General features: G+C 61.2%; 54 protein-coding genes and 1 pseudogene (2 of these 55 cut by a window edge). 39 read left to right on the top strand and 16 right to left on the bottom strand.

Annotated elements, in window-relative coordinates; all coding sequences use genetic code 11:
* On the bottom strand, positions 1-2,044 hold the 5' portion of the coding sequence (locus ABJ076_RS23110) for an AAA family ATPase (protein ID WP_348195971.1). Its footprint begins 1,439 nt before the window's first position; the window shows 2,044 of its 3,483 coding nt (coding positions 1-2,044); its start codon is at positions 2,042-2,044; the stop codon falls past the left edge of the window.
* On the bottom strand, positions 2,044-3,315 hold the full coding sequence (locus ABJ076_RS23105; RefSeq protein ID WP_348195970.1) for a DNA repair exonuclease: 1,272 nt from the start codon (positions 3,313-3,315) through the stop codon (positions 2,044-2,046). Before ABJ076_RS23105 ends, ABJ076_RS23110 begins: the two co-directional genes overlap by 1 nt.
* A gap of 153 nt (positions 3,316-3,468) precedes the next feature.
* Between ABJ076_RS23105 and ABJ076_RS23100 the strand changes: the two genes are divergently transcribed.
* From ABJ076_RS23100 to ABJ076_RS23025, 16 genes are all read left to right on the top strand, one after another.
* Entirely contained in the window at positions 3,469-4,137 is a 669-nt protein-coding gene (locus ABJ076_RS23100; RefSeq protein ID WP_348195968.1) for a DUF6088 family protein, read from the top strand.
* The gene (locus ABJ076_RS23095; RefSeq protein WP_348195967.1) at positions 4,134-5,180 is read left to right on the top strand and encodes a nucleotidyl transferase AbiEii/AbiGii toxin family protein; all 1,047 of its coding nucleotides are present in this window, start codon (positions 4,134-4,136) and stop codon (positions 5,178-5,180) included. The genes ABJ076_RS23100 and ABJ076_RS23095 overlap by 4 nt, the downstream gene beginning before the upstream one ends.
* Positions 5,181-5,346: 166 nt before the next feature.
* Complete coding sequence (locus ABJ076_RS23090; protein WP_025030042.1) at positions 5,347-5,787, top strand: hypothetical protein; 441 nt, start codon at positions 5,347-5,349, stop codon at positions 5,785-5,787.
* Positions 5,788-6,128: 341 nt separating this feature from the next.
* Positions 6,129-7,514 carry an endonuclease/exonuclease/phosphatase family protein gene (locus ABJ076_RS23085; protein ID WP_348195966.1) on the top strand — a complete coding sequence of 462 codons (1,386 nt, stop codon included), beginning with the start codon at positions 6,129-6,131 and terminating at the stop codon, positions 7,512-7,514.
* An 85-nt stretch (positions 7,515-7,599) separates the two neighbouring features.
* Positions 7,600-8,109 (top strand): hypothetical protein, encoded by a 510-nt coding sequence (locus ABJ076_RS23080; RefSeq protein ID WP_348195964.1) that lies wholly within the window; start codon positions 7,600-7,602, stop codon positions 8,107-8,109.
* Between the two features lie 10 nt (positions 8,110-8,119).
* On the top strand, positions 8,120-8,962 hold the full coding sequence (locus ABJ076_RS23075) for a hypothetical protein (protein WP_348195963.1): 843 nt from the start codon (positions 8,120-8,122) through the stop codon (positions 8,960-8,962).
* 390 nt (positions 8,963-9,352) lie between these two features.
* Positions 9,353-10,327, top strand: coding sequence for a DUF3991 and toprim domain-containing protein (locus ABJ076_RS23070; RefSeq protein WP_348195961.1), 975 nt, complete (start codon positions 9,353-9,355; stop codon positions 10,325-10,327).
* Between the two features lie 127 nt (positions 10,328-10,454).
* A complete protein-coding gene (locus ABJ076_RS23065) occupies positions 10,455-11,051 on the top strand; it encodes a DUF1419 domain-containing protein (protein ID WP_348195960.1) in 597 nt (198 codons plus the stop codon).
* A gap of 8 nt (positions 11,052-11,059) precedes the next feature.
* Complete coding sequence (locus ABJ076_RS23060; protein WP_348195958.1) at positions 11,060-11,458, top strand: DUF3085 domain-containing protein; 399 nt, start codon at positions 11,060-11,062, stop codon at positions 11,456-11,458.
* 86 nt (positions 11,459-11,544) lie between these two features.
* Entirely contained in the window at positions 11,545-16,653 is a 5,109-nt protein-coding gene (locus tag ABJ076_RS23055) for a lactate dehydrogenase (protein WP_348195957.1), read from the top strand.
* A 255-nt stretch (positions 16,654-16,908) separates the two neighbouring features.
* Entirely contained in the window at positions 16,909-18,573 is a 1,665-nt protein-coding gene (locus ABJ076_RS23050) for a ParB/RepB/Spo0J family partition protein (RefSeq protein ID WP_348195956.1), read from the top strand.
* Between the two features lie 86 nt (positions 18,574-18,659).
* The gene (locus tag ABJ076_RS23045) at positions 18,660-19,121 is read left to right on the top strand and encodes a hypothetical protein (RefSeq protein ID WP_348195955.1); all 462 of its coding nucleotides are present in this window, start codon (positions 18,660-18,662) and stop codon (positions 19,119-19,121) included.
* Entirely contained in the window at positions 19,118-19,465 is a 348-nt protein-coding gene (locus tag ABJ076_RS23040) for a hypothetical protein (protein WP_348208634.1), read from the top strand. The genes ABJ076_RS23045 and ABJ076_RS23040 overlap by 4 nt, the downstream gene beginning before the upstream one ends.
* A 357-nt stretch (positions 19,466-19,822) precedes the next feature.
* Entirely contained in the window at positions 19,823-20,410 is a 588-nt protein-coding gene (locus ABJ076_RS23035; protein WP_348195953.1) for a hypothetical protein, read from the top strand.
* A gap of 108 nt (positions 20,411-20,518) precedes the next feature.
* Positions 20,519-20,773, top strand: coding sequence for a type II toxin-antitoxin system prevent-host-death family antitoxin (locus tag ABJ076_RS23030; protein WP_348195951.1), 255 nt, complete (start codon positions 20,519-20,521; stop codon positions 20,771-20,773).
* Positions 20,766-21,161: a hypothetical protein gene (locus ABJ076_RS23025; RefSeq protein WP_348195950.1), complete on the top strand. Its 396-nt coding sequence runs from the start codon at positions 20,766-20,768 to the stop codon at positions 21,159-21,161. Before ABJ076_RS23030 ends, ABJ076_RS23025 begins: the two co-directional genes overlap by 8 nt.
* 108 nt (positions 21,162-21,269) lie before the next feature.
* Here ABJ076_RS23025 and ABJ076_RS23020 read toward each other — a convergent pair whose 3' ends face one another.
* Positions 21,270-21,854 carry a hypothetical protein gene (locus tag ABJ076_RS23020; RefSeq protein WP_348208632.1) on the bottom strand — a complete coding sequence of 195 codons (585 nt, stop codon included), beginning with the start codon at positions 21,852-21,854 and terminating at the stop codon, positions 21,270-21,272.
* Between the two features lie 102 nt (positions 21,855-21,956).
* Between ABJ076_RS23020 and ABJ076_RS23015 the strand changes: the two genes are divergently transcribed.
* The gene (locus tag ABJ076_RS23015; RefSeq protein WP_348195949.1) at positions 21,957-22,886 is read left to right on the top strand and encodes a zincin-like metallopeptidase domain-containing protein; all 930 of its coding nucleotides are present in this window, start codon (positions 21,957-21,959) and stop codon (positions 22,884-22,886) included.
* A gap of 671 nt (positions 22,887-23,557) precedes the next feature.
* The gene (locus tag ABJ076_RS23010; RefSeq protein ID WP_348195947.1) at positions 23,558-23,875 is read left to right on the top strand and encodes a DUF736 domain-containing protein; all 318 of its coding nucleotides are present in this window, start codon (positions 23,558-23,560) and stop codon (positions 23,873-23,875) included.
* 67 nt (positions 23,876-23,942) lie between these two features.
* On the opposite strand, the gene ABJ076_RS23005 is transcribed toward ABJ076_RS23010, so the two are convergent.
* From ABJ076_RS23005 to traC, 5 genes are all read right to left on the bottom strand, one after another.
* On the bottom strand, positions 23,943-24,203 hold the full coding sequence (locus ABJ076_RS23005) for a WGR domain-containing protein (protein ID WP_348195946.1): 261 nt from the start codon (positions 24,201-24,203) through the stop codon (positions 23,943-23,945).
* A gap of 83 nt (positions 24,204-24,286) precedes the next feature.
* Positions 24,287-25,363, bottom strand: a complete 1,077-nt coding sequence (locus ABJ076_RS23000) for a hypothetical protein (RefSeq protein ID WP_348195944.1) — start codon at positions 25,361-25,363, stop codon at positions 24,287-24,289.
* A gap of 127 nt (positions 25,364-25,490) precedes the next feature.
* Positions 25,491-27,419 carry a Ti-type conjugative transfer system protein TraG gene (gene traG / locus ABJ076_RS22995; protein WP_348195943.1) on the bottom strand — a complete coding sequence of 643 codons (1,929 nt, stop codon included), beginning with the start codon at positions 27,417-27,419 and terminating at the stop codon, positions 25,491-25,493.
* Positions 27,406-27,621 (bottom strand): type IV conjugative transfer system coupling protein TraD, encoded by a 216-nt coding sequence (locus ABJ076_RS22990; protein WP_348195941.1) that lies wholly within the window; start codon positions 27,619-27,621, stop codon positions 27,406-27,408. The genes traG and ABJ076_RS22990 overlap by 14 nt, the downstream gene beginning before the upstream one ends.
* A gap of 4 nt (positions 27,622-27,625) precedes the next feature.
* Positions 27,626-27,889, bottom strand: coding sequence for a conjugal transfer protein TraC (gene traC / locus ABJ076_RS22985; protein WP_348195940.1), 264 nt, complete (start codon positions 27,887-27,889; stop codon positions 27,626-27,628).
* Between the two features lie 257 nt (positions 27,890-28,146).
* On the opposite strand from traC, the gene traA reads away from it, so the two are divergent.
* Genes traA through ABJ076_RS22965 form a run of 4 tightly spaced genes read left to right on the top strand, consistent with a single transcriptional unit; the run spans position 28,147 to position 34,081 of the window.
* Positions 28,147-31,458, top strand: a complete 3,312-nt coding sequence (gene traA / locus ABJ076_RS22980) for a Ti-type conjugative transfer relaxase TraA (protein ID WP_348195938.1) — start codon at positions 28,147-28,149, stop codon at positions 31,456-31,458.
* Positions 31,455-31,985 (top strand): conjugative transfer signal peptidase TraF, encoded by a 531-nt coding sequence (gene traF, locus ABJ076_RS22975; protein WP_348195937.1) that lies wholly within the window; start codon positions 31,455-31,457, stop codon positions 31,983-31,985. The genes traA and traF overlap by 4 nt, the downstream gene beginning before the upstream one ends.
* The gene (locus tag ABJ076_RS22970; RefSeq protein ID WP_348208628.1) at positions 31,906-33,129 is read left to right on the top strand and encodes a conjugal transfer protein TraB; all 1,224 of its coding nucleotides are present in this window, start codon (positions 31,906-31,908) and stop codon (positions 33,127-33,129) included. Before traF ends, ABJ076_RS22970 begins: the two co-directional genes overlap by 80 nt.
* Before the next feature lie 13 nt (positions 33,130-33,142).
* The gene (locus ABJ076_RS22965) at positions 33,143-34,081 is read left to right on the top strand and encodes an acyl-homoserine-lactone synthase (protein WP_348195933.1); all 939 of its coding nucleotides are present in this window, start codon (positions 33,143-33,145) and stop codon (positions 34,079-34,081) included.
* A gap of 85 nt (positions 34,082-34,166) precedes the next feature.
* On the opposite strand, the pseudogene ABJ076_RS22960 reads toward ABJ076_RS22965, so the two are convergent.
* Positions 34,167-35,494 (bottom strand): annotated as a pseudogene (locus tag ABJ076_RS22960) (IS1182 family transposase).
* A 340-nt stretch (positions 35,495-35,834) separates the two neighbouring features.
* Here ABJ076_RS22960 and ABJ076_RS22955 point away from each other — a divergent pair.
* The 3 genes from ABJ076_RS22955 (at position 35,835) to ABJ076_RS22945 (ending at position 36,747) form a co-directional block, all read left to right on the top strand.
* Positions 35,835-36,194, top strand: a complete 360-nt coding sequence (locus ABJ076_RS22955) for a hypothetical protein (protein ID WP_348195932.1) — start codon at positions 35,835-35,837, stop codon at positions 36,192-36,194.
* Between the two features lie 109 nt (positions 36,195-36,303).
* Positions 36,304-36,570 (top strand): transcriptional regulator, encoded by a 267-nt coding sequence (locus ABJ076_RS22950; protein ID WP_348195930.1) that lies wholly within the window; start codon positions 36,304-36,306, stop codon positions 36,568-36,570.
* 33 nt (positions 36,571-36,603) lie between these two features.
* The gene (locus ABJ076_RS22945; protein ID WP_348195929.1) at positions 36,604-36,747 is read left to right on the top strand and encodes a hypothetical protein; all 144 of its coding nucleotides are present in this window, start codon (positions 36,604-36,606) and stop codon (positions 36,745-36,747) included.
* Between the two features lie 153 nt (positions 36,748-36,900).
* Here ABJ076_RS22945 and ABJ076_RS22940 read toward each other — a convergent pair whose 3' ends face one another.
* The gene (locus ABJ076_RS22940; protein WP_348195927.1) at positions 36,901-37,821 is read right to left on the bottom strand and encodes a LysR family transcriptional regulator; all 921 of its coding nucleotides are present in this window, start codon (positions 37,819-37,821) and stop codon (positions 36,901-36,903) included.
* Positions 37,822-37,917: 96 nt separating this feature from the next.
* Between ABJ076_RS22940 and ABJ076_RS22935 the strand changes: the two genes are divergently transcribed.
* Genes ABJ076_RS22935 through ABJ076_RS22910 form a run of 6 tightly spaced genes read left to right on the top strand, consistent with a single transcriptional unit; the run spans position 37,918 to position 44,557 of the window.
* Positions 37,918-39,444, top strand: a complete 1,527-nt coding sequence (locus ABJ076_RS22935) for a sulfatase (RefSeq protein WP_348195926.1) — start codon at positions 37,918-37,920, stop codon at positions 39,442-39,444.
* 26 nt (positions 39,445-39,470) lie between these two features.
* Positions 39,471-40,787 (top strand): extracellular solute-binding protein, encoded by a 1,317-nt coding sequence (locus ABJ076_RS22930; RefSeq protein ID WP_348195925.1) that lies wholly within the window; start codon positions 39,471-39,473, stop codon positions 40,785-40,787.
* A 32-nt stretch (positions 40,788-40,819) separates the two neighbouring features.
* Positions 40,820-41,740 (top strand): sugar ABC transporter permease, encoded by a 921-nt coding sequence (locus tag ABJ076_RS22925; protein ID WP_348195924.1) that lies wholly within the window; start codon positions 40,820-40,822, stop codon positions 41,738-41,740.
* Complete coding sequence (locus tag ABJ076_RS22920) at positions 41,737-42,567, top strand: carbohydrate ABC transporter permease (protein ID WP_348195923.1); 831 nt, start codon at positions 41,737-41,739, stop codon at positions 42,565-42,567. Before ABJ076_RS22925 ends, ABJ076_RS22920 begins: the two co-directional genes overlap by 4 nt.
* Before the next feature lie 21 nt (positions 42,568-42,588).
* Positions 42,589-43,677, top strand: coding sequence for a sn-glycerol-3-phosphate ABC transporter ATP-binding protein UgpC (gene ugpC, locus ABJ076_RS22915; RefSeq protein WP_348195922.1), 1,089 nt, complete (start codon positions 42,589-42,591; stop codon positions 43,675-43,677).
* Positions 43,670-44,557 carry a DUF4432 family protein gene (locus ABJ076_RS22910; RefSeq protein ID WP_348195921.1) on the top strand — a complete coding sequence of 296 codons (888 nt, stop codon included), beginning with the start codon at positions 43,670-43,672 and terminating at the stop codon, positions 44,555-44,557. Before ugpC ends, ABJ076_RS22910 begins: the two co-directional genes overlap by 8 nt.
* A 45-nt stretch (positions 44,558-44,602) precedes the next feature.
* On the opposite strand, the gene ABJ076_RS22905 is transcribed toward ABJ076_RS22910, so the two are convergent.
* Positions 44,603-44,956: a helix-turn-helix domain-containing protein gene (locus ABJ076_RS22905; protein WP_348195920.1), complete on the bottom strand. Its 354-nt coding sequence runs from the start codon at positions 44,954-44,956 to the stop codon at positions 44,603-44,605.
* A 133-nt stretch (positions 44,957-45,089) separates the two neighbouring features.
* Here ABJ076_RS22905 and ABJ076_RS22900 point away from each other — a divergent pair, with 133 nt between their 5' ends.
* From ABJ076_RS22900 to ABJ076_RS22870, 7 genes are all read left to right on the top strand, one after another.
* Positions 45,090-45,497, top strand: a complete 408-nt coding sequence (locus tag ABJ076_RS22900; RefSeq protein WP_348195918.1) for a DoxX family protein — start codon at positions 45,090-45,092, stop codon at positions 45,495-45,497.
* Between the two features lie 66 nt (positions 45,498-45,563).
* Entirely contained in the window at positions 45,564-46,379 is an 816-nt protein-coding gene (locus tag ABJ076_RS22895; protein WP_348195916.1) for a class III extradiol ring-cleavage dioxygenase, read from the top strand.
* Positions 46,380-46,387: 8 nt separating this feature from the next.
* Positions 46,388-46,885 (top strand): luciferase family protein, encoded by a 498-nt coding sequence (locus ABJ076_RS22890; protein ID WP_348195915.1) that lies wholly within the window; start codon positions 46,388-46,390, stop codon positions 46,883-46,885.
* A gap of 40 nt (positions 46,886-46,925) precedes the next feature.
* Positions 46,926-47,825: an SDR family oxidoreductase gene (locus ABJ076_RS22885; RefSeq protein ID WP_348195913.1), complete on the top strand. Its 900-nt coding sequence runs from the start codon at positions 46,926-46,928 to the stop codon at positions 47,823-47,825.
* Between the two features lie 10 nt (positions 47,826-47,835).
* On the top strand, positions 47,836-48,471 hold the full coding sequence (locus ABJ076_RS22880) for a glutathione S-transferase family protein (protein WP_348195912.1): 636 nt from the start codon (positions 47,836-47,838) through the stop codon (positions 48,469-48,471).
* Between the two features lie 105 nt (positions 48,472-48,576).
* The gene (locus tag ABJ076_RS22875) at positions 48,577-49,605 is read left to right on the top strand and encodes an IS110 family transposase (protein WP_348195910.1); all 1,029 of its coding nucleotides are present in this window, start codon (positions 48,577-48,579) and stop codon (positions 49,603-49,605) included.
* A gap of 547 nt (positions 49,606-50,152) precedes the next feature.
* On the top strand, positions 50,153-51,538 hold the full coding sequence (locus ABJ076_RS22870) for an MmgE/PrpD family protein (RefSeq protein WP_348195908.1): 1,386 nt from the start codon (positions 50,153-50,155) through the stop codon (positions 51,536-51,538).
* A 271-nt stretch (positions 51,539-51,809) separates the two neighbouring features.
* Here ABJ076_RS22870 and ABJ076_RS22865 read toward each other — a convergent pair whose 3' ends face one another.
* Genes ABJ076_RS22865 through ABJ076_RS22855 form a run of 3 tightly spaced genes read right to left on the bottom strand, consistent with a single transcriptional unit; the run spans position 51,810 to position 55,036 of the window.
* Positions 51,810-52,976 carry an acyl-CoA dehydrogenase family protein gene (locus ABJ076_RS22865; protein WP_348195907.1) on the bottom strand — a complete coding sequence of 389 codons (1,167 nt, stop codon included), beginning with the start codon at positions 52,974-52,976 and terminating at the stop codon, positions 51,810-51,812.
* 15 nt (positions 52,977-52,991) lie between these two features.
* Positions 52,992-54,230, bottom strand: coding sequence for a thiolase family protein (locus ABJ076_RS22860; protein WP_348195905.1), 1,239 nt, complete (start codon positions 54,228-54,230; stop codon positions 52,992-52,994).
* 17 nt (positions 54,231-54,247) lie between these two features.
* Entirely contained in the window at positions 54,248-55,036 is a 789-nt protein-coding gene (locus ABJ076_RS22855) for an enoyl-CoA hydratase-related protein (protein WP_348195904.1), read from the bottom strand.
* Between the two features lie 112 nt (positions 55,037-55,148).
* On the opposite strand from ABJ076_RS22855, the gene ABJ076_RS22850 reads away from it, so the two are divergent.
* Positions 55,149-56,252, top strand: a complete 1,104-nt coding sequence (locus ABJ076_RS22850; RefSeq protein ID WP_348195902.1) for a CaiB/BaiF CoA-transferase family protein — start codon at positions 55,149-55,151, stop codon at positions 56,250-56,252.
* 22 nt (positions 56,253-56,274) lie between these two features.
* Here ABJ076_RS22850 and ABJ076_RS22845 read toward each other — a convergent pair whose 3' ends face one another.
* Together ABJ076_RS22845 and ABJ076_RS22840 are read right to left on the bottom strand one after the other, a co-directional pair.
* Complete coding sequence (locus tag ABJ076_RS22845) at positions 56,275-57,063, bottom strand: SDR family NAD(P)-dependent oxidoreductase (RefSeq protein ID WP_348195901.1); 789 nt, start codon at positions 57,061-57,063, stop codon at positions 56,275-56,277.
* Positions 57,064-57,075: 12 nt separating this feature from the next.
* Positions 57,076-57,452: the 3' portion of an ABC transporter ATP-binding protein gene (locus ABJ076_RS22840; protein WP_348195900.1), read on the bottom strand. 415 nt of this gene lie beyond the right edge of the window; only the last 377 of its 792 coding nucleotides appear in the window; its start codon lies off the right edge, out of view; it ends in the stop codon at positions 57,076-57,078.

Raw genomic sequence — 57,452 nt, 5'->3', positions numbered from 1 at the left:
CCGTTGTTATTGCTGACTTAGCTTCGTCAATATCGCTCAGAGATCGACGGAGGTCATCATGTGCAATCAGTGCCGAGGTGCGGGCCTCAGCCCAGCTGCTGACTGATTTTAGCCAGGCATGCGTGGGTTTGTCCGCAGCCAGTTCGATCTCGGTTGGCGTCTCGGACCGGATTTCGCGGCGCAAGGCTTCCAGTTCACTGTCGGTCTCTTGCAGCAATTGATCTTGCTGCTCGAGGTGTGCCCTTGCGACCGACAACGCCGCCGACAGGGACCGCAACTCCTCGAGCTCTTTGAGACCGTTTAGTCGTATATCGAGGATCGCATCGGCCGATCGCATTTCCCTTTCGAAACGATCGGCCGTTTCTCGATCCAAGCTGGACAAGTGGTGTGCCCACGCTTCGTCACGTTGAACTAGGGCAGCTTTCGCCTCCTCGTCATCCTTAATGCTAGATGTTTCGCGCAGGGAAGAGATCCTGGCGGTGTCCTCATTGCACTTTGTCGAGAGCTCCCGTTTCCGCTCGCCGATCTGTGCGCGCCTCTTCTCGATCCCGTCAAAAATCAGTTTCCATGCGGCCAGTTGGTCGGGTTGGGGCGGCGAGATCTTTCGTAGTTCCGTCCCCTCGCCAGCCCAGGGATGGAGGTTGTGGATAGCATCATCAAAGGCGCGTCTCTTCTCGGGAAGGGCTCGCTCCGCAAGGCGAAGTTCGGCAACCAGATTTCCGTCGCGCAGGCGTTTCAGTACGGATTGAAGCTGTGCGATCTTGCCCGCGTCGACCGCGACGCCTTGTCCGTCAAGCGCCTGGCGAGCGCGCTGCTCATCTTCCAGAGCCTGCCGGGCGGACACTTCTTCCTTTTCGGCTGATTGGTGCGCGACATCGATGCCGGTTTTTTGGGTGATCAGATCACGAAGCGCTCCGATCGTGGAGGCTGGAACAAGAAGTGTCTTGGGGTCGTCGACATTGGATTGTCCCAAGGTCACGAGAATAAGATCGATCTTGCGGTTGCATTCAGCCAGCGCGTCGTTCCTTTTGGGGAGATCGTCTGCAGCCGTCGTGTAGCGTGCGGCGGCGTCTCCAAGCCGATCGAGATCTTCCGCCATCTCGAGCAGACGGTCCTCGACGATCAACCCCGCGAGTTCGTCACGAAGCTTCTGCTCACGCTGTTTGAGGCCGATAGTCTGTGTTTGAAGCCGCGTCTCCTCGACGATGAGCTCGGGAAGAGCGGTCGCCCATTCCGCCGGAGGGTGGGGCATGTCCTTGTATTCCGACAGCTTCTCGTGCCCCTGAAGGTATTCGGTCGCCAAAGGGTAGGCGCGCAGAGTACGGATTATCACCTCGTGACGCACCTTGGCTGCTGCGATCTCCTTCATGGCAGCGTCATAAGCAGTCTCGGCTTGCTCAAGCGCTGCCGTCAGCGTCTTGTAAGAGGAGGCCTGCACATCGATTTCGTCGCGCTTTGATTTCAGCTCCGCAATCTGTCGCTTCAGACCTGCGATTGCGGTCGAACTCGCGCGCTTCCGAAAAATGCCGTCGGCTTCGGCCGCCGCGGTTTGGAGAATGGAATTGACGCCAGCCAGGCCCGCACTTGCCGAGAACAGCAACTCGCCCAGATCGCCCTTGCTCTCCAGTATCGCGTTGCCACCGTCCTCCAGTGTCTGGTCGTCGAGTGAAAACATCATGCGGTATGCGTCGCGTGTCAGACCAGCGAGCGGGAAGCCCAGAATCGCCTCGTTGACCGGCTGCCCGTGCTCATCCAGGAGGGAATTGCTGCGCTGCTTGACGCGCCTGAACTCGTGAGCCGATCCTTCGAACTCCAGACAGGCGCCGATCTCCATGGCTTTACCTTGATGAATAAAACCGTAGCGCGTGCGTTCCTCAATGCCGAACAGGAGGTCGAGATAGGCGGAAAGAGCCGTCGATTTGCCGGCTTCGTTCAGGCCGTAGACGATATGCAAATCCGGTGTGTCGCTCTCATGTTCCCCGAAGTCGATCGAATAATCGGTGAACTTGCCGTAGCGGGTGAGATCGAGCCGGCGCAGGCGCATCAGTCGACCTCCGGAGCGTTGGCTTTGAGCCGAGCCAGCATGTCCTCGCTTCCTTCGGACAGCAACTGATCGACCAGCGCCTCGAACTCGTCTTCGTTGATGCCGCTGAACCCGCGCGCTTCCGGCGGCAGGTCATCGCGCAGTTCCTTGACGAGGTCGTGCACGATTTGTCGAACGCCATGCTGTTGAATGATGTCGTCTCGCATCAACTCGCCGAGTTCAAGGACTGGATCGGCGGTCGCGCTTCCAACCGGTTTGCTGACCGGCGCCGTTGTCGCCAAATCGATCTTTTCGATCCAGGTGTTTCCCAAGCTCTCTGCGCGCTGCTCGGTTTCAGCCAGCAGCAAATCGCGATCGCGTCGCAGCCGCCACGACAACGGGGTCGCACCTGTCAATCGAAGACGAGCCACAAGATGCTGACATCGTGTTTGTTCGCGTGCTCCAGAAATCTCTGCCTCAATCAGATCGGCTGCCTCTCGCCAGGTCTCTGCCGAGGACATGTCGACCGGGACGCGTTCGAACTGGGCGGTGTTTGTCGTGCGTTCTTCGATCCTGAGGCTGTGATCGTCATTGACCGTAACGAGGCTGACTGTCTTTTCCCCGGCTTCATTGATGTCCCGTCCCTGAGGCATTCCTGGCATGACCACTACGCGATCGCCGGCGTATTCAGTCCGGACATGGACGTGTCCCAGTGCCCAATAATCGAATCCCCAGCCCTGGAGGTCGGATAGCTTGCAAGGCGCGTAAGGATCGTGCCCAGGAGCGCCCGCCAAGCTCGTATGCATGATCCCGATATTGACAGCATCCGGGGTAGGGCGGTGATACTTCTCAAGAAGGCTTTCCGGAGCCTGAGGCTTGGCGAAACTCAGGCCGTGAATAGAAAGTGCGAGCCCGTCCTTGGTGATGTCGACGCAATGAGCGCGCCCGCCGAAAACGGTAACCGACGGCTGCAGGATCAGTTCCTGCGTGATGCGCGAAAGGGCGTCGTGATTTCCTCGGATGATGAAGGTCGCGATGCCGGCTTCGTTGAGCCGCTGCATCTGGCTGGCCAGAAACCGGGCAGTCTTCATGGATGTCTGGTCGCCGTCATAGAGATCGCCGGCGACAATCAGCGCATCGACCTGTTCATCGATACACAAGTCGACGATCATTACCAAAGCCTGCCGCGTGGCGTCGCCGATCAACTCGGCGAGGTCGCTGTTGCGCATTGCAAGCGAACGTAGCGGGGAATCGAGATGAAGGTCAGCAGTATGGATGAATCGGAATGCCATAGGTGCATTGTCCATTACCTGAGCGATGAAAGTAAAACGCAATTATGCAATTCAAGGCGAATTGGTCGTACTGAGCGGTCGAGGCGAGTCCGAAAAATGTGACATTCTTCGGACTCTCTTGTTGATGTCCGAAAAATGTAGCATATTTCGGACATGACGGATCCAAATCAAGATACAGATCTGCGTTCCAAACTGCTTGCTCGGGTTGCGTCTCAGCCCGATGAGGTCTGGACGCCTGCCGATTTCGCCGATCTCGGCGGGCGTGCCGCCATAGACAAAACCCTGCAGCGGCTCGCCGCCGCCGGCGAGCTTCGCCGTATTGATCGCGGTCTCTATGATCGTCCGCGCAAAAACTCCCTGACGGGACAGCCAACCGTTCCGGACTATCGGGCCGTGATCCGTGCTGTCACCCGTCGCGACCAGGCGCGGGCCGTTGTCGACGGCATGACCGCCGCAAACGATCTCGGTCTTACCACGGCCGTCCCGGCGCGCATCGAAGTGCTGGTTGATGCACGGCTGAAGCCGATCAAACTTGGCAAGCAGGAAATTCATTTCAAGTTCGCCGCCCCGAGCCGGCTCTACTGGGCCGACCGACCGGCCATGCGCGTCGTCCAGGCCCTGTACTGGATGCAGGACATGCTGTCCCATGACGACGAGCGAGACCGGGTAGGGGATGTGCTGCGCCGTTTGTTCGCTGATCCGAAACACGGAAAAGCGATCCGTGACGACCTTCGCGCCGGCCTTTCAGCCCTGCCGATCTGGATGCAGGAATTCCTGCGCGACCTGATCATTCCCGTCGATACCAACGAGGTCGAACAATGAGCACGGCCGCCTATAAGCAGGTCGTCGAGACCCCCGCGCGAGACCGGCTCGATCTATTCCTGGCAACCGCGAACCGGCTTGGAGCGCCTGTGGGTAATATCGAGAAGGACTTCTGGGTCTGCTGGACCCTGAATGCGCTCTATCACGAGCGACCTGCCGGAGCACCGCGCCTCCTCTTCAAGGGAGGCACGTCCCTGTCGAAAGCCTACGGCCTCATCCAACGGTTTTCCGAAGACATCGACATCACCGTCTTCCGCGATGACCTCCACGAACCGGCATCGGTCGAAGAACTCGAAGCCCTTTCGAACAAGAAACGCCGTGCCAGACTGGATGCTATTCGGGACGCGTGCCGTGCGTACATTACTGGCCCGCTTCGAGAACTTCTTGCCGAGCAACTGGCCGGCATCTCCAGCGGTGCAGGGCGGATCGAGATCGACGAAGCCGATCCCGACGGACAGACACTTCTCGTCTGGTATCCAGAGGTTGAGCCGCGCGACGGCGCATATGTGCGCCCAGCCGTTCGAATCGAATCCGGCGCAAAGTCAGCGCTTGATCCTAATCGGCCGGTCACGATCCGCCCCTACATCGCCGACGAGGCGTCATCATTGGATTTGGCAGTAGCTGACGTAACCACTGTCGAGGCAACACGGACCTTCTGGGACAAGGTTGTCATCGCACATGGCTTGCGCCGCTGGTATGAGCGGCGTGGCGTCCTTCGCCAAGAAGGTCAACGCGTGTCGCGGCACTATTACGATCTTCATTGCCTCCTAAACTCAGACGTGGGCCTGGCTGCCCTCGGAGATTTTGATCTCGGTGCAGATTGCGTCCGACATGCGCAGATGTTCTTCAACCGACCTGACATGGACCTCGCCTCGGCCATGCCGGGTACATTCGCCATTGAGCCTGTCGACGGCATGGTGGCGGCGCTCAAGGAAGACTACGCCAACACGACCGCAATGATCTTCGGAACGGCGCCTGAATTTGAGGACGTGCTTGCATCCGTAGCAGCGATCGAACATCAATTGAACAAGGTCGCAACCTGATGCGAGAACAAGGACGTAAAGCGCCAGAATACAAAGGTGAGAGCTGCGTTGATGTTCTGGTGATACGTCCATTGGGAGCAGGACAGACGGAACCATCGGGCGTTGGCAATCCGGAGCACTAGAATTAGTCCCGTGTCCTGCGTTCTGAGACAAGCTGAGGCAGATGATGGATCAGCTCACCCTCTCCTACGTCTGGAAGCAGAAGCAAATACCTGTTGTGCTGCGCCGTACGGGGCGAGGCGAGCGCATTCGCGTGCGACTACCATTCGCCGACGACAATCGGCACTGGCTTCAGAACGGGCGGCGAACTGCTCCCGAATGGATCGGCGGCACAGAAGCTTACTGGGAGTTGCCGAAATCCTGGTTCAATGACCTCGTCGATCGAGCGCTGGTCAGATATGGCAAGATCTACATCATTCAACCCTACCGCGAGCAGGAGATCTGCGCGAGAGCATGCCAGGAAGCGCTCGGTCATGAGTGCCAATGTTCATGCATGGGCGCTAACCACGGTGCCGGCAACGACGGAAGCTGGTTCGAAGTCTCCGATACCTTTTCGACACGTTGGGGCGACCGGGAACTGGCCTGCCGTTTGTTGACGGCACGATAGGCAGCTACTGACCAAAGATTAAATACAATCTTTGGTCAGTAGCCAGAACACACGGGCTATTAACAGGTCTGACCCGACAGAGCGCTGGCGATTGCTACGCGCTTTTGAGGCCCTGATAATTCTCAGTTATCGTAACCGCACCGCTCAAGTGCGGTGAGCATTGCGATTCGGTGAAGCTACCGGGTTATGCAGAAAGCGAAACTGAATCCATCCGCTGTTGCGGAATGCCCCGCGACATGTTCGGCCGAAGATTATCGGACGTTTTGACAAAGCACGGATTGGTTGTAGGCTCGTTTTCGTCGCATGATTATTGCTGAAGGCAGAATACTCGGGAGGGGGCCATGCCATTTTACAGTAAACTGCGAAAGAACGCACGGCTTGGTGAAGACCGGGAAAAGCTGCGTCTCCGCACGATCAAGGGCCTGCAGGCCCTTCGCAAGGCCCTTGCCGCGCACTTTCCCAAGAACGTCGATCGCATGACGACCGTTCGGATTGGCACCTGGAACATCCGGGAATTCGGCGGCAACAAATATGGCGGCCGCAAGTCATACGAGCCGCTCTACTACATGGCCGAGATCATCTCGAATTTCGACATCGCAGCGCTGCAGGAGGTTCGGGGCGACCTTGACGAGTTCCTCGAACTGAAGCGCATTCTCGGTCCGGATTGGGATTACATCGCGACCGATGTAACCGATGGCGGCGCCGGCAACGGCGAACGCATGGTGTTCCTGTTCAATCGCGATCGCGTCCGTTTCCGCCACATTGCCGGCGAGCTCACATTACCGGACGGCAAGAAGGTGCTCGCAAGCTTCGGAGAACGTGTCAAACTCGAAAACGGTCTAACCTTGGAACTCCCGGAAGGGACCGACCTTTCTGGCGTCTACAAGGCCAGATCCGAGACGAAGAAGAATGGCACCATTCAATTGGATCAGGATCTCGAAATTGCGCTTCCAAAGGGGTCATGGCTGTCTCTTCCGGAGGGCTGCGCGCTGGCCCTCACGAAAGGAACGAAGGTCACCCGTCCGGCGAACACGCGCGGCAAAGTCAATGTCGAGATACCGGCCGACAAGGTGGCAGGCAGGCATTATAGGCTCCGGTTTCCTGGCGACACGCTTGATGAAAGTTTCAAGCAGTTTGCCCGCACGCCGTTCCTGGTCAGCTTTCAGGCGAACTGGCTGAAAATCGATCTTGCGACAGTCCACATCTACTATGGCGATGCGTCCGACGAGAAACTGCTTGAACAGCGCCGACAGGAAATCGTGAAGCTCACGGAAGCGCTCGGGGAACGTGCCGCCGAGGAGCTCGACGCCAATCCCGCGAACAAGGTCCTGACCGCGCTTCTTGGGGACTTCAATATCCTGAGCAAGGAGCATGAAACGATGCAGGCCCTGGAAGCCAATGGCTTCAAGGTGCCCGACGATATCCGCAGAATTCCCGGCTCTAACGTCAAGAAGGACAAGGCATACGACCAGATCGCGTTCTGGAAGCCGGACCACGATCGCGGATATGTAGCCCTCGAAGTGCGTGGTGCGGATGTCTTCGATTTCTACAAATATGTCTACCAGTCCAATCAGCACGCCGAATATGCTGATCACGTGAAAGAGGACGACTTCGCGGACTGGCGGACCTACCAGATGAGCGATCACCTTCCCATGTGGGTCGAGATCAAGAGCGACTTTTCCGATGACTATCTCGAGGACTGTGAAACACCGGATGCCGATGAATGAGGTATTGAGGCTTCGACAACCAGGCCTACTGGCGTGAGATCAAATCGATCATCACCGACCAATGGTCCGAGACCCCTGAGGTGCCATGACTGAAACGATCGTTTGGCTCAAAGCAAAGGCACACGGGTTCGATAACCTAACAAGCGCCGAGCTCGACTCGATCTCTGACTTCTCGCTCCTGTGGAGCCTGTTTGAGTCCAGGATCCTGAACGTCGAGGGCAGTGCCCGCGCAATCTGCGACGCCGTCGACCGTTGGCGGGACGAGGGCACGCTCGATGCGCAAATGCTGGAGCCAGAACTCGCCTATTTCCGCGCGCGATATTTTGAAGGCGGGGCGGTCACCCATCATTTTGAGCATCTGCACCTTCCGGCCAACGCCCTTGGCGACATGGTCCTTGCGGTGATCGATGGCAGCAACAATGACGACCGGGATCGGGTCGCAGCCGTCCTGATCATCATCTTTCGGTATCGCAACAATCTGTTTCACGGCGTGAAGTGGCAATACAAGCTGGCCGGGCAGCTTGAAAATTTCACGAACGCAAACTCTGCCTTGATGAAGGTCCTCGATCGACATGGCGCACTTGAGGACGGTTAGCGCTCCTTCGGTGCCCATCGATCTCTGGAATTATGGTTCCTTCGATGATGAGCTGTGCCGATTCCTCGAGCCAAATGGCCAGTTGATCCGGGATTACTTCGAGACCGACCATGCCATCTTCTTATCCCACGATCTCGGTCGCGGTCCTGCCCGGTCACCCATCCGGCCGGACAACCGCCATGCCGGTGCCTATTATAACCTGCTTGATGAACTGAATCAGCTGATGCTGGTGCGCACGATACGCGCGTATCACTACACCCGCCTCACAGATCAGGAAGTCGACGACCTGCGCTTGTCGGGTATTCATCTTTCCACGCCAGAGAGCTTGCAGCATCGGCTCGATGCCCTTGTTGCTTCGGGCCAATTGCTGCCCGCCGACGCAGAGGTTCTTTACACAAAGAGCCCGTTTCACAGCGAGCAGCGCCAAGGCAGAGCCGGCAAATTCTGGATGACCTCGCATCCCGTTTCCGTGGACGACAGTGGTGTTGTGCCGCTGATGGAACGGTGGGGCGGCGAAGTCGCGTCATTTTGGCTTCGTGATCCGCAACTGTCCTCTTCATTGGCGGAGATTGGCACAGCCCGCGTGATCGAGATCGCAGCGCCCCTTGCAAAGACCCGCCACTCGCACTCGGCCGCGACGGCGGCTGTTGCCACGTTTGGACGGCGCATCGGGGCAATTCCCGAGAAATCGGATTTTGATCTCTACGCAAACGCGCCACTCAACCCAAGCACTGTGCTTACGGTCCACACGGAAGGCGAAGCTGCTTTTGCAGAAATCGGTAAGTCCTATCCGCAGGGCTTCATCAATGTCGATATCGGCAGATGGAAGGAACTTACTGGAGAGGACGATTGAGGGCGATCGGGAGGACGCCCGAGGCGGCGGGGTTCGCCAGTTAAGCTGAGCGCCCCTTTTTTTGGGCGGATGTCTGGCGTCGCCCTTCGGGCCGGGCTGTTGGCAAAGCTGAAGCCCGCCAGCGGTCTTCCCCCATACGGGCGGCCATCCCTGACGCGGGGCGGCCGGGAGGATTGGAGAACTGCCAAAAACACCCTTGGTGCCGCTTGCGCGCGGCGGCAGGCAAGGGAGGCTTCGCCGCTACTGGCCGGCAAAACTGCGACCCGGCACAAATGCCGGCTTGTCAGAAGCGCCCTTGTCCTGCCTTGCTCTTCGCGGCCTCCGGGTTGCCGCCCCTAAGGAATAGGGAGTGGAAACCGAACAGAGGACGCGTCGGACGCGGAATAGAGAATGGAAAAAGCAGACCTGGAAGAGCTGAGGGGAAAGGTCGCCTGCGGCGCAGTGCTGGAAACGGCCGGTTTTGCCATTGACCCCAAGGAAAGCACGCGCCGGGCGGTCAAGTACCGCCGCGGCGACGACATCATCATCGTCATCCATGACGGCCAGGGTTGGTTCGATCCCCTGTCCGACGCCAAGGGCGACGTCTTTCGTCTTGTCGAGCATCTTGATGGCCTTCCCTTCGCGGCCGCGCTTTATGTCGTTGCCGATCTGGTGGGGTTCGTGCCGTCGGCCCCCGCTTGGGAGAGGCAATCGCGCGAGCGCGCGCCCGACCTTAGCATCCTCGAACGCTGGAACGCGCGGCGCAAGCCTTGGCGCGGATCAGCCACATGGCGCTATCTGCGCGACGAGCGTGACATTCCCGAAGCTATTCTCAGATCGGCCATCACCCAGGATATCCTGCGCGAAGGCCCCCGGGGGAGCATGTGGGCTGCCCACCGGGACCCCTCAGGAAAAGTGACGGGATGGGAAGAACGCGGGCCGGATTGGCGTGGTTTCGCGACCAGTGGCGCGAAGGTCCTTTTCCGGTTCGGGTCCGCCGATGGTCCGCGGCTTTGCGTCACCGAAGCCGCGATCGACGCCATGAGCCTTGCCGCGCTCGAGGACCAGCGTCCGGACACGCGCTATTTGAGCACCGGCGGCGGTTGGTCGCCGGCGAGCTCCGAAGCCTTGCTCGATCTTGCCGTTCGGGCAGACGCCCTCCTGGTCGCGGCCACCGACAACAATGCGCAAGGCGAGACCTTTGCCGCGCGGCTCAAGGCGCTCGCTTCCGAGGCTGGTTGCGGGTTCGTGCGGCTGCGGCCCGAGCTGGAGGACTGGAACGAGGATCTGAAGGCAAAAAGAAAAATGAAGGATGGATGTGAGGGAGAGAGGGACGGCTGCCGCATGCCCGCCGTCCGCCTCAAGGGTGAAGCTCCGCCCGGCTGACGCCGGCCCTTGACCCGGCCGGACGGAGAGGCGGCCGCGGGAAGGGGTCCGGAAGGGTTGAAGAAGATGGCGATGCCGACAGGGTGCGCCGCGCTCCAGCCCGGGACAGGCCCCGAAGGAGCCCGCCATGACCTCTCTCATCCGAAAGATCCATTTCGGTATCGCCGACCGCCATCAGATGTTCAGATTGTTCGACCGCCATGCGCAGCGACCCGACCGCTGGCAAACCGATGACAGCGCGCTGTACGCCGGCGAATGGTTTGAAATCGCGCAAGCCCAGCACCACTATATGCTGGAAATCCTGCCGCCGCTCTGGATGCGCGGCGAAATGTTCGCCATGCGCGAATTCCTGACCGGCAGCATCACCAGCGTCTTCTATACGCTGAGCATCAACGGGGTGACCCGGTTCTTTCATGCCTACTGCGACCTATCCGATCCGCGTTCTGTGTATGAGATGCGGGACGCGATCGTCGAACGCGAGCGCCGGCCGGTCAAGGCAATGACCCGCGCCGAACGCATCGAGCACATCTGGAGCGCTACGCACGACAAGTATCGCGGCTACGCCGGCGCGGATTTCAGGCCCGAACATCGCGGCAAGCGCACCGTCATCGTCTACGGCAAGCCCGGCACGCGGTTCGAACTGCTCGAGAGCCTGACCGACGCACAGATCTCCGAAAAACTGCCGGTGCATCTGCGCCACCTGCCGCTGCCCGAAGCCGCGTGAGGTGGGCCATGTTCACATTTCCGATTCTTGCCGTGCGCAAGGTCATCGCGCGCGGCGAAGAGGATGCCGCCGCCAATAACGGCTTCCGCAATCCATACTACGGCACCCGCCCGGGAGAGGGCGAGAAGCCCGGCTTCTGGCTCGTTGGCGACGAGGGCGTCTACATCATCTCCAACGGCAAGCTCGCCGAGGGCCAGAAACCGCTCGTCGTCTATTCGACCGAATGCCATCCGAAGGGCAGTGACGACTGGTGGGACTACAAGCGCCGGCATTTTGGCGGCGATGACGGGATCGAGTTCATCGATGCCGACCTCGTCGTTCCGAGCTTCAACCGGAATTTCCGCGCGTCCTATCTCGGGATCCAGCTCACCGAGCACGACATCTCGTTCTCGCTAATCACCCGCTAGCCCCTTTCTCAATTCCGCACGTCGCAAACGCTGCCGGCTCTCCCGGCGGAGCGGCTGCGTGCGCCCGTATCACAGGAGACATTACCATGGCAGACCACGATCCCTTCACCCTCGACATGTTCGGAAGTTCGCAGAACGCTTTATCGTCCGGGCTGAACCTCGGCGTGACCGCCTTTTCCGAGAGCCGGAAAGCTGAACCAGGCGATACCGAACCTGCGTCGGTGGCGAATTCATCCAGTTCGCAAGCGCGCGAGAAGTCCGCTGACGAGCATGTCGGCGAAGCAGCCGACCGCGGCAGCAACTTCCATCTTTCCGGAAGCCGTTCGCTGGCCAAGGGCTGGAAGGCCCGGGCACGGGACAATCTCGATGCCATCGCACTTGCCTCGGCGATCGCGGCCGAGGAGCGGCCCGCAACGCCCGAGGAGCAGGCGCGTCTGATCCGGTTCACCGGCTTTGGCGCCTCCGATCTTGCCAACGCGGTGTTCGCCCGGCCGGGTGAGCACAAGTTCCGCGAGGGGTGGGAAGATCTTGGCGAAGAGCTGCAGGCGTCTGTAAGCGAGGCGGACTACGCCTCGCTTGCCCGCTGCACGCAATATGCCCATTTCACGCCGGAGTTCATCATCCGGGCGATCTGGAAGGGGCTCGAACGGCTTGGCTGGCGCGGCGGCCGCGTTCTCGAACCGGGCATTGGCACGGGGCTGTTTCCGGCCCTGATGCCGGTGGCACGACGGGATGCGTCCTTTATCACCGGCGTCGAACTCGATCCGGTTACCGCACGCATCGCCCGGCTCCTGCAGCCGGTCTCGCGCATCATCGAGGGCGATTTCGCGCGCACCGATCTGCCGGCGCATTTCGATCTCGCCATAGGCAACCCGCCCTTTTCCGACCGCACTGTGCGCTCCGATCGCGCCTACCGGTCGATGGGTCTGCGTCTGCACGACTATTTCATTGCCCGCTCCATCGATCTCCTGAAACCCGGCGCGCTGGCCGCCTTCGTCACATCGTCGGGCACGATGGACAAGACGGATGCCACGGCCCGCGAGCACATCGCCAAATCCGCCGATCTGATCGCCGCAATCCGCCTGCCCGAAGGCAGCTTCCGGCAGGAGGCCGGCACCGATGTCGTTGTCGATTTCCTCTTCTTCCGCAAGCGCAAGCCCGGCGAGCCGCAGGGCGAGGCGAACTGGCTGGACCTCGTCGAGGTCGTTGCCGCCAACCAGGACAGCGAGGCCGTCCGGGTCAACCGCTGGTTTGCCGACCATCCGGACCATGTGCTCGGCCGTCATGCGACCACATCGGGACCGTTCGGCGACACCTATACCTGCCTGTCCGATGAGGGCGATCTCGCAGCCAAGTTGGACGCGGCTATCTGCTGTCTTCCGGAGGCCATCTATTACGGTGAGCCCGACGTGATCGACGTCGATCTTGAGCTTGTCCCGGTCGGCGCTGATATCGCTAGACCCGAAGATGCCCATGTCCGCGAAGGCAGCTTTGTCTTCGACGCGTCGAGGGGCCTGATGCAGGTGCTGGACGGTAAGCTCGCTCCGGTTCCCGTCCGCAAGGGTCGGTCCGGCGAAGGCTTCTCCGAAAAGCAGATCGCCATCGTCAGGAAGCTGATCCCGGTGCGGGACGCCGTGCGCGCGGTCCTCAAGGCCCAGGAGACCGATCAGCCATGGCGCGACCTGCAGGTGAAGCTCCGCATCGCCTGGTCGAGCTTCGTCCGCGACTTCGGGCCGATCAATCACACCAGGGTGTCGATCACGGAGAACGATGCGACGGGGGAGACCCGCGAGACGCATCGCCGCCCGAACCTGCAGCCCTTCCTCGACGATCCGGATTGCTGGCTGGTCGCCTCCATCGAGAATTACGATCTCGATACGAATACCGCCAAGCCCGGCCCGATCTTTTCCGAGCGGGTCATCGCCCCGCCATCGCCACCGGTGATCACCAGTGCCGCCGATGGGCTTGCCGTCGTCCTCAACGAACGCGGTCATGTCGATCCCGACCATATCGCCGAGCTATTGCATGAAGACCGCGAGACGGTCATCGAGGAACTCGGCAGCGCGATCTATCGCGATCCTGCGGATGGGTCGTGGCAGACCTCCGACGCCTATCTCTCCGGCCCCGTCCGCGACAAGCTGGCGATCGCCGAGGCGGCCGCGGAACTCGATCCGGCTTACAGCCGCAATGTCGAGGCTCTGGAGGCCGTCCAGCCGGCCGATCTCAGTCCGTCCGAGATCACTGCACGGCTGGGCGCGCCATGGATTCCGGCCTCCGACGTCGTCGACTTCGTCAAGGAGACGATGGGAACGGACATCACGATCCGGCACATGCCGGAGCTCGCCTCCTGGACAATCAATGCCCGCATGCTCGCCTACCGCGCCGAGGGAACCTCGGAATGGGGCACCAAGCGCCGGCATGCCGGCGAACTACTCGCCGATGCCCTCAACAGCCGCATCCCGCAGATCTTTGACACGATAAAGGATGGCGACAGCGAGAGGCGTGTCCTCAATGTCGTCGATACCGAGGCGGCCAAGGAGAAGCTGACCAAGATCAAGACCGCTTTCCAGACATGGATCTGGTCCGATCCGGATCGCACCGACCGGCTGGCGCGGGTCTATAACGATACCTTCAACAACATCGCGCCCCGATCCTTCAACGGGGACCATCTGCAACTTCCGGGCGCCTCTGGCGCCTTTGTTCTTCATGGACACCAGAAACGCGGTATCTGGCGGATCATCTCATCCGGTGCCACTTATCTCGCCCACGCCGTCGGCGCCGGCAAGACCATGACGATGGCCGCCGCCGTCATTGAACAACGCCGGCTCGGCCTGATCTCGAAAGCCATGCTGGTCGTGCCCGGCCATTGCCTAGCGCAGGCCGCCCGCGAGTTCCTGGCGCTTTATCCGACAGCGCGCATTCTCGTGGCTGATGAGACCAACTTCACCAAAGACAAACGTCACCGTTTCCTGTCGCGCGCCGCCACGGCCAACTGGGATGCGATCATCATCACCCATTCGGCCTTCAAGTTCATCGCCGTCCCCGCCGTCTTCGAAAAGCAGATGATCGAAGATGAACTCGCGCTCTACGAAGTGCTCCTCACCCGGGTCGAAGGCGACGATCGCGTTTCCCGCAAGCGGCTGGAGCGGCTGAAGGAGGGATTGCGGGACCGGCTCGAGGCGCTCGGCTCGGTCAAGGACGACCTCTTGACGATTTCCGAGATCGGCGTCGACCAGATCATCGTCGACGAAGCGCAGGAGTTCCGCAAGCTCTCCTTTGCGACCAACATGTCGATGCTGAAGGGCGTCGATCCGAACGGCTCGCAGCGCGCCTGGGATCTCTACGTCAAATCGAGGTTCATCGAGACGAAAAATCCGAGCCGCGCCCTGGTGCTGGCGTCGGGGACGCCGATCACCAATACGCTCGGCGAAATGTTTTCGGTGCAGCGCTTCCTCGGGTTCGATGCCCTGAAAGAGCGCGGTCTGCACGAATTCGACGCCTGGGCCTCGACCTTCGGCGATGTGGCGACCGAGCTCGAACTGCAGCCCTCGGGCAAATACAAGCCCGTCTCGCGCTTTGCCACCTTCGTCAATGTGCCGGAACTGATCGCCATGTTCCGCTCCTTCGCGGATGTCGTACTGCCGGAGGACCTGAAGCAATATGTGAAGATCCCGGCCGTCTCGACCGGCAAACGGCAGATCGTCACCGCCAAACCGACCGACGACTTCAAGCTCTATCAGCAGGTCCTCGAGGCGCGCATCAAGGCGATCGAAAAACGCGAGGGGCCGGCCCAGCCGGGCGATGATATCCTGCTTTCCGTCATCACCGATGGCCGGCACGCTGCGATCGATCTCCGGCTGGTCGATCCCGACAATGACAACGAGCCGGACAACAAGCTCAACAAGCTGGTCGAGAACAGCTTCCGCATCTGGCGGGAGACCGGCGAAAACGAATATCTCACCCGCGAAGGCAAGCCCTTCGATCTGCCCGGTGCGGCGCAGATGATCTTCTCCGATCTCGGCACGATCAGCGTCGAGAAAAGCAGAGGCTTTTCCGCCTATCGCTGGATCCGCGATGAGCTCGTCCGCCTCGGCGTTCCGGCCTCGGAAATCGCCTTCATGCAGGATTACAAGAAGACAGAGGCGAAGCACCGGCTCTTCGCCGACGTCAATGCCGGCAAGGTCCGCTTCCTGATCGGGTCGTCGGAAACCATGGGCACCGGCGTCAATGCGCAGCTTCGCCTCAAGGCGCTGCATCATCTGGACGTGCCCTGGCTCCCCTCGCAGATCGAACAGCGCGAGGGCCGCATCGAGCGGCAGGGCAATCAGCACGACGAGATCGACATCTTCGCCTATGCCACCGAAGGCTCGATGGACGCGCAGATGTGGCAGAACAACGAGCGCAAGGCCCGGTTCATCGCCGCAGCGCTCTCCGGCGACACGTCCGTGCGCCGGCTCGAAGACCTCGGCGAGGGCCAGGCCAACCAGTTCGCCATGGCCAAGGCGATTGCGTCCGGCGATCAGCGCCTGATGCAGAAGGCTGGCCTCGAAGCCGACATTGCCCGGCTTGAACGCTTGTGGGCCGCGCATCGCGACGACCTCTTCGCCGTCCGCCGGCAAATCCGTAATGCGGAACGCGATATTGAACATGACACGCGGCGCATCGCCGAGATCGGCAAGGACATCGAGCGCAGAATTCCGACCACTGGCGAGGCCTTCGCCATGACAATTGCCGGACAATCGTTTTCCGACCGCAAGCCTGCCGGCCGCGCCCTGATGAAGGAAATCATGACGCTGGTCCATTTGCGGGAGGAAGATGAAACGACCATCGCCAGAATCGGCGGCTTCGATCTGGTCTTCTCCGGCCAGCGCTTTGCCAACAATGAATTCCAATATGACGTCGCGCTCGCACGGACGGGCGCGGAGACCGACATCGATCTCGCCCTGACCGTCACGCCGCTCGGCGCCGTCTCGCGCATCGAGCATGTCCTCGGCGGTTTCGAGGACGAGCGGTCGCAATACCGGTTCCGGCTCGACGACGCCAAGCGCCGGCTTGCCTCCTACCAGTCCCGCCAGGGCGGGGAATTCGGCTTCGCGGAGGAGCTTGCCGACAAACGCCGGCAGCTCGATGTCATCGAGGCCGATCTGGCAGACGAGGTCCTGACGGAGGGAAAGAAGGCCATGGAGGCGGCCTGAGGAAGAAAAGGGCGGGAGGGAGACCGGTCGCAGATCGGTCGGGTCCGGTGACGCTTCCGCTCAACCGCCGCCTGCGCCATCCCGGCCCGTCGTCCTTCGCAGGGCTTGTGAGCCCCGCTTGTCCGACCGGGCAGGGACGCTCGGCCGCAGTTGCACCGGTCCGCCCGCTCCGCGGTCCCGGGGATATCTTCGAGAAGAAGACGAGAAAGGGAACCGGCGGCATGCCGGGTTCTCAAACCCAACAAGGAGCTTCCCATGCATATCATCAAGATCGACCCGCGCGCGCTGAAGGACAATCCCGACGACGCCCGCAAGTCCAAATCCACGCCGCAGGGCGATGCTCTGCTCGCCGCGACCATCAAGGCCGTCGGCATCATCCAGCCGCCCGTCGTCTCCCCCGAAGCCGATGGCGGCAACGGCTTCATCATCCAGGCCGGCCATCGCCGCACCAGGGGCGCAATCGCGGCCGAGCTCGAGGAGATCGAGGTCATCGTGACCGATCCGGCCGATGACGGCGGCGCCATGCGCTCCATGGTCGAGAACATCGCCCGCGAACCGCTCAATCCGGTCGATCAGTGGCGCGCCATCGAGCGGCTGGTCGCGCTCGGCTGGACCGAGGAAGGCATCGCCGCGGCGCTGTCGCTTTCGGTTCGCCAAATCAAGAAGCTCCGGCTTCTTGCCAATGTGCTTCCCGCCATGCTCGACCAGATGGCGAAGGGCGACATGCCGGACGAGCGGCAGCTCAGGACGATCGCCGCTGCCTCGATTGCCGAGCAGAAGGAGGTCTGGAAGGCCCACAAGCCGAAGAAGAACGAGACCACTTCGTGGTGGTCGGTCGCCAATGGTCTCTCGAAGACCCGCATGTATGCCCGCGACGCCAGCTTCGACGACGATCTGGCACAGGCCTACGGGATCGCCTGGGTCGAGGACCTCTTCGCGCCGGCCGACGAGGACAGCCGCTACACGACCGACGTCGAGGCATTCCTCGGCGCCCAACAGGAATGGATGACCAACAATCTGCCCAAGAACGGCATGATCACCGAGCTCAATGGCTGGAACGGTCCGGAACTGCCGAAGAAGGCCGAGCGCGTCTACGGCAAGCCGAAGAAGTCCGACCATACGGCGATGTATCTCGACCGCGACGGCAAGGTGCAGTCCGTCGTCTACCGGATGCCCGAGCCGAAGGCGGCGAAAGGCAAGGGTGGGGATGGCGGCGCCGTCGCGCCGGCGCAGCGCCCCGATGTCACCCAGAAGGGCCAGGACATGATCGGCGATTTCCGGACCGACGCGCTGCACGAGGCGCTTCAACGCGCACCGATCGAGGACGACACGCTGATGGCGCTGCTCGTCATCGCCTTTGCCGGTCAGAACGTTCGCGTCGATTCCGGCTCAGGCAATGCGGGGTCGTTCCGGAGCCAGATCGCGCCCCATGCCGCCAACCTGGTCGATGAGACCGGTAATCTTGCCTTCGACAAGGACATGCTGCGCATCGCGGTCCGCTCGGTGCTGATCGAGGTGCTGTCGTGCCGCCGCAACATGTCGAACAGCGGCATCGTCTCGCGGATCGCCGGCGCCGTCGTCGGGGCCGATAGCTTTCTGCCCAATATGGGGACGGAGGACTTCCTCCTGTGCCTGTCCCGGCAGGCGCTCGAGGCGGCATGCGCGGAGACCTCGGTGCTGCCGCGCAACAAGGTCCGCGACACCCGCGCCGCGCTCGTCGAGCATTTCCAGGAGGAACGCTTCGTGCACGGGTCGGCGCTGTTCGCGCCTGAGGCGAACGAACTCGCCGACTGGAAGGCCCACAACGAGATCGTCGAGGACGAAGACGCCACCGACATCGATGGCTCCGCCGACGAGGCGGGTGAGGGCGACATCGACCCGGATGCCGTCTCCGAAGGTTTCCGCGAAGCCGCCGAATAGCGCTCTTCTTCCTTCCGAATGCCCATCACGCCGCCGGCATCGTCCGGCGGCGTTTCCGTTTCCACTTATCAAACAAGGAAGACACAATGTCTGCCAAGCTCATCTTCGACCATGCGCCGATTGGCGCGATCATCGCCTATTCGGACGGCACGCCGCGGCCGCCGGAGCGTCACCGTAGAAAGCTCGCCGACTGGAAGAACCGCAACGGGGCCGGCCGGCTGATTTGCAAGCGTGCCGCCGTCGAGCGCGGCACCCATACGATCCCCGCATCTTTCACTCTGCATGAGCGCGATTACGGGTCCAATGGCACGGTCGTCATGCGGGTCCACAAGACCTTCGACGTAAACTCACCACGAGGCTTCACGGTGCGCGAGTTGCCTGAACCCGGCTCGGTCCTTGTCATGAGCCGGCCGGGCGACCTCGGGGAGCTGGTTCATCTCGCCGCAAACCGCGGCGCCGCGGAAGACTGGCTCAACCGGCACGGCTATCCCGAAGCCGAGCTGCAGGAGGCCACGGCGCCGGCGCCGGATACCGGGAGGGCGGCGTGAATGTCCCTGGCGGAACAATCGTGCTCTCTCGGATGGAAGCAGCGCATCGGCAGACGAGGGCGCATCTCGAACGGATTGAACGCCAGATCTCGGCGAGGGCGGAACGCATGACGACGACGGCCAAGGCGAAAGCCCGAAGACATCCCCGCGGGGGATCGGGCTGGGCACGGACCGATGAAGCCATGTTCAGGGCCTGCGTCGACCAGATTAGCTTCGAGAGACGCGGAGAAGTCGAAGCCCTCAGTCGTAAGCTTATCCGGCAGGAGCATGCGATCGCCTTCGTCAGGGCAAAGACCATCAGCAACGGGCCGGCCGCCAAACCGGATGCGCAAGCCGTATTGTGACGCCAGGAGCGTGTGCGGCGGGCCACGGTCATTTCCTTCACGTTGGGCGCCGGTGGAATGCCACCCCTTCCGGCCTCCCTTCGGTTCTGGTCGCGGTCGTAAACCGGCGGCCGGAGCCTTCAAGGCCGCTGACGCGCCGCGGTGCGGCCGCACGCACCATCCTCGCCAAACCGGCCCCGCGGAACTGCGCAAGGGCTTGATAAGCCCTGCTGGCCCGCAGGACAGGTTCGCTCGACCCGGTCCGTGCGGACCCTGAAGCCCCCGTCATTCCGCCGGTTTCTTTTGCCCGCGCCCGAAGGGAGGGCCGGCAGGGGCCGGCTGGAGCCTTCGGTCAAATCGTGAAGGAAAGGAATTCCCATGACCAGCAACGCTCGTCCCTCCCGTCAATCCGGCAAGATCGTCCAGCTCCGCAAGGGCGCTTCCCTCGAAATGGTCCGGCTCGCCTGCCCTGACAGCGCCCAGGCCTCGCTCATTTCCGAAAGTTTCGGCCTTCCTGTCATCGACAGTGATGGCATCCGCGATCTCCACCACAAGATCATCGTCGACACGGCCGAATCCCTGAACGAAGGCCTTGGCGAACGAGCCATGCAGATCCACCTGCAGCGCATCGTCGGATCCTATGTCGGCTCCGCCCATGGCGCCGGTCAGTTCTATTCCCGGGCGGTCTCCGAAGCCCGAGACGCGACCGCGAAGTCGGCCAGCGATACACGCGACGAGGACCTCGACGGTCCTGTCGGATTCGACAGCAATGCCCAACGCAAGCGCGAGTTCGCGGCCGATATGGGCATTCAGGCCCATGCGCTTCGCTGCGCAGCCGAGGGCGTTGTGACCGCCTACGATGAAGTCGTCGGCGAAGCGTGGAAGCCCTTCCAACGCCAAGTCGAAAATCCCGGCCAGACCGTAGACCGCAAGGCGGCCGAAATCCAGATGGCGGCACTTGGCTGAACCGCTCGGGCGGAGCTTCGGCTCCGCCTTTTTCTAGGGCGCTCCGGAGGTCAGAATTGACAATTCAACGTAAAACAACTACTTTACGTAAAATGATGGAGCCTTGCGATGAAACAGTACACTTTTTCTGACATGAACCGCTCCTCGGGCGAAATCCTCGAGGCGGCAATGATCGAACCGGTCGTCCTCACCAAGCACGGTAAGGAGAAGCTTTTTGTTCTGTCCGCCCGCGATTATCACCGCATGCGCGGCGACCCGAGCCCGACCAAGTCCTATTCTCTGCATGATGCCCCGGACGATGTCCATGCGGAGTTGATGTCCGGCATCGACGCCATTCTCGAACCTGCCAAAGAAGATGCTTGAGCAAGGCGACGTCGCCGAGTTCCACTATCTCTGGCATCGCGAAGCGGAAAAGGGTGAGGAATCCGGCCGGAAACCCCGCCCTGTCTGCATCGTCATCAAGACGCCCGGCAATCCCGATGTCGTGTTTCTCTTTCCCTTCACCTCCAAGCAACCTCTCGCCGATCAACTCGCGCTAAGCGTCCCGGAAATCGAGTGCCGGCGCATCGGCCTTGCCGCACCGTGCTGGATTATTCTCGACGAGTTCAATCGCGTGGAGATGGATAAGGACTACGATTTCGTGTCCACCGAGCCAATCGGTTCGGTCAGCGCGGCGTTCCTCAGCAAGATAGCCGCAACGATCAAGCAAACGGCTCGCGCGTCAGCAATCAAGGCCGTGAAACGGAGCTGACGTCCGCTCCGGACGCTTCCCGACAGCTATCCTAGTCTCCCGCGCCGTCGTCTGCCTGTGAGCATATGCCCGGAGCGCCGACCCGGTTATTCAGCCTCGACCTGGCAATCAGACCGCACATGGCCGGGACTCTATCTCGGACGCAACCCAAACCCGCTCTTTGAGAGATGGCATTCCTGGTGCGGCGCGGACTTCCACGATCAACCCATGAAGGGTCCGCTCGCAAGCGGCGGCCGCTTGGCTTTGGCCTGCGCGGTGATCGCGTCCGCTAATCCGCACACTGACGGAGCCATCAAGAGCGGGATTGGCCCGCTCCAACGATGGAGCCCTCAGATGCAGCACGATCTTTCCCTCGCCCAGAAACACGCCTGGAACCTCGCCCGCACCCTCATGACCCCAATCGTCCTCTTCAAGTCCGACGACGAGTACGGCGTCCTCCCCGCCGACGAAGTCGAGGACGCCGAGATCGTCATCCTCTTCGAATACGACCCCTACACCGGCGGTCACTCGGTCCACTAACCGATCAATCCTCTCATCCTTGGCGGCGGCGTTTAACGCCGCCTTTTCCGCTGCGCGGAGGCACCGACCGAGGTCCGTCCCGGGATAGGTCCGGGCGGAGCCGGCAGCAGCGGCAACGGCTTCGCCGTCCTCCTCTTCGTTCCGGCCCTCGCCACCCCGCCGCGCTGCGCGCACCGGGGGCCCGGCTCGGGTGCCGCTCCTGCCTGCAGCCCCGCCATTGGCGGACCTCGTGACGGACCGCGATCGGCGCGGCCCTGAAAATCAGGAGGTCTGAAAATGAAAAGGAAAGAGAAAAGCCCGCGTATCGATATTTATACGCGGATCACCGAGACGATCGTCGCCGATCTGGAAAATGGCGTCCGCCCCTGGATGAAACCCTGGAGCGCGGGCGGGCTGGAGGGCCGGATCACGCGGCCCCTCCGGCACACGGGCGAGCCTTATACCGGCATTAACGTGCTGCTCCTTTGGTCGGAGAGTATCGCCCGAGGCTTCGAAGCGCCGCTCTGGATGACCTACCGACAGGCCGGTCAGATTGGAGCCCAAGTGCGCAAGGGCGAAACCGGGGCGACCGTCGTCTATGCCAGCCGCTTCACCAAGACCGAAATCGACTCTCGCGGTGACGAAGTCGAGCGGGATATCCCGTTTCTCAAGACCTACACGGTCTTTAATTGCGATCAGATCGATGGGCTGCCGGATCACTATTACCACCAGCCGGACAGGATCATCGATCCGGTGTCGCGGATCGAGCATGCCGACCGCTTCTTCGAAAACACCGGTGCGGTGATCCGCCATGGCGGGTCGAAGGCCTACTTCGCCTCCGCCAGCGACCACATCCAGATGCCGCCATTCGAGAGCTTCCGGGATGCGGAATCCTACGTCGCCGTTCTCAGCCATGAGGCCACCCACTGGACGACGCCAGCACACCGCGTCGGACGCGATCTCTCCCGCTATCACAAGGATCGCTCCGAACGGGCCCGCGAAGAACTCATTGCCGAGCTTGGCAGCTGCTTCCTGTGCGCCGATCTCGGCATCGTGCCGGAACTCGAACCCCGGCCGGATCACGCCAGCTACCTGCACTCGTGGTTGCGTGTGCTCAAAGACGACAAGCGGGCAATTTTTCAGGCAGCGGCGCATGCGCAGCGCGCGGTGACTTATCTCTACGGTCTTCAGCCTGCCGAGGTGCTTGAAGGGAGGGAGGCGGCCTGATGCTCGGCCTCCCGAATACGACTGCGGAAGGGCGATGTGCGGCGCTTGATGTTAGGCCACTTCGGCGGCGAGTTTCCGTCATCATCAATCAAGACGATGGCCCGGAACGACAGAGTATCTGCGGTGCCTGCCTATTTTCAACACGAGGGGTCAGAGCAGGCCCCCGGTATTAGCCGTGCTGCTGACAGCGGAACATCACATTCGGACCGATGCCTGCTCTCACTTTTTCCGGTCGCGCGATTGGACCCCGGAGATAGGCAGACGACTGGCCAATAGTGCCTGGGTTCGCGATCCGGTAATCAGTCTGCCTTGAACCGTGCGGAGATCGATCTGTCGATTGTGCGCCTGTAACGGGTGGCAGGCGGCATGTTCGCCACGTCACGGCCTATTCCTTTTTTCGTCGTATCTCACGGAGCTCGCCCAACGCGGTCTCGATTTGGCATGTCTGACTGGCAACCGGCTTCGCCTCGCCCGGCTTGCCGCAACGACGGGCCGGAACTTTCTTCCCCTGCCGGCTGCGCCGCCATTCCTCGCGGAGCAAGAAAGCCCCGTCCCGCCGTCCTCCATTTCATTGCGGTCCCTTCGGGATGCGCGCCGATCGTTACCGGTCTCTTCGACAGCCATCGAGGCCGCGATGGGCGCGGCCCGAAACATCGAAAAGGAATAGGACAATGGCAAACATCGGCACTTTCGCCACTACCAAGAACGGCTTCACCGGTCAGATCAAGACCCTCGCCCTCAACGTCAAGGCCCGCTTCGAGCGCGTCGAGAACCCCTCCGACAATGGCCCGCAGTTCCGCATCTTCTCCGGCGCCGTCGAACTGGGCGCCGCCTGGCAGAAGCAGGCCAAGGGAACCGAACGCGACTATCTTTCCGTCAAGCTGGACGACCCGAGCTTCCCGGCTCCGATCTACGCCACCCTGGTCGAGGTGGAAGGCGAAGAGGGCATGCAGCTGATCTGGTCGCGCCCGAACACCAACCGCGACTGATCTCCCAGAAGACAAGGGCCTCGCCGCAAGGCGGGGCCTTTTCCATGTTCACGCTGATCGATCGCACCTAGCGATGCCGTTTGACGAGAAACGCATCACAATAACCGCGGCGGCGCTTGCGGCGCTCCAGCCGGTCGAATGCCAGATCGGCATCATCGGCCGTGTCGAATGTTTCCATCATCGTTTGACCGCGCGTGCCGATCCTCCCCCAATCGCGAATGAGAGAGGCGCCCCCGAACAGCGTCGGCTGTATCGAAAGGCTGTAGAACCGCCGCATATTCTTTGCAGGGTCCACGCGCCTGAGGTGAACGGGATCGGAATTGCTCATGGCCCAGAGTCTCGCTTCCTGTGGAAGCGACGTCCAACGAATTTCTTGAATCGTTGGATACGGATCGATTCATGGAATTGATGCTAGCCCGGGATCGCACCCGTCTTCTTCGCCCGCTCAACAAGCTTCGCATAGGTGGTTCCGTTTCCTGATGGGAAGTGCTTGCACCACGCTGCGAGAAAACGCCTCTCCCGCTCGAAATCTTTTTCCTTACGCAGCAAAACAGCGACCCTCATGGGATAGTGCGGCGCCGGAATTTCTCCCGAGGTAAGATACCGTCTGAAGGCATCGGAGACAGTGTCGCACTGCCATCCAAGATCCTGGTCTGCGGTCTTCATGAAGGCGCGGAACGAGCTTTCGTCCTGGTTCAGGAAGTCCGGTCCATTTGACGCTTGGCCATAGGTGATCCCTTTCTCCAGCATTCTGTCTGTCGTCGCTCTTATTGAGTTCCGGTGAAGTCGCGCCTGCTCTTCGGCAACGACCACCTCCTGGTTCGCGAGCAAGCCGATGACATCATCGACCTTTCCAGCCAGATCGGGCGACAACTGACTGTCCGAGACGGGCGGCTTGCGAGCCGGGCGCTGCGCCTGCTTTGCCTTTATCCGTTCGCCGATCTCGTCGGCGAGTCCCGAAAGAACAGCCTCTTGGCGCTCAGACTGAGCAATCATGGACGCCGACACGCCCGCACGATGGTACTCGGCGATCTGCCATTTCAGCTGTTTGAGGTGGCTCGACACCTTGGCTTCCGGCTTACGCAAGGCGGTAATGCCAAGCTCGGGGTTCTCCGAAAGAAGCTTCTGTATTTCCTCAATTAGAACTGATCGAGCGCGAATATGGGCTTCCCATTGATCGCGACGATCTTCAGTGCGTGATGCAGAAAGCGGCTCATGGACGGTAGGCTCACCGCGGAGATGCGCGAGCGCTTCCTCCTTCGCAGCTACTTCACTGGAATAGACATCGGAGAAATATGGGTCATTCCGGTCATCGACATCGGCAATACAAAACTTCCAATCACGGTCCTGAGGAAAGACCGAGATGCGAGTTTGCCCATCGACCATCGTCGGGTTGCCGTTCTCTGAAATCGCCCAGCCTTCTGCTCTCGGCCGAACGTCTCCATCTCTTGTACTCGATTTGCGAAACAGCCATTTGAGAAACAACATGGTCCCCTCCAGTTGCAATCCATTGTCGACAGATCGCGATCTCTGACAAGCAGGGGATCAGAGTATTGGGTTCAGCGGCAGAGACGTTGATCCAATTCTTGCTGTTCGCGACGGGCGCCTCCAATCACTACGTTGCCGAGGAATGTTCTTTGTGAAATCGGTTCTCAGCCACGACCGATTTCATGTCCTCTCGCCGGAACCAGATCGCGCGCCCGCACCGGAGCGGCGGGTTGCCCGCCGTGAAAACGATCTGCTCGTCACCTCGCATGCGCAGCACTTCCTCTGGCAGGATCAGCGGCCGAGCGGCCAACTGCTTCGAGCGTGTTCGCGACGATCCCGACATCTGCGATGTCCGGCTGAGCTGGTCGACCTCGATGGTCGTGTTTCCGCATCGCCGCGAGATGTATTCGGCGGTCTCCGGATCGTTGATCGCCGCGAACGACACCCATGACGCGCTCTCGAACCATTTCGATGTCGCATCGCGGCCGCCATACGTCTCGCGCATCTGCCCGATCGACTGAAAGAGCAAGAGCAGGCTGATGCCATACTTGCGGCCGGCGTCCCGCGCGGTTTCCAGAATGCGCAGATAGCCGAGCCGCGCAACCTCATCGAGCAGGAACAGCGTCCGGCCTTTCGTCTCTCCATTCCGATTGTAGATCGCGTTCAGCAAGGCGCCGATGATGGTGCGCGCCAACCCTGGATGCGCCTCGAGTGTTTTCAGGTCGAGATTGACGAAGATGTCCGTCTTACCGTTCGCCAGGTCATCGGTCGACAGGTTCGATCCGGACACCAGCGCCGCGTAATTCGGATAGCTGAGCCAATGGGTTTCCTTGATCGCATTGGCATAGACGCCGGAGAAGGTCTCCGGCGTCATGTTGACGAAGGCGGCGACGTTTTCCCGCACGAATTCGGATTCCGAATTGTCATGGATCGTCTGCAGGCGCTCGCGCAGTTTCGGCTCCGGCTCCGATAGGTTCATGCGCACCTGGCGCAGCGTCTGCTTTTCCTTTTCCGTGTGCCCGGACAGGCAGACATCGGCGATCAATGCCGTGATGAGCTGCAGGGCGGAGGCCCGGAAGAAATCGTCGCGCATGGACGTCTGCCTGCCGACATCGGTGACGACCCAACTCGCCACGGCAACCACGTCCTCTTCCTTCGTCCCGCCATAGCGGCCGATCCAGTCGAGCACATTGAAGCCGACGGAGGCATCCTTCGGGCTGAGCACGAAGACCTCGCGTCCGGCCTTGCGCCGGTGCGCGATGACCATGGGTGCGACTTCGTTGGATGGGTCGAGCGCCGCCAGTCCGCCGCCCCATTTCAGTGCTGTCGGGATCGTTACAGAGGTGGTCTTGAAACCACCCGAGCCCGCGAAGACAAGCCCGTGGGTGGAGCCGAAGGACGCATCGAAACACAGAAGCGGCACCTTGCCGCCCGCGCCCCAACTCTCTTTCACATCAGCGCGAAACGTGTGGCTCGCGATGCTGTCCTTGTCGACGCGATAGGCCTCGCCGACGACGATTCCGCCTTCTTCGCCAAACATCCGCTTGGCCTCGCCGAGCGACATCCAGTCCGCCGATCCGTGGATCGCGCGCTTGCCCGTCAGACGGCGCGGCTTCATGCTTGCGAACGCGGCATCGCCACGTAGCGCAACGCGCAAGGCGAACATGCCGGCGACGAAACACAGCATTGCGCCGATGCCAGTGGCGGGATCGGCATATTCGATCAGCGGGTGACCATCGGGGACCGCATCCGCGAAACCGCTGAAGCGCGAAAATTCGCGCATTCCCGCAACAGCAATCACGCCGATCGCACCGATCAGAACACCAAGGCCGGCGGATTTGATCGCCATGGCGCCGCGCGTTGCGAAGAGAAAGATTACCCCAATGGCGGCGGCGGACATGTAGGGCAGGGCAATGCCGATCCGCCCGAGCGTCTGCTTCGCCTCGGCTGAATTGCCGAACCGTGTCAGCCAGGTTTCCGAGCCGGTTAGCCCAAGACACACGGCCATCATCAGGCCGACGGGAGCGATCACGAGGAGGAGCTTATTCAGGGTCACTGGAAAACGCCTCCGCTCCGATCGCCGTCAGCCTTTCCCGCTCCGCGTCGTCCGCGGCTATCCGGCTGGCGCCGTCGATCAGCAATCCGAGCAGGAGCGCCCGCTTCTCGTAGCGAAGACCAGCTTTGACGATCAGACCGCCGAGCTGGATTTTCTCGCGCGTGTCCTTCTTGCGCGCGTCGGACTGGCTCGCTTGTCGCATGCGCTCAAGCCTCGTTATTCGCGCCCGAAGACGCGCCAGCCGGGTTTTGCGCGGGCGGGGATTTCCGGGTCTCGTTGCCGCCGCCGCGAAACCGTTTCGCCAAATTCTCGAAGGCTTCGCCGAGCTTCGCATCGTCGATCTCGATCTCTCCGAGACCGGCCTTGAGCGCGAGCCGTCCGATGCGTTCGGCCTCGCGTGCTTCTGCGGCCTTGAGCTGCTCCTGCAGTCTGGCGATGTCTTCCTTGATCTTCGATGAGGGCTTTCTCATTCCGTAGGCTCCGAAGTGTGACGAATGCCGAATAGGCATGAGGAACATCGCCCGGGTGCGCGTTCAGCGCATCCCGGCAGAAATGCCGGGTCGAGAGACCCGTCTCAATGAGAGATCATCCCAGCGTTCCGAAGGAATGCGTCCAAGGGCGCAGTAATACGTCGCGAAACGCGACGTGCTGCTGGCGGCCTCTCCGGGAGGTAAGCCGCCGTCCTGCGGAACAAGTTTGGACTTGTTTCTCAGGAGCTCGATGGCCGGTGGCGATCACGCATTTCACACCCCAGCTCATTTCGCGGGGAAATGGCCGCAGCGCAGTGTTGTCCGCCGCCTATCGCCATTGCGCGAAGATGGGCCACGAGGCGGAAGCGCGCACGGTCGACTATTCCAACAAGAAGAACCTCGCCCACGAGGAGTTTCTGCTGCCGCCCAATGCCCCAAAGTGGGCTCGCGACATGATCGCCGACCGGTCCGTGGCAGGCGCCGCCGAGGCCTTCTGGAATGCAGTCGAAGCCTTCGAGAAGCGAAGCGACGCGCAGCTCGCCAAGGAATTCATCATCGCTCTGCCGGTCGAGCTCAGCCGGGACCAGAACATCGCCCTGGTCCGGCAGTTCGTCTCCGAGCAAGTTCTAGCTCGTGGTCAGGTTGCCGACTGGGTCTTCCACGACGATCCGGGCAATCCGCACATCCACCTGATGACCACGCTACGCCCCCTGACCGAAGACGGGTTCGGGTCAAAGAAGGTCGCAGTGATGGGGCCGGACGGACAACCGGTCCGAACCAAAACCGGGAAAATCCAGTACAAGCTCTGGTCCGGTGAGAAGCCTGAATTCCTCGAGCAACGGCAAAGATGGCTCGATCTCCAGAACCATCACCTTGCCCTTGCCGGGTTGGAAATCCGCGTCGATGGCCGGTCCTATGCCGAGCGCGGTATCGACATCGAGCCGACCACCCATATCGGTGTGGCGGCAAAGGCGCTTCAGCGCAAGGCCGAGACCAAGGCGAGCGCCATCGATCTCGACCGGCTCGCCCTTCATGACGCGCAACGGCAGAAAAACGCCGCGCGCATCGAGGCCCGGCCCGAGCTGGTGCTCGACATTCTGACCTTCAAAAAAAGCGTCTTCGATCAGCGCGACATCGCCAAGGTCCTGCATCGCTATATCGACGATCCCGGAAGCTTCCAGCTTCTCCTTGGGCGGATTGCGGAAAGCCCGGAATGCCTGAAGCTCGCCGATGAGACCATCGACTTCGCGACAGGCGCCCGTGTCCCGGCGCGGCTGACCACACGGGCGATGATCCGGCTCGAGGCGGAAATGGTCAGCCGCGCGTCCTGGCTTACGGGAAAGAGCGGTTTCGTCGTGAAATCCCGCGTGCTCGAAACCGTGTTTGGGCGTCACGACCGGCTGTCGCTGGAGCAGCGGACGGCCATCGAGCATGTGACCGGCGCCGAGCGGATCGCGACCGTGGTGGGCCGGGCAGGGGCGGGCAAGACCACGATGATGAAGGCCGCGTGCGAGAGCTGGGAACTGGCCGGTTACAAAGTGGTCGGTGGAGCACTTTCGGGAAAGGCGGCCGAGGGGTTGGAGAAGGAGGCGGGCATCGCCTCACGCACGCTCGCGTCCTGGGAATTGAGCTGGCAACAGGGCAGGCGACGTCTCGACGACAAGACGGTGTTCGTTCTCGACGAGGCCGGCATGGTCTCGTCCCGGCAGATGGCCACCTTTGTTGAAGCGGTCACGAAATCAGGCGCGAAGCTTGTCCTGGTTGGCGATGCCGAGCAGTTGCAGCCCATCGAGGCGGGTGCGGCGTTCCGCGCAATTGTCGAACGCACAGGCTATGCCGAACTCGAAACGATCTACCGGCAGAGAGAAGACTGGATGCGCGCCGCATCCCTCGATCTGGCGCGCGGGCAGGTCGGTGCTGCGCTGTCTGCCTACAAGGCGAAGAACAGGGTCATCGGCAAGGCGTTGAAGGTCGATGCCATTGAAACCCTGATCGAAGATTGGAACCGCGATTACGATCCGGACAAGTCGATCTTGATCCTCGCGCATCTGCGCCGCGATGTGCGCCAGCTCAACACCATGGCACGCGAAAAGCTCGTCGACCGCGGCTTGATTGAAACCGGCCACGCCTTCAGTACAGAGGATGGAGTGAGGCAGTTTGCCGCCGGCGATCAGATCGTCTTCCTGAAAAACGAAGGCTCGCTCGGCGTCAAGAACGGCATGATCGGCAAGGTCGTCGAGGCCGCGCCCGGCCGCATCGTTGCGATGATCGGAGACGGTGAGGGGGCGCATCGCGTCGCCGTCGACCAGCGCTTCTATCGCAACCTCGATCACGGTTATGCCACGACCATCCACAAGTCGCAGGGCGCGAACGTCGACCGCGTGAAGGTCCTGGCTTCGCTCTCGCTCGACCGGCACCTGACCTATGTCGCGATGACCCGGCACCGGGAGGATATGGCGCTCTATTATGGCAGCCGCTCCTTCCACCTCGCCGGCGGGCTCGAGAAGCTGCTCTCCCGAAAGAACGCCAAGGAAGTCACGCTCGATTATGCGGGCGGCCGCTTCTATGCCCAGGCGCTTCGCTTCGCCAACAATCGCGGCCTGCACCTCGTGCGTGTCGCGCGAACGCTGATGCGCGACCGGGTTCAATGGACGATCCGGCAGAAACAGAAACTCGTCGATCTCGGCCTTCGGCTTCGCGCCGCCGGCGTGCGGCTCGGGCTCGCCGATCGACCGCTTCATCAATCTCCGCAATCAATCAGAAAGGCCGAGCCGATGGTCAAGGGCATTTCCAGTTTCACAATGTCGGTCACCGACGCCGCGGACGAGAAGCTGCAATCCGATCCCGCCCTGCAGAGGCAGTGGGACAATTTCTCTGACCGCATTCGCCTCGTCTATGCGGATCCCGAAAGCGCCTTCAAGGCGATGCGCATGGAAGCCGTTGTCGAAGACCCGAACATGACCAGGCAGCGGCTCGGCGAGATCGAGCGGAATGCGGCGAGCTTCGGTGCGCTCAAGGGTCGAGAGGGGTTGCTGGCAAGCCGCGCGGATCGCGAAGATCGTCGTGTTGCGGAAGTCAACGTCCCGGCACTGCGCAAGGACCTCGAACGCTATCTCGAAATGAGGGAGAGGGCGACGGCCAAGTACAGGCTGGAAGAGGAAGGACATCGCAAACGCACCTCGATCGACATCCCGTCCCTGTCGCCCGCGGCGGCGCGCGCAATGGAAAAGGTCCGCGACGCCATCGATCGCAACGATCTGCCCGCCGCGCTCGGCTTTGCGCTGGCCGACCGCATGGTGAAAGCCGAACTAGACACTTTCAACACGGCGGTTTCGGAGCGTTTCGGCGAGCGCACATTGCTCGGCAATGCGGCCAAGACGCCGGCGGGCGCGACCTTTGACAAGGCGGCCCAGGGCATGTCGCCCGGTGACCGGGAAAAGCTCAGCACCGCGTGGCCGACCATGCGAGCCGGCCAGCAACTTGCCGCCCATGAGCGCACACAGCAGGCACTGAAACAGTCCGAGGCGATGCGGCAAGCGCAGACCAAGAGCCAGAGGCTGAAACAGTGAGCCGCTGTCGCCGGATCGCGTTGGTTGCCGTTCTCGCTTGCATCCCTCTGGCGCTGTTCGGCTTGGGCTACGGCGCCGGATTCCGGATCAATCTGACACCGAGCTATCCGCTTGGAATTTGGCGGATCGATACGATGTACCGCGATGTCCGGGTCGGGGATCGGGTCTTCATTTGCCTGCCACTGAACGATGCGTTTCGTCAGGCCCGTGAGCGCGGATATGTGCGGCGCGGCCTGTGCCCCGGCTGGCTCAGCCCGCTGATCAAGACCGTCGTGGCGCTGCCCGGGCAGTCGGTCGAGATTGGCACATTCGTCGCGATCGACGGACTCGCTCTGCCGCAATCCGCAATTGAGCGGCGTGACGGATCGGGCAGGGAACTGACGCCCGATCCCGGCGGCGTCGTGCCCCCGGGCACCGTGTTTCTCCATTCGAAATACAGAGGTTCCTATGACTCCCGCTACTTTGGGCCGATATCGGCCAAAGGTGTTCTTGGTCTGGCCAAGCCGGTTCTCACCTTCGAGCCGTAGCCCGCTGACCGCTTTGGTGTTCATCGCCGCCGCCGCCATCGTGGGTGCAATCGGATGGAGCGGCGAAGTGCTACTCCTCCCGGTCGCGTGCCTCTTTCCCGCGCTTTGGGCGTTCGCTCCCACGCGGCTGGTCGCAGGTCTGGTTTCGATGGCGTATTTCATGGCGGCTTCGAGAGGCTTGCCCAACGGCGTATCGATTTTCTACGCGAGCGATATCTGGGTCGGGCTCGGTCTCTGGATCGCCGCGTCGCTGCTGTTCGTTGCAGTACACACGGTGCTTTGGTCTCCAAAGCCCGGATGGCATCGGCCGCTACGATATCTGTTGGCCGCGATCCTGATGAGCGTACCGCCCTTCGGGATTGTCGGCTGGGCGAGCCCGATCACAGCTGCCGGCGTGTTGTTTCCGGGATGGGGATGGGTGGGACTTCTCGTGGCGTTCGTCGCCTTGTTAGCCATGACCACGCGGGTGTGGCCGGTTGTGACAATGGTACTCGCCGGTGCCTGGACGTTGTCAGCGATAAGCTGGGCGCCAGCCGTTCCTCCCGAAGGCTGGGTCGGAGTCAACACGGAGTTCGACTACCTGGTCGCTGGAAACCATGCCGACTATGCTCAACATGTGGCGACGATCGCGCTTGTCAGACGAGCAACTTTGGACGGCGCCACCACAATCATCCTTCCCGAAAGCGCGCTCGGGATCTGGACGCCGACCACCGAGCGCCTCTGGGTCCGAAACCTCGCCGACCTCGATGTCGTCGTCGCCGGCGGCGCCGTTGTCGTCAACGAGAGGGGCTATGACAATGTCATGATCGAGCTGACGGGCGAGGGGGCAAGGATCGTCTACAGAGAGAGGATGCCGGTGCCGGTCTCGATGTGGCGGCCATGGGCATCTGGCGGGGCGTCGGCGCAATTTTTCGGTAATCCCATCGGCAGATTTGCCGGAAGGTCGATCGCGCCGCTGATCTGCTATGAGCAGCTCATCGTGTGGCCGATCCTGCACTCCATGCTCCTTGGTCCGGATGTCAACGTGGCGATTGGCAATGGCTGGTGGACCGGTGACACCGACATAGTGGCGATCCAGAAGACGAGCGCCAGGGCGTGGGCGTCGTTGTTCGGACTGCCACTCGTCATCGCCTTCAACACCTGATGGGACCTTTCAGATGATCGACATCGACCTCATTCAGCAATGCGCCGATCCCCGCCTTGAGATCGCCGTGGTGCAGCAGTTCGTGGCCGAAATAAGCGCGCCGGACCACCTCGCCATCCGTGTGTTCCAGGGCGACAAGATGATCCTCGTCCCGCCCCCGGAAACGGCCGAGAAGGCGATTGAGACCACCCGGCAATGGGTCGGCAAGGCGAATGTCAGGGTAGGGCTGACCCAATTTCCTGCGGGGCTCGGTGTTACCGATCCATCGGAGATCGGCCTCGAACTCTTCGATACCTGCGAGAACTTGCGTCTTGGGACGGAACTGTTCGGGAAGGTTCTGCGGATAGTTGGCCAAGGCCGCGAAGAGGATGAGGCTTCGGATTTTCAAACGGCGGTAAAGGCTTATTTCACGGGCTGGTTCGAGGGAGAGCAGGTTTTCTACGCGGAGGAACCGGAGTCGACGCATCCTAGCGAATCGGTACCGGCTCGGCTCTTGCCCACGACCGGCCCCAATATGCTTAGAGACGTGTTTTCTGTGCTGATGCCAGGTGGGCCAGTCGAAAGCCGGTTGATCTGGGAGAGCTCTCGCTTTGCGGTCAACCCGCGCATCTTCGAAGCGAAGGACCGGGCCGAGGCTAACCATACGGTGAACCGGACCACCGTGGAGCTCCTGTGCGGGATGGTCGAAACCGCCCAACAGGCCGGCATCGAGCACATCGTGTCCGTCTTCGACGCCAGAATGGCCCGGATTTTCAGGTTGATCGATTGCCGCTTTGAGCAACTAGGGACGCCGGCGCGAATCGGCAAGACGATGACTTATTCCGGCCTGTTCGATATGAGTGGCGACATGCGGTCCCGGCTAGGTGCGGCGGGCAATTTCCGCGAGCCGGTTCTCACCGATGTTGCACTGCCGTTACGGTCAGCAACCGGACATATGGCAAATGCCGAATAACTCCAATGAAAACACGTAGGCTAGGAGCCTGTCCGAATAGTCGCTTTTGAGTGTGTTGTCGGAACTGGCGCGACAGATCTTCTTGTCATGTTTGCGCCTTTGCGAGCTTGAGGATGTTGTGGGCGGTGCAGATGAGGGTCCATTCGGCCTTCACTTTATCAGCACCGCGTAACAGGAACTGCCTGAACCCTCTTGCCTGCTTGATCTGTCCGAACACCGGTTCCACCACCTGCTTTCGCAATCGGTAGCGACTTCGTCGCCCGGCCCGCTTGAGCTTGCGTTGCATGGCTTGGGTGAGCGGTCTGCCCTTGTGTCTGGGCTTGTCGGGATGCTTGGCCCGACCGGTTGCGACGTAGGCTGTGATGGCGCGCTCTTGCAGGGCCTCAAGGTTTGCCTCGCTCATGTAACCGCTGTCGGCCGAAACCTCTTCGGGTCGACGGCCGAGCCCCGCCTCGATGCCGTCGACGAGAGGCACGAGCTGGCCATGATCGCTCATGCTCGCCGTCAGGCCGTGCGCCACGATCACTTGCGCGTGCCCGTCAACCGCCGCCTGCGCATTGTATCCCTGGACGAAGCCGTCCCTGGTCTTCAGGATGCGGCTCTCGGGATCGGTGAAGTTGCGTTGCGCCTTGCCGTCGGGTACATCGCGCGACGGTTTGGGCGTCTTGCCAGTCTTCTTGCGCCCTTGCGCTGGTCTTCGGCAGCCGCACGCCGGCGGGTTTCCGCCGCCGCAGCAGCCCTGGCCTCGGCCTCCAGAGCCTCCCTGGCCTCGCGGATCTTCGCGAGCCGTTTGGGCTTGTCCTTGACCCAGTCCGGCATCTCGTCGCCGCGCTTGCCCGGCCCGTAAAGCCGGTCCTCATCGGCGTCAGCCGCCTCGGCAGCTTCCAGCTAGACCCGCACCTGGGCTGCCAGTTCCTCTTCGCGCCGGATCATATGGGCATAGCTCATCGCCTTGTGCTTCGACGCGTTCGCCTTCACCTTCGTGCCGTCCAGCGCAACATGGCCCAGCTTGACAAGGCCCGCCGTCGCTGCCAGCCGCAGCACCTGCACGAACAGTTCCGACAACGCCGCCAGATGACGCCGTCGAAACTCCGAGATCGTGCGGAAGTCCGGACCGTCCAGCGCCACGATCATCATGAAATCAGCCCGCTCCCGGCACGCCCCGGCAATCCGACGCGATGAATAGATCCCAACCGCATAGGAGTACAAAAGCAGTGCAACCATCATCGTCGGATCGTAGGGAGGCTGACCCTTCGCGCCACGGTAGCTGGCATCGATCGCCGTCAGGTCAAGGCTCTCGCGCACAAGATCAACGACAAACCGGGAAAGATGGTCGGCGGGAACAAAATCCTGAACCGACGGCGGAATCAGAAGGGTCTCGTCAAGACGCCAGGCGCGAAATCTCTTGCTCATGGGCTATATTCGAATCAGACTCGCCTCCAAACGTCGAGAAAATTTCAATTCTCAGACAAACTCCTAGCGTCTGGCGTTCGTTAACCTGATCAAATATGCTTCTCCCCGAGGCGGTACGCGCGGCCTTGGGGCTTAGAAACCCCTCCCTAGCGGCTTGGCACCGGCCGACGCGGTGCCAGGATCCTTCGGCTTACGGCCGGGGGCATGTGACGCATGTCCAGGTGCCTCGGTGCTAAAGGTCGCAGGGCCGTCTAGGGGGGGTTCTAACCCCCGGCTTGGGGTCGAGATCTTATATTTTGCGGGGGCGTACTGCGGACCAAGCCGTGGGAATTTGCTGCTATTGCCAGAACCGATCAGTCTCAATCTTGAACCGTCATCGCTGAAGTATTCCGTTTCCGCGATTCTTGCCGGCTTGAACGAGTCCGCGCTTGAGCGTGTCGCTCTGGACGTCATTCGTGAGCAGACCAGCGACAACGCGACGACGATGGAGCTTCTGCGCGAGGTCGCCAACCTGATGCATACATCGGGTCTGCCCGACACGCAGTTGCTGCCTGCCGCGGCCACCTTCCTTGGCCAGACCGTGGTGAACCAGGCGTCGAACGCGGCGTTTCAGGACGGCTTCGTTGTCGTCTGCGGGATTTTCCTCCTCGCTCTGATTCCGACTTGGCTGATGTGGCGCGCGGCGTCTTCGACCGCATAGCGGGGATATCTCCACTATGATGTACCTAAAATTCCGTGACAGAAACCCTTCGCTAACAAGCCGAAAGCGCAATAGCGCCGGCTCGGGTATCACCAAGGGAGACATGGAAATGACTGATGTCGACCCAGACGACAAGGAAAACGAACTTCCGATCACGCCAGCGCAATGCCGTATGGCGAGGGCTGGTGTGCAAATGTCGGTGCGCGAGTTGGCGCATCTGGCTGAGGTTTCCGGTCTTACGGTCACGCGGTTCGAGAACGGCGATGTCACTTGTCCGGTGGAGACGATATTGGGACTTATGATGGTGTTGGAGGCGCGCGGTGCACGTTTCTTATCCAATTCGGCAGGAATTGGTGTCATGATAGTAGATCATTAACGCAAATGCGCAAAGGCTGGATGCGAGGCTTTTATGATAAGCAACGAGTTCCCCCACGTGCATCCGGCAAAAGACGGCGACCTGCACACGATGCTGCCGGCGGATGCGATATCGAAGGTTATCGATCTGGGTTGGGCAGAGCTCCATCCGACGGTGGCTGCCGGCATGATCCCCTAAATCGTAGCCTTGGTCTACGCGCCCAGAGACAACGCGGAGATCAACTCGGTCCTCGTTCTCCTGCAGCTGGCGTACGATTTCTCGCGTGGCGATTTCCCGCGGGCCTCCAATGTCGTTTTTTAGACTTAAACCAAGCAAGGATCCTTCCCGCACCTAATTCGGAGCAAGGCCGAATGCCCGCACCTCGTCCTTGATAATCCCGATCATGCGGTTGAAAGGCGCGGTCCGGGCGATAGAGTTGCGATAGCTAATGCCGGTGGCGATCCGCCAGTCGTAGCTCGGCACTGGCAGCGCTGCGAGGCCGGATCCGAGGCGGGGATGTAGCAGCGGTTCCGGTAAGCTGGTCAGGAATCCGTTGTTCCGCACGAGATCGAGCGCCAACGCCAGCGAGTGCGTCGACACGATCGTACGTGGCGACGGCACGTCCGCCTTCTTGAACAGAGCCTCGATTCTCCCCAGAGCCAGTGAGTCATAGCTTAGCTGAACCCAGGCGCGCTGCGACAAGTCCGTTTCGCGAACATCCGTCGCGGCAGCGAGCGGATCGTCTGCCGCTGCGACGATCCTGTTCGACTGATTGTAGAGCGGGATCTCCTGAACCCCGACCGACAGCGTTTCCGCTCCGCTGCGCAGGCCGCCGAAATAGGCGCCAATCTCACCTGTGTTGAGCGCCGGTAACATGATCGCGCCAACGCCGGTCCGCACGGATATCTGCAGGTTCGGAAACTCGTTGGAAAGCCGCGCAAGCACGTGAGCCATGAACGCGGCCTCATAGGTCGGGCCGACGCCGATCCGCAACGCGCCTCGCGCCCCGTTGCGGGTGGCCGTGAGATCGAAGAGCGCGCTGTCCCATTGCATCTCGATCTCTCGCGCCCGGGTATAGAACGCCTGTCCGGCCTGGGTCAGGGTGACGCCACGCGACGAGCGTTCGAAAAGCGCCGCGCCGAGATGGAGCTCAAGCTCGCGCAGCGACTTGGAGAGGGCCGGCTGGCTGATGTTCAAGTGCCGTGCCGCTGCCTGAATACTGCCCAGTTCGGCGGTGGCGAGGAAGTGTTTCAGGCGCCAGATGTGATCCATTTATAACTCCGGGTTATACCTTTTATACACAAAAATATTAGTCCCGCGAGGACAAACCGTCTAGACTCACATCGTCCGTAAGAAAGTGGGTTCTTGATGCGCGCCGTTTTTGTTTTGTTCGATTCACTCAACCGTCTCGCGCTTGGTTGCTATGGCGGAGGGGCGATTGCGACCCCCAACTTCGATCGCTTCGCCCAGCGGGCCGTGACCTTCGACAATCATTATGTCGGCTCGCTGCCCTGCATGCCGGCCCGGCGCGACATGCATACGGGTAGGCTGAACTTCATGCACCGCTCCTGGGGTCCGCTCGAACCTTTCGACAATTCGATGCCCGATATCTTGAAGCAGGCCGGCGTGCACACACATCTCATCAGCGACCACTTCCACTACTACGAGGACGGCGGCGCGACGTATCACAGCCGCTACAAGACCTGGGAGTTCATTCGCGGACAGGAATACGACCCGTGGATCGCGATGGTGCAACCGCCTTTGGAGCGCTTCAAGGAAATGTATTCCGACAAGCACTACAACGTGCCGACGGAACCGAAGCGGCGGCAGCATCAAGTCAATCGCGAAAAGATACGAATAGAGGAGGATTTTCCCGGCCCGGCGTGCTTCGCGCGCGCCTTTGCCTTCCTCGACGACAACCGCATGGCGGACAACTGGTTTCTGCAACTCGAATGCTTCGATCCGCACGAGCCGTTCTTCGCGCCCGAGAAATACCGTCAGGAGTACACGACGGGCTACAATGGCTCGATCCTCGACTGGCCGAAATACGCGCCGGTCAAGGAAAGCCCGGACGAGATCGCGGAAATCCGGGCGAACTACGCCGCTCTCGTGGCCATGTGCGACGCCTATTTCGGCAAGCTTCTGGACTATTTCGACGAGCACGATCTCTGGTCCGATACCTGCCTCGTGCTCACGACCGATCACGGTTTCCTGCTAAGCGAGCATGATTGGTGGGGAAAGAACCTGACGCCATATTACGAGGAGATCTCGCATATCCCGTTGATCGTCCACCATCCGGACTATGCCGCGAAGGCGGGGACACGGATTGCGACGCTGAGCCAGACGACGGACCTTATGCCGACGTTCCTCGAGGTCTTCGGCCATTCGGTGCCGAAGGAAGTCACCGGCAGGTCGATCCTGCCCCTGATCGACGGAGAGCCCGGCCCCGAGGCGCTGATATTCGGCATGTTCGGCGGTCCGGTTGGCGTGACCGATGGCGAGTACAGTTTCTTCCGCTATCCGGCGAACCTGTTCGACGAACAGCTTGGCGAATACACCCTAATGCCCACGCACATGACAGGGTTCTTCGGGCCGGACGAGCTTGCGACCGGGCGGATGGCCGGCCCCTTCGAATTCACAAAGGGGCAAAGGCTTCTGCGCTATGATGCGCTCAACTCCGCGCGACGGCCTCCGGGGCTTGATGGAACCAAGTTCGCAGCTTTCGAATCCACCATCTATCACAATACGTCGGACCCCAATCAGCTTCGTCCGATATACGACGCGGAGATCGAGGCGCGACTGAATAAGGAGATCGTGAGGCTCCTTAAGGTGCACGATGCGCCGCCCGAATACTTCAACTGGATCGGCCTCGCCGAGGGCGCGGACGTGAACTGAAAACGCATAATGGGAGGAACTGAAAAGTGAAGAGAACAGCATTCAGCATTGCAGCCAGCCTTCTGGCGCTGGCAGCCGCCACGTCGGCGCACGCCAAGGATCAGCCGGACATCACCATGGCGATCAACCAGTCGCCATGGCTGAATTCCTTCGTCGCCATGGTCGATCTCTACGAGGAGGAAACCGGGAACGTCGTCGATCTTGACGTCAATCCGTTCGGGGGACTGCTGGAAAAGATCCGGAACTCGGTGCGCGGCGCCGAAGGCACCTACGATCTTGTCAACATCAACTCGCTCTGGCTGTCCGAGATCTATTCCGGCGGCTTCCTCGCGCCGCTTGGCGAGGTACAGGAAGGCTACGCGCTTCACGATGGCGTCCTGAGCTACGGCGCGACCACGAAGTGGGATGCGGCGGTCGGGTCATTCTCGCCGGACGGCGCGCTGATGGGTGTGCCGGTCAACGGCAACGTCCAGGTCCTCTATTACAACCAGGTGATCTATGACGAACTCGGCCTGTCGGTTCCCGACACATGGGACGACCTTTACGCGAACGCTAAAAAAATCGCAGAAGCCAAGGGCATTTACGGCTTCGTTCCGCGCGCGGCTCGCGATTCGATCGTCTACAATATCACCCCCTACATCTTCAGCCACGACGCCGCGTTTTTCCGGGTGACGGGCCCGGGACAGGCCGCGATCGGGCTGAATACGACCGGGGGGCTTGCGGCGCTGAAAACCTATCTGAAGATGTCAGGGGAGGATGTTGCTCCGCCGAATCCCGGTGCCATCGCGCAGGGTGAGCTTATCCAGCTTCTGTCCACCGGCAAAGCCGCGCAGGCGATCGCAGTGATCGCCGCTTGGGGCGCGCTGGAAAACCCCAACGAGTCCCGGGTTGTCGGCCAGATGTCGGCATCGTTGATACCCGCAGGTCCGGGCGGAACACACGCGTCGAGCGCCGGTCACTGGGTCGCGGGTATCCCCAAGAACGTGTCGGCGGAGCGCCAGCGCGCAGCGCTGGCCTTTTTGGACTGGTTCCAGTCCCAGGCGCTCCAAGTGAAGTATGTCGAAGCCGGAGGCGTACCCGTGCGTGGCGATCTGGCGGAAACCGGTCTGGGGACGAACAACTCTTACCGTTTCCTTGGGGCCTATTCGGCAAATGCGGCAAATGCGGTGATGGGTCTGCCTTTCGCGGCCGCCGCCGAAGCATCCGACGCGATGGCCCTGCACTTCAACCGGGCCGTCATCGGGGAGGAAAGCCCCGAGGTGGCGCTCAATGCGGCGGCCGAGGCCCTGGCGGGCATACTTGAGCAGAACGGCTTTACCGTCACCCGCCAGCCAGACCTCTGAGCCACTTCGCTAGCGCCTCTGGACGGAACCAGATGAACACCATGATCAAACCGGGTGTCGTAATTCGTCGGAACAAGCGATGGCTGGTGCTGTCGCTTGCGCCCGTCGCGGTGTTCTTCATGGTTCTGTCCGGGTTTCCGGTGCTGAACCTTCTGGGTCTGAGCTTCTTCGATGTGGAATGGCGTGAAGGCGCGGCCGAGTTCAACTATATCGGTCTGGAGAACTACCGCCGGCTCTTCCTGGAGGAAACGATATACTGGGCGGGGGTGCGCAACACGCTCGTCTTTGCGGTGACGGTCGTGACCTGCCAGATGGTCCTCGGGTTTTCGATGGCGCTGGCCGTGAAGCGGGCGGGGTCGGTCGGGCGAACGATCCTGACCGGCATCTTCCTCCTGCCGATCGTGATCCCCCCAATCGTCATTGGCACGATGTGGCGTCTGGTCATGGGGCGCGAGTTCGGGCTGGCGAACACGCTGCTTCGTTGGTTCGGTCTGAACGAGGTCGATTGGCTCGGAAACCCTGACATCGCGCTCGCATCGGTGATGTTCGTGGACATCTGGCACTGGACGCCTTTCGTCTTTCTTCTCATGCTCGCCGGTCTGGAGTCGCTTGACGAAGAAGTTCTGGACGCGGCCCGATTGGATGTGACCGGCTTCTGGCAGGAGGTGCGCCATATCGTGCTGCCGCTGATGCTGCCTACGATCCTCATCACGGTGATTTTTCGGGTCATCCTGTCGTTCAAGGTCTTCGACGAGGTCTATCTGCTGACATCAGGCGGGCCAGGCACGGCCACGGAGGTCGTTAACTTTTCGATTTACCGTACCTTCTTCCGGCAGGATCAGGTCGGGTACGGTTCGGCGATGTCGGTGGTCACATTGTTTGCCATAGCGCTCACGATCATCCTCGCGCGCGGAGTGCTTGCCCGCCGCAGGAACGCGGAGGACGCAGGATGACCCTGCGTCGAACCTCGGGTCGCGTTGCGGCAAATGTTTTAGTCTGGGGCTATGCGGGAATAATTCTGCTGCCGACACTTTGGGTGTTATCCAATGCCTTCAAATACAAGATCGATATCATAACGGGCGCGACGCTCAGTCCGGTCACCTGGAGCAATTTCGAGCAGCTTCTTTTTTCGCGTCAGTCCCAATTCCTGTGGAACCTGCTCAACAGTGCCTTTGTCGCTGTCAGTTCAACCGCGATCGTCATCGTTATTGCCACGATGGCCGCCTTTACGCTCGGCCGCTTGAGAGTACCCGGGTGGGTTCGCTGGCCGATCCTGGGCTGGGCACTGTTGTTCCAAATGCTTCCCACGCTCACCTTCGTGGGTTCCTGGTATGTCATGTGGTCGGCGATCGGACTGCACGGAACCTATGTCTCGGTCATCCTGACCCATGTCGTGCATAATCTGCCGATGGGCCTGTTCCTGATGCTGAGCTTCATGTTCGCATTGCCGCACGAGATCTTTCAGGCTGCGCGCATGGACGGATGCTCGAACAGCCAGATGTTCTGGCGGGTGGCCTTCCCGCTGGTGCGGGGTGGAATGATTGCGGCGACGGCGCTGATCTTCATCTTTTCCTGGAGCGACTTCGCCATCGCTTTGACGCTGACCTCGCCGGCGACGATGACGGCTCCGGTCGCCATCGCAACCTTCGCGCAGGAATACGACATCCGCTATGGCGAGATGGCCGCCGGGACTCTCTTGTCAATCGTCCCGGCGCTGATCCTGATCCTCGTCGGCCAGCGATTTATCGTCCGCGGGCTTCTGGCGGGCGCAGTCAAGTAGACACGGAGAGAAGGGAGTCTCATGGCAACCGTCACCCTTAAGGGGGTACGAAAGAAATACGGTCGGGTAGAGGTTATTCCGCCGATCGATCTGGAGGTTCCGAGCGGCGAATTTATCGCCCTCGTCGGTCCTTCGGGTAGCGGTAAGTCCACGTTGTTGCGGATCATTGCGGGTCTGGAAGAGATCGACGCGGGTCGGATTTTTGTGGACGGCAAGGATGTTACGCAAACCGAACCGAGTGATCGGGACATGGCGATGGTCTTCCAGTCCTATGCGCTCTATCCGCACATGACGGTCGCCGAGAACATGATCTTTGCCCTCAGGATGCGCGGGACGGATCCCACCGAGATCGCCCGCCGTCTCGAAGCGGCGCTAAAAATGCTTGGCATGTCGGAATACGCCAACCGCCGACCCGGTCAGCTCTCCGGCGGGCAAAGGCAACGCGTGGCCATGGGTCGGGCGATCGTTCGGCAGCCGCAGGTCTTTCTTTTCGACGAACCTCTATCCAATCTCGACGCCAAGCTGCGCGCGGCGACAAGACTGGAATTGCGGGCGTTGCACGATCAACTGGGGGCCACTTCCGTCTTCGTCACTCACGACCAGATCGAAGCTATGACCATGGCTGACCGCATCGTCTTGCTCGACGGCGGTCGTATCCAGCAGATTGGAACGCCGCGAGAGATCTATCGCGAACCGCAGAACCGCTTTGTCGCGAGTTTCATCGGCTCGCCCGAGATCAATATGCTACGCGGCATGCTGGCATCCGCGGCCGGCCGCCTCACCTTCGAGGGGCTACCGCTGTCCGAGTCATTGCAGGCCGCTGCGGGTCGCGAGGTCGATCTCGGCATTCGTCCCGAGCACATCAGGGTCTGGCCAGACGCAGCACCGGATCGCTGGCCCTTCGAAGTGGACGCGGTGGAGTTTACCGGGCACGACGCGTTCCTCGTCGGCAAAACCCCGGCAGGCCGGGTTACGCTCCGTATCGACCCGGACAATGACCGTGGTTTGGCCGATAGCGTTGTCGCTGGTCAGCAGCTTCATGTGCAGTTGCAGGAGCGACATATATTGCTTTTCAATCCTGACACTGGCGTTAGGATCACGAATGGCTGAGACATGCAGGCTGCGGACCCTGCGTTTCGATGGCGGCACCGAGGACGGCGCTCGGCTGATCGAGGTCGAAAACGCGGCCGGACTCTCAATCGATCTACTTCCCGATCGGTGCCTTGATGTCGGGATTGTGCGCTATCGCGGCGTGCCTTTCGGATGGATAGGCGAAAACGGGCTGGCCCCGGCCCGACCGGGAGAGATGGATCAGGCCCTTGGCGGTCTGCTCTGCACTTGCGGATTTGATCACATCCGCCAACCGGCGAACGACGGCCTCCGGCACTTCCCGCTGCATGGCTCCATGTCGCTCAGGCGCGCTATCGTGACAACGACGCAAGTGCTGGAGGACGGTTCCGCCGAGGTCTGTGCAACGGTCGCCCACGGAACCCTTTCAGGTCAGTCCTGGCGGCTCCATCGACGCGTGACACTGCCTCCCGACCGTGCCGAAATCAGTATTGAAGACCGGGTTGAAGCGCGCGGGCGAGGGGAGATCACGCCCATCATGGCACTCTATCACATCAATCTCAGCGCCCCGCAATTTTGCCCGGATACTCTAGTCGAGATCGCAACTCGCATGCGTCCGGACCTGCCCGGCACCGAGGACTTCACCTTCTGCGAACCCGCACCGGCCAATGGGAACCTTATCCAGGTGTCGGATGGTGGAAGGGATCCGCGACGGTGCTTCCGGTTGTCGTTCGACAAGCAGGCCCTGCCTTGGCTACAGTTTCATCGACGTACGGCGGCTGGCGGTGGTCTTTTCTGTATCGAACCGACCACTCATAACCGTCAGCCTCGCGGTGAACTCCTGCGCGATGAAACACCGCTTAACGGTTCTGTCGAGCGCCGTTTTCAGTTAGTCATGAGCTTCGGGTCGGGGTCCGCCTGAGTTGTTCTCGGGCGCGGGATTATCCCGCGAACAGGAAGGGCGGCGTCATTCTGCCGCGCTTGCGGTCCCGTCGAAGGCACCCTCGACCTCCCAGCGGCGCGCGATGGTGCCAAGCGTGTCCAGCACGCCACGCAGCTCCGCGCCGCGCTCAGTCAATCCGTATGTTACAGCCGGTGGGATGGTCATAGCCTGCTCGCGCCAGACCACACCGGCATGTTCCAGCATCCGCAACCGCTCGGTCAGGACGCGAGTGGAAATCCCGGGCACCAGACGCTTGATCGCACCGAAACGCTGCGGTCCCTGCTCGGACAGAACCCAGAGGATGTATATCGTCCAAGGGCCTGTGATGACACGCAGCAGCGCCTCCATCGGGCAGGAAGGGGGCAGGACGCTCTTCATCGTGGATAGCCCTCACAGTCAAAGGAAGTTAGTTACTTTTACGTGCCTACTTTCTCCAATGAAGCAAGGCATCTAAAGATACTTAACGAGAGAACGGCGGCTGAACAAGCCGTTGCAAACAGGGAGAGCGGCAATGAGCGACAAAGTGGCAAAGTATGTCTATTGGATTGCGACCGGCCTTGTGGCGCTGGTCTATCTAGGTGCCGCGGCCTTCTACATCTCGTCCCACGACATGGTCGCGGGCATGTATCGCGAGGTGCTGGGCTATCCCACCTACATCATCTGGCCGCTCGCGATTCTGAAGATCGTTGGCGCGGTGGTGATCCTCTGGCGCCCTTCGGCGATGCTGGTGGATTGGGCATATGCGGCGATGTTCTGGCATCTGGTGCTAGCCATCGGGGCGCATGTGGGCGTGGGCGATCCGGGCTGGCCGCCGGCTCTGGCGACCTGGGTGCTTCTGATCGCCTCGTGGCTGACCGCCAATCGCGTGCGGGCGGTCAAGTCGGCCTACGCGCCCGCGTTTCCGTCAGCGGCGAACTGATCCGATGCCGAGCTGCCACGGCGCTGCCCTTCCACGCTTGGCTTTGGGGTTCGAAAGGACGACGACATGACGGACAGACAGCCGACAATGTTTGTTCCCCATGGCGGCGGCCCGTGTTTCTTCATGGACTGGAACCCGCCTGACACCTGGGATAGGCAACGCCGATTCCTCGAGAATTTACCTGCGAGCCTGCCGGCAAAGCCCAAGGCGCTCCTCGTGATCTCGGGTCATTGGGAGGAGCGGGTGTTTACCGTGCAGACCAACCCCGCGCCGCCGCTGCTGTTCGACTATCAGGGATTTCCGCTGCACACATATCAGCTGACTTGGCCCGCGCCGGGCGATCCCGAGCTGGCGGCCCGCGCGAGCGGACTTCTGGAAGGCGCAGGGTTCCAAACCGGGGCCGACCCAGCGCGCGGCTTCGATCATGGGGTGTTCGTTCCGCTAAAGGTGGCTTTTCCAGAGGCCGACATCCCCACCGTCCAGTTGAGCCTGCGCGCCGATCTCGACCCCGCGGCGCATCTCGCCGCCGGTCGCGCGCTGGCGCCCTTGCGCGACGAAGGGGTGCTGATCATCGGGTCCGGCAACACCTATCACAATATGGCCGTCATGATGCGCGCCATGCGCGGCGGGGCGGAGGGCAACGTGCGCGGCCTCGATTTCGACCGATGGCTCACGAGTGCTGTGACCCATGAAGACCCCGAAGTGCGGCACGCTATGCTGGCCGCGTGGGATCAGGCACCCGGCGCACGCGACGCCAATCCGCGCGAGGAACATCTGATCCCGTTGCACGTCGCGGCCGGGGCCGCCTTTGCGGATCGGGGAGGCAAGACCCTCGAGGATCACGTATTGGGCGCGGTCGAAAGCGCCTTCAGATTTGGATAGGAGCAACCATGAGCTTCGAACTTCCCCCACGGCATGGACCGCGCCCCGAAACCACCGATTGCGCACCGCATGAGCAGGTGTCCCAGAACTCGTCGGCCAAGATTCACGCGTTGTTCAAGGAAAAGGCGTTCGCCCTGCCCTTCGTCGAGCGCTGCTGGTCGGGCGTTTCGGTCCCCGGCGCCGAGGCCCTGGTGCTTCCTGTAGCCCACGCATGCGGACCACGCGAGGCCTTCATAATCGGGCGCGAGTTTGCCCATGTGCACCCCGCCCACGATGGCTCGTCGCACCTGATGCTGCCCCCATCCGTGGTTGAGGAACTGATCGCGAAAGGTTGGGGCGAACCGCATCCCATGGCGCGGCTGGGCTATATCCCGGCCACGGCGGTCATGGCTTTCGCCCCGCGTGACGAGAACGAGGTCGATGTCATGCTGCGCCTGCTGACCACGAGCTGGGACTTCGCTCGCGGCAAGCTGGCGAACCCCGCCCCCGTCCATATCCACGGCTGAGAGCAAAAGCCTCCTCAGCAATCAGAACAGGAGACCAACCATGTCCGACATTCAGAACGGCCCCTTCATAGTCACCGGCGCCTCCGGCCAGCTTGGCCGGCAGGTGGTCGACTTGCTGCTGCAGGCCGGCGCCGGTCCGATCATCGCCGTATCGCGCAATACCGAAAAGCTGGCCGACCTCGCCGACAAGGGTGTCGAGACCCGCAAGGGCGATTTCAACTATCCAGCGTCGCTTGGGGCCGCCTTTACTGACGGCAAGCGTCTCCTCATCATTTCGACCGACGATCTCCACCCGGGCAAGCGGCTCGCTGCCCATTCCAACGCGGTTGCGGCGGCCAAGGCGGTGGGCATTGGGCATATCGTCTATACATCGTTTGCGGGCCCGGTCCCGGAAAGTCCGATCGGATTCGCCCGCGACCACGAAGGGACCGAGAAGCTGATCGCGGACAGTGGGGCGGATTACACGATCCTGCGCAACAACATGTACACCGACTTTCTGCTGATGGGCGGCTCGCAGAGCGTCGCCATGGGCAAGCACTTCGCCGCCGCGGCAGAGGGCAAGACCGGATATGTGACGCGGGCGGATTGCGCCCGTGCCGCAGCCGTGGCGCTAATGACGGCGACGGGAAAGCAGACCCTCGATATCACCGGGCCGCAGACGGTCAGCCAGGCTGAGGTCGCAGCGATCCTGTCCGACGTCGCGGGCAAGGAGATCTCGTACATCGCGCTGCCAGCCGAGGAACTGGCGCGGGCGATGATTGGAAACGGCCTGCCGGAATTCATGGCGCGGGTCTTCGTTTCCTTCGACGAGGCAATGGCGCAGGGTTTCCTCGATGTGGCCAGCGACGACCTGAAGACGCTGACCGGCCAACCTGGCCAATCGGTGCGCGACTTCCTGATAGCGAACCGCGCGGCACTATTGACGCCGCCGCAGCGCTGAGGACTGAACCATGCGGCTTTACAACGCCAACTTATCGCCCAACGCCCTGCGCGTGCGCGCTGTGGCCTTCGAACTGGGCATCGACATCGAGATCGTCGAGGTCGATCTTCGTAGGGGCGACAACCGCGCCGGAGAATTCCTCCGGCGCAATCCCAACGCCAAGGTGCCTGTCCTTAAGGACGGCGATTTCTTTCTATGGGAGTCGCGGGCGATCTGCGGCTACCTGGTCAGCCAGACCCCCGACGCGGGTCTGGTACCGTCTGCGCCGAGGAAACGGGCGCTGATGAACCAGTGGGCCTGGTGGCAGGCCATCCATCTGGGTCCAGCCATGCAGAAACTGTCCTTCGAGCTGTTCCTGAAGGAGAAACTCGGCATGGGCGATGCCGACCATGCGGCGGTCAAAGCCGAGCGCAAGGCCACCGATCAGTTTCTCGACGTGCTGGAAGAGGGTCTGGCCCGGCAGGACTGGATCACCGGCGATCTCAGCCTTGCGGATTTCTACCTGGCCACGACCTTCATGTATCGCAAGCAGGCTGCAATCTCGCTGGAGACCCGGCCCGCCGTTGCCGCCTGGATCGAACGGCTGGAGGCGAGGGACAGCTGGCATAAGGCGATGGTCCCGCTGAACGCGCTCTTGGGACTCTGACTGTTGATTTGCGCAGAGAACTGATGGAGTGGATGCCCCCTCCCGACGGCATCGCAATGTGCCAGAGTGATGTGCGTTGAACGTCACTGAGAGGAGAGAGCATCCATGAAGGAAATTAGCATTGTCGGCTTGGACCTGGCAAAGCGAGTGTTTCAGGTGCACGCCGCTGGAAGCGATGGCGCGGTTGTCTTGCGTCGGAAGCTGTCGCGTGGACAGATCCTCGCCTTCTTTACGGAGCTGCCGAAGTGCATTGTTGCCATGGAAGCATGCGCGACAGCGCATTATTGGGCACGTGAGATCGGCAAGTTCAGTCACGAAGTTCGCCTGCTCCCACCGGCCTACGTGAAGCCCTTCGTCAAGCGACACAAGAACGATGCGGCTGACGCCGAGGCCATTGTCGAGGCGGCGCTCCGCCCCTCGATGCGGTTCGTTGTTCCAAAGACCGAGAGCCAGCAAGCCCGTTCCATGATCTTCCGGACGCGCGATCTGGTTGTCCGCCAGCAAACGCAGCTTATCAACGCTCTTCGCGCTCACCTGGCTGAGCATGGAGTTATTGCGCCACAGGGAATTGCGAACCTGGCCTTGCTGTCGGAGATCATCGAGGAAGGCAACCTTGGCCTCGAACTCGTCGTCGTGGAAACCGCGCGGCTTTATCTTGAGCAGATCGAGGTGCTCTCCGCTCGTATTGCCGGCTTGGAGAAGACGCTCAGATCGGAAGCAAAGCGCTCCGAGGCCTCGGCCCGACTGATGTCGATGCCTGGGATGGGGCCGATCACCGCCATGGCGATCGAAGCTTTCGCCCCAACCATGAGCACATTCCGGAAAGGGCGAGACTTTGCGGCCTGGCTCGGGCTGGTGCCCAAGCATCATTCGAGTGGCGGAAAGCAACAACTCGGGCGAACCTCGAAGATGGGCCAACGCGATATCCGGCGGCTTCTGATCATCGGCGCGATGACCGTGATCCGATGGGCATGCCGCAAATCCCCTCCCGAGAACTCATGGCTGGCGCGTATGTTGGCGCGCAAGCCACGCATGCTCGTTGCGATCGCGCTAGCCAACAAGATGGCTCGGTCGATCTGGGCAATGATGACGAAGAATGAGAGCTACAAGGGATCCGGGCTGGCTGCGGCATAGCAAACGCTGCGCTGCTGTGAGCACGGATCGTCGGCGTGTGAGGAGGTCAGCGAACGGTAAGGACAAAGATCGGTGAGAGTGGGTCTGGGAATGCATCCGGGTCAGTGAGCGACGAGCTCGCAGAACTGATTTGCACCAGGTCCGCGTAGCTCCATACCGGCCAGCGGTCGTATTCGTGCCGCAACGAAAGGCCTGATACATGACCGCACCCGATCACACGTCCAAATCGTTCGAAGAGAGCCTTGCATGAACGGCGGTATCCATAAATGTCTCCTAGAATGATTGGCAATTCAACAATTGCTGTTAGAAGCGGCCTCGCCAGCGTTCGGTCACTTGCGGTGAGCCGCTTCGTAGTTAGTGCGACGAAAGGGAAGAAAACTTTCGGCAGCAAGCCCAATGGCGTCGGATACTGTAACGTGATCGACCTCGCGGGACACATTTAAGTACTTGACACCTCTATGGCTCATGCGGTCCGGTACGAACGGCAACAATCAAAACGAGTGCCAAACCGATTGTTTGGGATCCAATGGGCTCATGGGAGACATTCTTGATCGACACTAGAACAGACTGGAGCACTTCAACCATAGAGGGAACCGCGAAGCTGGCCGAATTCGCCTCGTCGCTGTCAATAGCTGATATCCCAACGCATGTAGTTGAGCGAGCGGTCGACCTTTATGTTGACTGGGCTGGATCCGCATTTTCCGGTGCACGTCATCGGGCAATCGTTGCGATCGATGATTTCGCAAAGGAAATGGGTCCCGATCAGGGGAGATCGGAAGTACTTATCTCAGGCCGCATGACGTCACCTTATTTTGCCGCTTTTGTGAATGCCGCCGCTTCGCATGTTTCCGAACAGGACGATGTCCATAATGGCTCCGTGTTTCATCCTGGTGCGGTCGTTTTTCCTGCTGGGCTAGCGATCGCGCAGCATTGCAATGCGAGCGGAACCGAATTTTTAACGGCGTGCGTTGCCGGATACGAAACCGGAATCCGCATCGGGGAATATCTCGGCCTTCCACACTACAAGATCTTTCATACGACTGGAACTGCAGGAGCGCTTGCTGCGGCTGCCGTGGCAGGACGTCTTCTCAAACTCGATTCCCAGCAGATGTTGAACGCTCTTGGCTCTGCCGGCACTCAGGCCGCAGGTCTTTGGGAGTTTCTAAAAGATGCGGCAGATTCCAAACAGCTTCATACTGCGAATGCTGCCGGCAATGGTGTGATTGCGGCAAGCCTTGCCGCCCGAGGTTTCACGGGTGCAAAACAAATCCTTGAAGGCGAAAAAGGAATGGCCGCTGGAATGTCTTCGAACTGTGCCCTGGAGAAGATCAGTACCGGGTTGGGTGTCAGATGGGGTCTTGCAGAGACGTCATTTAAGTATCATGCATCGTGCCGCCACACTCATCCTGCTGCAGATGCTCTTCTTGAGCTGATGCTGGAAAATTACTTGAACACCGAGGACATCGAGCATGTCACCGCGCATGTGCACCAGGCAGCACTTGATGTACTGGGCTCAGTCACCTTCCCAACCACTGTTCATCAGGCGAAGTTCTCTATGCCCGCAACGTTGGCATTGATTGCAATCCACCGGCGAGCCGGCATGGCCGAGTTCGACGGCATCCTTGAAAATGAACGGGCAAGGTCGTTCATGAACAGGATCGATATGGCTTTTGATCCCGAAGTGGAAAAGAAATACCCGGCATCCTGGATCGGAAAAGTATCTGTGACGCTAAAAGACGGGACAGTCCTAAGGCACCGCGTCGCAGAACCAAAGGGCGACCCTGGGAATACCCTGACGCGCGATGAGATTGAAGAAAAGGCGGGTCGTCTGGCAGAATATGGTGGAGTCCTGGACGCAGACAGGTGGGCGCAAGTTTCCCGTACTCTCTGGTCGGTCGCGTCAAGTGATGGGATCGGGCCACTTCTTGTCTGACACACCAGACTCATATCCATTCCGACAGACCAAAAAAATCCATCGGGTATGGTAACGGATGGCGCAATCAGCGACATGATTGGCCGCATCGCCGCGCCTTAGGGAGCAATCGATGATACAAAGCGCCATCTCGTCTCGATGCTGCGGCGTCGGACGGGCATCCCAGATGCCGGCTGCCGAAATCCTGATCCGGAAAAGCGCCGCGCCGCCTCCCGCATCGACATCCCATCTTCGATCGCAAACACCCGCCTCCGCGTTCATCGAAGATGCTCTAGAAAGCGTTGAACCCTGTCAGGTTTCGCCCGATGACCAGCTTCTGGATCTCGGTGGTGCCATCGGGGATCGGCATGATCTTTGCGTTTCGGAAATGGCGTTCCACGGGAAATTCCCGGGTGATGCCGTTGCCGCCATGGATCTGCACGGCCTTGCCGGCGATCTCGACGGCCATTTCCGTCGCATACCATTTCGCCATTGATGTCTGCGTATCGCAGCGCACACCTAGATCCAGCAGTTGCAGCCCGCGCTGGCAAAGGAGCCGCGCGGCATCCAGTTGAGTAGCCATGTCGGCCAGATACCCCTGTATCATTTGATGCCCGCCGATCGGCTTGCCGTGCTGTTCGCGCTCCTTGGCATAGGCGACCGCGCATTCCAACGCGGCCTGTGCGATGCCGACGCTGGTCAGCCCGACGAAGACGCGCGCGCTTTCGAACAATTTCAGGGTCTGGAACAGCCCGCCCCCGGCATTGCCCAGGACATGTGCCGAGGTGGTCTCGGCCCGGTCGAAGAACAGTTCGCAGGTGGAAGCGCCGACCAACCCCATCTTGCGCAGCTCACGGCTTTCATAACCACCCTTGTCGCGGTCGACGATGACCATGGAAATCCCGTCGTCGAGGTTGCAAACCACGATCGCGAAATCCGACTGGGCGCCGTTGGAGATCCACAGTTTCTGGCCGGTGATGAAGATCTTGTCGCCCTCGCGCTCGGCGCGCGTTTTCACCTCGCGCACGTTCGAGCCGACCGAGGGTTCGGAGATGCAGGTGGCGCAGATACGTTCACTGCGCAATAGCGGTTTGAGATAGGCCTCTTTCTGCGCCTTGTCCCCCAGCAGGTTGATCGCGAACACCGCGTGGCCCTGGATCAGCACGGCGATGGCCAGATCGGCCCAGATGCGGGCCAGTTCCTCGTAGAGGATGCCATAGGTCATCCGGTCGATCACGGCGCCGCCATCGGCCTCGGGGATCAGCCCGCTGATCAGCCCGAATTCCTCGACCTTGGCGAACAGGCCCTTGAGGGTTTCCGCATTGGGGGGATAGCCCAGCTCTTCGTATTTCTCGGCCAGCGGCGCGAACTCGGACTCCGCCATCTTGCGGAAGTTCTCCAGCAGCATGCGCTGTTCGTCGGTATAGATTGCCTGTGCGGCGGCGATCACGTTTTCCATTGCAGTCTTCCTGTTTTAGCGGCCCAGAATAGTGACGCAGGCCGCGGCTTCCTCGACGCCATGCAGCCCGCCGCCGTTCTCGGCGATGGCGTTCTGCGCACCCTCGACCTGACGCGCGCCGGCCTCTCCGCGCAGCTGCGTGACCAGTTCGAAAATCTGTCCGATGCCGGTGGCGCCCACCGGATGGCCCTTGGATTCCAGCCCGCCCGAGGGGTTCACCGGGATGCGCCCGCCGATCTTCGTCTCGCCGCGCAGGCTGGCCGGTCCGCCCTCGCCGAACTCGACAAAGCCGAGGTTCTCGATCTGGATGACCTCGCCCACGGCAGTGGCGTCATGCACTTCTGCCAGGGCCATGTCCTCGGGGCCGACCCCGGCCAGCTCATAGGCCTGAAGCGCAGCCAGCCGGGTCAGGTGGTTCCTGAAATCCTCCGGCGCGCGGTCGGTGCCGGACCGCAGGACCGCGGCCTTGACCTTGATCGCCCGGGCAGGATCGAGACCCAGCCTTTTCAACCCCTCGCAGGTGCACAGCACCGCCGCCGCTGCGCCGTCCGAGATCGGGGCGCACATCGGCAGGGTCAACGGGTAGGTGATCGGCGGCGCGGCCAGAACCTGTTCCACGGTCATGGAATCGCGATACTGCGCCAGCGGGTTATGCGCGGAATGCGCGTGGTTCTTGGCGGCGACGGCGGCGAACTGTTCCTGCGTGGTGCCGAAGGTCTTCATGTGCAGCCGCGCGAAGCCGGCATAAACATCCATGAAGACGCTGTACGGCTTGGGCGATTTCGAGCCCTCGGGCTCTGTCACCCCGGTGCCCAGATCGGCCAGCCGCCGCGCAACCTCTTCGCCGTTGCTCACGTCCCAGCCGCTGTCGAACGCCGAGAACATCAGCGCGCGGTCGTCGGAGTACATTTTCTCGGCGCCCACGGCCAGGCAGCAATCGCCATTGCCGGCCTTGAGGAAATCCACTGCCAGCTTGAACCCGGTCGAGGCGCTGGCGCAGGCGTTTTCGACATTCACCACCGGAATGCCCTGGATGCCCATCTCGCGCAGCGCGATCTCGCCGCGGATCATGTGCTGGCCTTCCATGTGGCCCTGCACCGCGTTCGAGAAGAACGCGCCGTCGATTTTCTCCCCTGACAACCCTGCATCCGTCAAGGCGTCGGTGACGGCCTCGTGGGTCATGCCCTTGATCGATTTTTCCCGAAATTTTCCGAACGGCGTCATGCCGACGCCGACAACATAGATATCCTGCATTATTCGTTCCCCCTGACTCAATAGCCGCGGAATTTCGGTTTTCGTTTTTCGGCAAAGGCCGTCAGCCCTTCGCGCATGTCCCATGACCGCATATGTGCGCGCAGGTTCAGCATCTCTTCGGCCAGTGCCGCGGTTTCGTCGACGTTCAGTGACCGGTTGGCGACCGCCTTCATGCGGCGCAGCACGGCCGGACTTTTGTCAGACAACTTGTTGGTAAAGACCTGAACCGCGTTGCGAAGATCGGCATCGGGGACGACCTTGTTCACCAATCCCCAGTCCATCATCTCGCGCGCCGAGACGTTCTCACCCGAGAACAACAGGTATTTGGCGCGGTTCAGCCCGATCCGGCGCGGCAGGATCGCCGCACCACCGGCCCCGGGAAAGACGCCGAAATTGGAATGGGCATCGCCCAATTGCGCGCTTTCGGCGGCAAAGACCAGATCGCAGGCCATCACCATTTCAAGGCCGCCCGCCATCGCCAGCCCGTTCACGGCCGCAATTACGGGTTTGGGGCCATTGCGCATCAGTCCGAATGCGTGATCGACCAGATCCAAAAGATCCGGTTCGCCCGGGGCATGTTTCGCGCCTGCGACTTCCTTCAGGTCTGCGCCGGCACAAAACGCCCGTCCGGTTCCGGTCAGGGCGATGGCGCGAACGCTGTCATCGCTCATGGCGTTCTCGATCGCCTGCGTCATCTCGTGCAGCATCTGCATCGAGATCGCGTTCATCTGGTCGGTTCTCTGGAAAGTGATCCACTCGGTTTGACCGACCCGTTCGAGGGATAGGGTCCTGGGCGCTTCAGCCATTCTAAACCTTTGAAATATAAGGATAAATTTTTATTTTAGGGTTGCTTTTTGCGGGATCTTGCGATGCTATGGGCGGGCCCGCGCGCGGGTGAAACGAGAACGGGAGCCCAAAATGAGCAATGCACCACTTTACGGTTTGAAGATCCTCAGTCTGGCGGAACAGTTTCCTGGCCCGTATGCGACGATGCTCTTGTCGGATATGGGGGCCGAGGTCATCATGATCGAACGCCCGGGCCTTGGCGATCCGGCACGGCAGTTTCCGCCGCTGTTCAGGGCGCTGAACCGGGGTAAGCGCAGCGTAGCGCTGGATCTGAAATCCACGGAGGGGTTGGCACGGTTCCGTGAATTGGCCCGGTCGGCCGACGTGATCGTCGAGGGATTCCGGCCCGGGAAGCTCGACGCGCTGGGAGCCGGGTATGAAGCGATACGAAAGATCAACCCGCGGCTGGTTCACGTGTCGGTTTCGGGCTACGGACAGGATGGGCCCTATCGTGACCGGGCGGGGCACGACCTGAGTTATGAAGGTGTCGGCGGATTGTTGGCAGATCAGGCCGAAACCGGAAAACCCGGGGTGTTGCCGGCTATTCCGCTTGCCGATATCGGCGCCGCGCTGTTTGCGGCCATTGCAATCCTTTCGGCAGTGGTCTCCAGCCAGAGGACGGGGAATGGCCGCTATGTCGACGTGTCGATGTCGGATGCGGTGGTTTCCATGCTCACCGCGTTTCTCGTACCCGCGGCCAATGGCACACCGTTGGGCGATTTCATCGCCGAACCGGCCTATGGCGTTTTCACCTGCGGCGACGGCAAGCTTGTGACGCTGTCCATCGCGCATGAAGATTGGTTCTGGCGCCCGTTCTGCGAAGTGATCGGCAAGCCCGAGCATGCGGGATTGAAAGGCCGCGAACGTGTCGCCCGAAAGGACGAGCTGCGCCAAGAGATCGCGGCGGTACTGGTGGGCAGGACGCGCGATGAATGGGGGCAGATATTCGATGGGGCGGGGGTGCCCTGGGGCCCGGTCAATTCGCTGGCCGAAACTCTTGATGACCCGCATGTGCGCGCCAGAGGCCTGTTGCGAACGCTTGCGCGCGAAGATGGCGGTGCCGAGGTCTTTCTGGTCCAGCCCCTGAAATTCGACGGTTTTGAAACCGAATTGTCCGGCCCGCCGCCGGCCATCGGTGCCGACAACAAAACCCTTCTTGGAGAAGGACCTGTCTAAGGTCCATTCTCCGCATTGGTTGTTAGCAGGCAAAGGAATACCCGCCATTGACCGGATAGGTTTGCCCGGTGATCCAACTGGCCGCATCCGAGCACAGAAACAGGATCATTCCCGCGGGATCTTCCGGTTCGCCCAACCGGCGGATCACATACTGCGACAAAGCGCGCTTTTCGGTTTCCGCATCGGGGATAAGATCGGCAACCGCCGGCGTTCTGGTGCCGCCGAGGGCTACGCAATTGGCCGTGATCCCGAACCGGCCGCCGGCTTTTGCGATGGCGCGCATGAAACCCGCGGCCCCCGCTTTAGCGCCGGAATAGACCGCCAGATGCGGTTCGCCCACACGGCCCGCATCGGAAATGACCGTCACGATGCGCCCATAACCACCTTTGACCATCAAGGGCATCGCGTGACGGGTACAGTTCAGCACCCCGTCAAAATTGGTCGCCATCCAGCGCTTCCATTCCGTGGGGTCCGATTCCCAAAAAGGCACCAGATCATCGAGCCGCGAGGTCGGCCCCGCGTTCCCGGCGTTGTTGACCAGAATATCCACGCTTCCCAGAGCCGACTGCGCCTCGGCGAAGGCCGCGCCGACGGCCTCGAAGTCCGAGACGTCAAAGGCGATCGGCAGCGCCTTGACACCTGCCGCTTCGACTTCCGCAGCAACGCTTTCCGCCCGCTCGGCGTGGAAGTCGTTGATCATAACGGCACTGGCGCCGTGCTCGGCCAGGTAAAGCGCAACCTGTCGGCCCACGCCTTGCCCCGCTCCGGTTACAATTGCAGTACGTCCCTTGATATGGAGTATGTCACTCATTGTCGTTCCTTCCTACCCGAGCCAGCGCTTGCGGCGCCGATAGTGCTTGATGTCGCGATAGCTCTTCCGTTCGCCTGAGGCGGAGACACCAAGATAGAACTCTTTGACGTCCTCGTTTTCTGCGAGTTTGTCTGCCGGGCCATCCAGAACGATGCGACCGTTTTCCATCACATAGGCATAGTCGGCGATCGACAGGGCCGCGGCGCTGTTCTGTTCGACCAGAAAGAAGGTCGTGCCTTGGGCCTTGAGCTGCTTGAGAACTTCGTAAACATCGCGGATCATCATCGGCGCCAATCCCAGCGACGGCTCGTCGATTACGATGATCCTAGGCCTTGCCATCATTGCCCGGCCGATCAGCAACAATTGCTGTTCGCCACCCGACATGAAGC

Source organism: Nisaea sp. (assembly GCF_039990255.1).
GTDB lineage: Bacteria > Pseudomonadota > Alphaproteobacteria > Thalassobaculales > Thalassobaculaceae > Nisaea.
Note: the sequence above shows the minus strand (reverse complement) of the source record. Positions and strands in the feature narration are given on the sequence as shown.

Bases quoted from the DNA above. Each gene is read 5' to 3' on its own strand.
- ABJ076_RS23105 (WP_348195970.1), bottom strand. From the start codon at position 3,315: ATGGCATTCCGATTCATCCATACTGCTGACCTTCATCTCGATTCCCCG.
- ABJ076_RS23100 (WP_348195968.1), top strand. From the start codon at position 3,469: ATGACGGATCCAAATCAAGATACAGATCTGCGTTCCAAACTGCTTGCT.
- ABJ076_RS23095 (WP_348195967.1), top strand. From the start codon at position 4,134: ATGAGCACGGCCGCCTATAAGCAGGTCGTCGAGACCCCCGCGCGAGAC.
- ABJ076_RS23090 (WP_025030042.1), top strand. From the start codon at position 5,347: ATGGATCAGCTCACCCTCTCCTACGTCTGGAAGCAGAAGCAAATACCT.
- ABJ076_RS23085 (WP_348195966.1), top strand. From the start codon at position 6,129: ATGCCATTTTACAGTAAACTGCGAAAGAACGCACGGCTTGGTGAAGAC.
- ABJ076_RS23080 (WP_348195964.1), top strand. From the start codon at position 7,600: ATGACTGAAACGATCGTTTGGCTCAAAGCAAAGGCACACGGGTTCGAT.
- ABJ076_RS23070 (WP_348195961.1), top strand. From the start codon at position 9,353: ATGGAAAAAGCAGACCTGGAAGAGCTGAGGGGAAAGGTCGCCTGCGGC.
- ABJ076_RS23065 (WP_348195960.1), top strand. From the start codon at position 10,455: ATGACCTCTCTCATCCGAAAGATCCATTTCGGTATCGCCGACCGCCAT.
- ABJ076_RS23060 (WP_348195958.1), top strand. From the start codon at position 11,060: ATGTTCACATTTCCGATTCTTGCCGTGCGCAAGGTCATCGCGCGCGGC.
- ABJ076_RS23055 (WP_348195957.1), top strand. From the start codon at position 11,545: ATGGCAGACCACGATCCCTTCACCCTCGACATGTTCGGAAGTTCGCAG.
- ABJ076_RS23050 (WP_348195956.1), top strand. From the start codon at position 16,909: ATGCATATCATCAAGATCGACCCGCGCGCGCTGAAGGACAATCCCGAC.
- ABJ076_RS23045 (WP_348195955.1), top strand. From the start codon at position 18,660: ATGTCTGCCAAGCTCATCTTCGACCATGCGCCGATTGGCGCGATCATC.
- ABJ076_RS23035 (WP_348195953.1), top strand. From the start codon at position 19,823: ATGACCAGCAACGCTCGTCCCTCCCGTCAATCCGGCAAGATCGTCCAG.
- ABJ076_RS23030 (WP_348195951.1), top strand. From the start codon at position 20,519: ATGAAACAGTACACTTTTTCTGACATGAACCGCTCCTCGGGCGAAATC.
- ABJ076_RS23025 (WP_348195950.1), top strand. From the start codon at position 20,766: ATGCTTGAGCAAGGCGACGTCGCCGAGTTCCACTATCTCTGGCATCGC.
- ABJ076_RS23015 (WP_348195949.1), top strand. From the start codon at position 21,957: ATGAAAAGGAAAGAGAAAAGCCCGCGTATCGATATTTATACGCGGATC.
- ABJ076_RS23010 (WP_348195947.1), top strand. From the start codon at position 23,558: ATGGCAAACATCGGCACTTTCGCCACTACCAAGAACGGCTTCACCGGT.
- ABJ076_RS23005 (WP_348195946.1), bottom strand. From the start codon at position 24,203: ATGAGCAATTCCGATCCCGTTCACCTCAGGCGCGTGGACCCTGCAAAG.
- ABJ076_RS23000 (WP_348195944.1), bottom strand. From the start codon at position 25,363: ATGTTGTTTCTCAAATGGCTGTTTCGCAAATCGAGTACAAGAGATGGA.
- ABJ076_RS22990 (WP_348195941.1), bottom strand. From the start codon at position 27,621: ATGCGACAAGCGAGCCAGTCCGACGCGCGCAAGAAGGACACGCGCGAG.
- traC (WP_348195940.1), bottom strand. From the start codon at position 27,889: ATGAGAAAGCCCTCATCGAAGATCAAGGAAGACATCGCCAGACTGCAG.
- ABJ076_RS22970 (WP_348208628.1), top strand. From the start codon at position 31,906: ATGACTCCCGCTACTTTGGGCCGATATCGGCCAAAGGTGTTCTTGGTC.
- ABJ076_RS22965 (WP_348195933.1), top strand. From the start codon at position 33,143: ATGATCGACATCGACCTCATTCAGCAATGCGCCGATCCCCGCCTTGAG.
- ABJ076_RS22950 (WP_348195930.1), top strand. From the start codon at position 36,304: ATGACTGATGTCGACCCAGACGACAAGGAAAACGAACTTCCGATCACG.
- ABJ076_RS22945 (WP_348195929.1), top strand. From the start codon at position 36,604: ATGATAAGCAACGAGTTCCCCCACGTGCATCCGGCAAAAGACGGCGAC.
- ABJ076_RS22940 (WP_348195927.1), bottom strand. From the start codon at position 37,821: ATGGATCACATCTGGCGCCTGAAACACTTCCTCGCCACCGCCGAACTG.
- ABJ076_RS22935 (WP_348195926.1), top strand. From the start codon at position 37,918: ATGCGCGCCGTTTTTGTTTTGTTCGATTCACTCAACCGTCTCGCGCTT.
- ABJ076_RS22925 (WP_348195924.1), top strand. From the start codon at position 40,820: ATGAACACCATGATCAAACCGGGTGTCGTAATTCGTCGGAACAAGCGA.
- ABJ076_RS22920 (WP_348195923.1), top strand. From the start codon at position 41,737: ATGACCCTGCGTCGAACCTCGGGTCGCGTTGCGGCAAATGTTTTAGTC.
- ugpC (WP_348195922.1), top strand. From the start codon at position 42,589: ATGGCAACCGTCACCCTTAAGGGGGTACGAAAGAAATACGGTCGGGTA.
- ABJ076_RS22910 (WP_348195921.1), top strand. From the start codon at position 43,670: ATGGCTGAGACATGCAGGCTGCGGACCCTGCGTTTCGATGGCGGCACC.
- ABJ076_RS22905 (WP_348195920.1), bottom strand. From the start codon at position 44,956: ATGAAGAGCGTCCTGCCCCCTTCCTGCCCGATGGAGGCGCTGCTGCGT.
- ABJ076_RS22900 (WP_348195918.1), top strand. From the start codon at position 45,090: ATGAGCGACAAAGTGGCAAAGTATGTCTATTGGATTGCGACCGGCCTT.
- ABJ076_RS22895 (WP_348195916.1), top strand. From the start codon at position 45,564: ATGACGGACAGACAGCCGACAATGTTTGTTCCCCATGGCGGCGGCCCG.
- ABJ076_RS22890 (WP_348195915.1), top strand. From the start codon at position 46,388: ATGAGCTTCGAACTTCCCCCACGGCATGGACCGCGCCCCGAAACCACC.
- ABJ076_RS22885 (WP_348195913.1), top strand. From the start codon at position 46,926: ATGTCCGACATTCAGAACGGCCCCTTCATAGTCACCGGCGCCTCCGGC.
- ABJ076_RS22880 (WP_348195912.1), top strand. From the start codon at position 47,836: ATGCGGCTTTACAACGCCAACTTATCGCCCAACGCCCTGCGCGTGCGC.
- ABJ076_RS22875 (WP_348195910.1), top strand. From the start codon at position 48,577: ATGAAGGAAATTAGCATTGTCGGCTTGGACCTGGCAAAGCGAGTGTTT.
- ABJ076_RS22865 (WP_348195907.1), bottom strand. From the start codon at position 52,976: ATGGAAAACGTGATCGCCGCCGCACAGGCAATCTATACCGACGAACAG.
- ABJ076_RS22860 (WP_348195905.1), bottom strand. From the start codon at position 54,230: ATGCAGGATATCTATGTTGTCGGCGTCGGCATGACGCCGTTCGGAAAA.
- ABJ076_RS22855 (WP_348195904.1), bottom strand. From the start codon at position 55,036: ATGGCTGAAGCGCCCAGGACCCTATCCCTCGAACGGGTCGGTCAAACC.
- ABJ076_RS22850 (WP_348195902.1), top strand. From the start codon at position 55,149: ATGAGCAATGCACCACTTTACGGTTTGAAGATCCTCAGTCTGGCGGAA.
- ABJ076_RS22845 (WP_348195901.1), bottom strand. From the start codon at position 57,063: ATGAGTGACATACTCCATATCAAGGGACGTACTGCAATTGTAACCGGA.